Source organism: Paenibacillus sp. J45TS6, assembly GCF_018403285.1.
GTDB lineage: Bacteria > Bacillota > Bacilli > Paenibacillales > Paenibacillaceae > Paenibacillus.
This window is the reverse complement of the sequence record NZ_BOSJ01000011.1, coordinates 115,343-167,315: the sequence shown is the minus strand read 5'-3', so window position 1 is coordinate 167,315 and position 51,973 is coordinate 115,343. Positions and strand designations below refer to the sequence as shown.

The window sequence follows — 51,973 nt, the reverse complement described above, 5'->3', positions numbered from 1 at the left end:
CTCCCTTACGGGTTCGGTGGTTCGAATCCATCATCCTCCACCAGTTTTTAGGGGCATAGTTTAAAGGTAGAACAACGGTCTCCAAAACCGTTGGTGTGGGTTCAATTCCTGCTGCCCCTGCCAATTTTCAATTTTAGTATCATGATAAAGAATAATATTATGGCGGTCGTGGCGAAGGGGTTAACGCACCGGTCTGTGGCTCCGGCATTCGTGGGTTCAAGTCCCATCGATCGCCCCATTACATTCTTTATCACTGCTGGGGATTAGCCAAGCGGTAAGGCAACGGACTTTGACTCCGTCATGCATAGGTTCAAATCCTATATCCCCAGCCATTTATTTGCGGACGTGGCTCAGCGGTAGAGCATCGCCTTGCCAAGGCGAGGGTCGCGGGTTCGATTCCCGTCGTCCGCTCCAATATATTCGGCGCCATAGCCAAGTGGTAAGGCACAGCTCTGCAAAAGCTTTATCCCCAGTTCGAATCTGGGTGGCGCCTCCATTTTATTTATAAGCGGGAGTGGCGGAATCGGCAGACGCACAGGACTTAAAATCCTGCGGTAGGTGACTATCGTACCAGTTCAAGTCTGGTCTTCCGCATATCTAGTTATGCCCTAGCTCAGCTAGATAGAGTATTTGACTACGAATCAAAAGGTCCGGGGTTTGAATCTCTTAGGGCACATATAATAGAATAAGCCGGTGTGGCGGAATTGGCAGACGCGCGCGACTCAAAATCGTGAGGGAAACCGTGGGGGTTCGAGTCCCTTCACCGGCATAGATCATAAGGGTTATATTACTGAATTCAGTAATATAACCCTTATTTTGTTTTTCTATCATAAATATTAGATTATGGTTTGTGTGAGTTCGTGGCGTACATGGAACCTGAGGAAGTATATCGTGCTTGAATAGATCTATAGGTGTTTATAAGCTTAGATCCGCTTGTTGATCTGAGGTTGGTTTTAGTCAAGGTATACCCAGAGTTGTCTTAAAGGTCTTGGATGATCCCCGACCTGAGTCTAGGATAAAAAACCGTCCCCGGTCCGTTTTATAAAGCGCAGGAATTACCTAAAATAAAGACATAAGAAACACGTAGTATACGAAAGAGGCGGTGATAACAAATTATGAAGTATACAAAAGAGAAAAACTTGGCCATCATTCTGATCGCCATCGGAGCATTATTGTTACTTGGTAAATTTATTCCTTTTCTCGGTTTTATCTCTGGAACGATTATGAGCTACCTAATACCGGTGATTATGATTGCGATCGGGTATTACGGTATAAAAAGAGGGAATGCGCTTTTTGGTTACATCATACTGATTATCGGCGTACTTTACTTGCTCAGTAAACTTGCATGGCTTATCGGACCGCTTCTTGCGATTGGACTTATCATCTTCGGTATATCCATGTTAAGAGGTAGAGGAGTAAAAAGGTATTAAGGAAAGAGGAATAGAGAAAAGGGAGGTAAACAAGAATGAGTGTGTTTCGCCGAATGCGGGATATAACCGCAGCTACGATTAATGAACATTTAGAGCAAAGTCAAGATCCAGTGAAAATGATCGACCAATTTCTGATGGATACTAGAAATGAGATCGGTGAGGTAGAAAAACTGCATGCCCAGTATTCACGTCATACAAGACAATTGAAGCAGCAGGTTGATGAAGCCAAAGCTATGATCATCAAACGAGAAGAGCAAGCACTGCTAGCACTCAAAGCAGAAGAAGATCATCTTGCTAAACTGGCTCTACAAGAAAAAATGCTATATGAAGAAAAATACAATCAATATATTGGGCTTTATGAGCAGAGCAGAGATGCTTTAACGGAGCTAGAAGAACAACTGAATCACTTAAAGACTGAATACCAAACGGTCTATAGCAAACGTCAGTACTACTATGCACGAATGCAGACGATACAGCTCCAGCAGCGAATGAACGAACGAGCTGGCAAGATGGGAGGCACACAAATTCCAGGTATGTTTGGAAGACTGGAGGATCGGGTCTCAGATCTGGAATATGAAGCAAGAAGCCTTCGCGATCTTCGCCGAGACGAGCAAGAGCGTAATTCATTACAGCATTCCGTATCTGACTTACTTGAAAGAGAGCTGGCAAAGCTCAAAAAGAAGCTGGATAACGGAGGAAAGGAGTAACTATTCATGAGTAAGCTATATCGCTCTAGACGTGATAAAAAAGTAACCGGATTACTTGGCGGTTTATCTCAAACGTTAGGTATGGATTCAACTCTGTTGCGGGTAATCTTTATTATAGTCACTTTCTTTACGGGTGTACCGATCTTCCTGTACTTTCTTGCTGCACTAGTTGTGCCGAAAGAACCCTTTCCGCCTTATGATCCATATGCTCCAGGACCTGGAATGGGAGGATACCATGGTGGAGGATTCTCTACCCCTCAACAAGGCTTTGACTCACAAGGTTATGGAACTCCTAGAGACAATCGTTATAACAGCAATCGTTTTGATAGAGGATTCGGGGCTCCAAAAGAAGATCATTTGGACTCCATGATGGAAGATATCGAGAAAAAAGCATTGAAGAAAGAAAACGAAGAACTTCGTAAAAAACTATCAAAGTATGAGAAGGGAGAATTATAAAATGGGAGTATTTAAAAGAATTAAAGATATGACAAAAGCGTCGGTAAATGAGGTTCTTGATAAAGTAGAAGATCCAATCGTGATGCTCAATCAGTACATTCGAGATATGGAAGCAGAGATTCGTGAAGCAGAGGTTACGGTTGCAAAACAAATGGCTAACGAGCGCCGTATGAAACAACGTTTGGAAGAAGCAGAGCGTCTTGGTGGACAACGTGAAGCACAAGCAGAATCTGCACTTATTAATGGTCAAGAAGAAGTAGCACGTAAGCTTCTGGAAGAAAAAATTTACTACGATCAAAAAGTATCTGAATATCAGAATCTGCATGCGGAATCTGAGACTCAAGCGAAAGAACTTGTGCAACAACTGCATGATATGAAAGATGAGTTCTACAAAATGCGTAATAAACGTAACGAGCTTGTATCTCGTGCCCAAATGGCAAAAGCAAGAAAACAAATGTCTCAAATTAACAGTGTTCATTCCATTGAGAGCGGCAATGCATCACTAGGATTCCACCGTATGGAAGAAAAAATCATGCAACTGGAAGCAGAAGCAGATGTAATGCGTGTACCTTACAGCTCCAGCTCATATACTCCTAATTCGGTAGATCAGGAAAAACAATTCCAAGTCAATGAGCAGCTGGAAGCATTGAAAAGTAAATTAAATGGAAAAGCTTCAACTTCAGAAGCTCCAAAAGAATAAACTATCCAATGTAACATAGGATATGATATCCTAAGTATCGTGGAAAAGCCATACGGAGTTCATCCTTCGTATGGCCTTTTTACTGAAATAACATGAACTGTTGCATGGGGGATAATTCTTAGCTTTAATGCATGTAAATTAATGATATACATAACACGGATGAAAAGAGGCAACTCTGTTTATCCATAAAAAGGGGGTGTGACGAATGAGTAGAGGAAAGTCACTGTTTGCTGTTCTGGCAATAGGGATTGGCTTAATGATGTTGCTGGGAAGATTTTTGAGTTTCTTTACTATCGTTGCACTGCTCTTATTGATCTTTGGATATTACAAACATAAATCAGAGGACACCAAAAAAGGACGCACGTTGATGTGGACAGGAACAGCGATCATTATTCTAGACAATCTTATCCTCGTGGTAGGCATAATGTTGATTTCACTCGGTATTTTTTATTGGAAAGGGCGTAAAGTCCAGCCGCGTGAAGAATATATAATTCATCAGAACTTTATGTCTAATTATGCATGGGATCAAGCACCTTGGATTCTTCGCAATACCAGTATATGGCATGTTATAGGAGAAGTAGATGCGGATCTTTCTCTTGCACTTCCTGAAGAAAAAGAAACGGTCATTTATTTACAAGGTGTGATGGGAGATATTGACCTGTCGATCCCAGAGGATTACGGTGTAGAAATTGAAGCATTTGTGCTATTCGGAAGACAAAAGTTTGGAAACGACCAGAAAAGCGGTGGAATGAACAGATTGGTTTATCAATCTCCTGGATATGCAGGAAGTGAATACAAAGTTAAATTTGTGATTTCCTATTTAATTGGAGACCTTGATGTAAAACTAACGTAATACTATCTATAAGAGAGGAGGTTCCGGATGTATTCCGAAAAGACAAAAAACATGGTGACGCGCGGCATGGGACAGGGCATTCTGTTTTCTGTATTGCTGGGAGCTGTCATCATTTATATTCTTTCTTCTTATGGCTATTTAACTCCTTGGTCGACATGGGATCGATGGATTCCGTTCGGAGCAACTCTCGTATTATTGTTAGTAGGTGTGGGTGCTTGCTACGGATTCCTTCAAGCTTATCGAACAAAAGTGAAACTAGAGAGGTTGCGGGAGACATTATTGCAGTGGGAAAAAGGCAGCGTGATGAGAGCTGTTCCTGAGCTAGGAAGTGATGAGATCGGGAGACTGGGAGAACAACTCTCTCGTATCAGCAAAAAGTGGGAAGAGCAAGTGAGTTCTTTACAACGCTTGTCGACGAATAACGCACAGCTGGCAGAGAAGGCCCGGATCTCCGCTATCGTGGAGGAAAGACAGCGACTTGCTCGAGAACTGCATGATGCGGTATCTCAGCAGCTTTTTGCTATCTCGATGACGGCTACGGCAGTCGGGAGAACACTCGACAAAGATTTTAATCGTGCGAAGAGACAAGTGGCGCTCATCGAGGAGATGTCAGCTGTCGCACAATCCGAAATGAGGGCACTGTTGCTTCATTTGCGGCCTGTATATTTAGAAGGGAAACATCTTGAACAGGGCCTTAGAGAGTTGGTAAGAGAACTACAAGTGAAAGTTCCGATGGAAATACTGTTTGAGATGGATGAGAATATTCACTTGGTAAAAGGAGTGGAGAATCACCTCTTCCGCATTATTCAGGAAGCGATGTCTAATACCCTTAGACATGCAAAAGCAGAAAAGATGGAAATTCGGATACTGCGTAAAGATCAGGCAGTAAAGGTTGTCATTCGAGACGATGGAGAAGGTTTTGAATTAGATGATAAAAAACAGGCCTCCTATGGTCTTTCTAATATGCAGGAACGTGTGAACGAAATTGGAGGGTCTATTCTCTGGATTACAGCACCGGGTAAAGGAACAAGAATAGAAATTACCGTTCCTGTGATGGATGAAGAAAGTGAGGTAACGCCAGGTTATGGAAGATGAATTGATGGAAAGAAATATCAAAGTGCTTTTGGTCGATGATCACGAAATGGTACGAATCGGTCTTGCTGCAGTGCTGGATACCGAAGAAGGGATTGAGGTGATCGGAGAAGCAGGTAGTGGAGAAGAAGGCCTCCGGCTTGCTAAAGAGTACAAACCTGATGTAGTACTAATGGATCTCGTGATGGACGGGATGGACGGAATCGAAACCACTAGAGAACTGCTTAAACTACAGCCTGATTGCAAAGTGATTGTACTTACGAGTTATCTAGACGATGAAAAGATGTATCCCGTTATTGAAGCAGGAGCATTTAGTTACTTACTCAAAACGTCACGTGCTACAGAAATTGCAGATGCAATTCGGGCAGCGGATCGCGGACAGTCTGTACTGGAATCGCAAGTTGCATCCAAAATGATGAATCGTTTTAGGCAGCCTCCTGCGCAAATGAAAGCACATGAAGATTTAACAGATCGTGAAATGGATGTCTTGCGGTTGCTCGCTCAGGGTAAATCCAATCAAGACATTGCAGATACGCTAATCATTGGGATCAAGACAGTGAAATTTCATGTGACCAACATTTTAGCAAAACTCGATGTAGATGATCGTACGCAAGCTGCGATCTATGCTTATAAAAACGGATTAGCAGAATGAATATACATCTATGTAAGGTACGATTCTTATCTTCGTAAGGAAGAAAAGAGATTCGTACCTTTTTCATTTTTGAATAAGAGTTAAGGGAAGAGCGATTAAATTCAGATTAGATAAGGAATAACAAAGCCAGAGCTGTTAAACCTAAAGCCCAGCCCCATCCAGCTCCCCATCCGCCTCCATAGCCGTAACCGCCATAGCCGCCGTAAGGATAAAAACCTTTGATCTTTGCGTTTGGTTTACGTTTCTTTTTCTTTTTTGTCGTTTCTGTTTTTGGATTTGTTTCAAGAATGCTGGACTTGTATGCTCGGCATGGACGATATTGATTACGGCGTTCATCTGCAACGAAGATGTGGGTATTATTGCATGCTTTAAGTCTGCCGAAAATACGCCGGCCGTCTTTTGTTACCGCACAAATCATCTTTCCACAATGGCGGCTTAGTACCTCTGGAGTTAAAGGGTTAACAGGATACATATAGTACACCTCTTCATTAAATAAGATAGTAGTCAAGATATTTATATTCTTACAGAGTTAAATAGGTTTGGACGATGGACTAAGCGAGTGAAAATAACTCTACTTTTAAGGATTAAGTACGCCGATCAAGGTGAATATTAAAACAAAGGCATCAAAGTGAAGGTTTGATGAATGTTTATTGAAAGTAAAAGATTAGCAGAGAAAGTTCGTAGCTTTCGAAGGAACACTTATGCTAAAATGTCTTCAACATAAATGACTTTTCCTTATGTGGAAAAAGGCGATAGTTAACTGGAGACACATTTTAATATACTAAAAAATCTATGATATATAGGGGAAAGAAGGGGCCATGAATACGAATCAACCATTGGAATCACTCAAGACTTCGGGTGCCGTATTTTTTATTTTTGGTGCTACAGGAGATCTTGCTCGGCGCAAGCTATTCCCAGCCATTTATAGTCTGTACCGCGAAGGGAAATTAGCACAAGATTTTGCCGTTGTCGGTTTGGCACGTCGTCCGCGTACACGTGAAGAATTCCGACTTGATGTACATACATCCATCCAAGAATTTTGCCGCTATTCCTGTGATTCAATTGAAAGTGAAGAATGGACAACATTTGCAGAGCATTTCGAGTATCAGTCGCTTGATATTAATAATGTCGATGGTTTTCGTGAACTGCGTGTTCTGACTGAGGAACTAGAAACAAAGTTTGATATTCCGGGTAACCGCATGTTCTACCTGGCTTTGGCTCCTGAATTATTCGGCAGTGTGTCCTATAACTTAAAAGAGGGCGGGCTTCTAGAGAGCGCAGGGTGGCACAGACTTGTCATCGAGAAACCATTTGGATACGATCTAGCTTCGGCTGAGAAATTGAATGAACAAATTCGGGAAGTATTCCGCGAGGAAGAGATCTACCGTATAGATCATTATCTGGGTAAAGAAATGGTGCAAAATATTGAGGTTATTCGCTTTGGTAATGCATTCTTTGAACCTTTGTGGAATAACAAACATATTGCGAATATTCAGATCACACTTGGTGAAACGGTCGGAGTGGAAGAGCGCGGAGGATATTATGACGCAGCAGGTGCACTTCGGGACATGGGACAGAATCATATGCTGCAAATGCTCACCATGATCGCTATGGAGCCGCCTAGCAGATTGCTCCCTGAAGATATTCGTGATGAGAAGGTGAAAGTTCTTCGGTCACTTCGCCCTTATGCAACTAGCGATGATGTGAAGAATAACGTGGTGCGCGGCCAATACACAGCAGGTGAAGTGAGAGGCACTGAACTTCCTGGATATCGTCAGGAGGAGAAGGTGGATCCTAACTCTAATACAGAGACTTATTTTGCAGCCCGTGTATTTGTAGATAATTTCCGCTGGGCAGGAGTACCTTTTTATATTCGTACGGGGAAACGTCTTCCGGTGAAAACCACAGAGATTGTAGTCGAGTTTAAATCAATGCCAAACAATGTCTATTTGGGTCAAAAACATAAGCTCGAACCTAACTTGCTCGTTATTCGTGTGAACCCGATGGAAGGAATCTACATTAAGATTAATGCGAAAAAACCAGGGACAGACTCACAAATTGAGCCGCTCGCAATGGATTTCTGTCAGAGCTGTATGATTGGAATTAACTCTCCGGAAGCTTATGAACGACTTATTCATGATGCAGCAAAAGGGGATTCTACTTACTTTACTCGTTGGGATGAAGTAGCAACAGCTTGGTCATTCGTGGATCGGATTGCTGCTGCTTGGGCAGAGAATCCAGGCGATATTGAGACATATCCTGCGGGAAGTTGGGGACCGAAAGCAACAGAAGATCTACTGGCGAAAGATGGATACTTCTGGTGGCCGGTGAATGGTCAGGACGAAGATAATGTAGTGTGGATCAAAAATAATTAATTTGCATTACACTCATGAAAAAGCAGGTCACTCTCTACGGAGAATGCCTGCTTTTTCTCATCTTATTGTATAAGATTTATTGTATAAAGCTTAGGAAGACATCGTCATACCGCCGTTTACATGGATACACTGACCGGTCATGTAAGAACCTTCGTCAGAAGCAAGCAGCACGTAGGCTCCTACGTGCTCAGCTGGTTGTCCCGGACGCCCCATAGGTACATCCTGTCCAAAACTTTCTACCATGTCTTCGTTCATAGTAGAAGGGATGAGCGGAGTCCAAATTGGACCTGGAGCTACCATGTTTACTCGAATGTTTTTCTTAGCAAGACTTTGGGCCATACTGCGGGTAAACCCAACGATGGCTCCTTTGGTTGAAGTATAGTCAATAAATACTTGGTTCCCTACGTAAGGATTAACGGAAGTCGTGCTAATAATGGAGCTTCCTTCCTTAAGGTGCGGTACCGCATATTTAGTCATATAGAAAACGGAGTAGATATTTGTTTTAAATGTTTTATCCCATTGTTCACTCGTAATGTTCTCAATTCCTTCCACTACGAACTGAATCGCTGCATTATTGACGAGGATATCAAGTTTACCGAATTCTTGTACTGTTTTATCTACGATTTCTTTACAAGTGTTCTCATCTGATACATCGCCGGGAAGAAGCAGTGCTTTGACACCTTCTGCCTCAATATAATTTTTGGTTTCTTCTGCATCACCTTGCTCTTGATCGGAAAGATAGTTAATGGCTACGTGAGCACCTTCTTTTGCATAAGCAATGGCAACAGCACGCCCAATTCCGCTGTCTCCACCAGTAATAAGAGCCACTTTACCTTTTAATTTTTCACTGCCTTTGTAATCTAGAGGCTGAATGGGACGAGGATCCATTTGGGATTCTACGCCAGGTTGACTCGCTTGTGTTTGTTTTGGAGTTCCGTTTTTTTGTTGTTCGTAGATATTCATAAGTTGTCATCCTCCATTTAGCTAATAGGTTGTATCGTAAAATTACCCGTCTCATTTGTTCTAAAACAAAATATTTTCAAGAAATTAATAGATATAGGGAGGGAATATAGGTAAATATAATTGATGAATGTGGTACAATAGGAAAGTTGAATTAGTGGGATATATCATTTTAAGGAATGTAAAATTTGCTCTTGTAACGGAAGGAAGGTGGCACCCTTGTGAGTAACCAGCTAAAACTTTTGTTATGTTGTAGAGGCTTGCATGGGGACTCCTTATAGCCTCCTCATGAAGAGCCTATATGAAATAGATACTACACAGCTAGTTATATTAATTTACTGAAGGGTAAGAGGGATAACAAAATGAGTAAATCACAAGAACATGCTATACAGATAGAAGTCGACAAACGTCGTACGTTTGCGATTATTTCTCACCCGGATGCCGGGAAAACGACACTAACGGAAAAGCTTCTTTTATTCGGAGGCGCAATTCGCCTTGCAGGAACGGTAAAAGCGCGTAAGGCTAGCAAGCACGCGACGAGTGACTGGATGGAAATTGAAAAGCAACGGGGGATCTCTGTAACGTCTTCTGTTATGCAGTTTGATTATAATGGACACCGTATTAACATTCTTGACACTCCTGGTCACCAAGATTTCAGTGAGGACACGTATCGTACGCTTACTGCAGCCGATAGTGCAGTCATGCTGATTGACGTGGCTAAAGGGGTCGAGGCTCAGACGATCAAATTGTTCCAGGTCTGTGCAAAACGTGGAATTCCTATCTTTACGTTTATCAACAAATTGGACCGTGAAGGACAAAGCCCATTTGATCTGATGGAGGAGCTGGAGAACGTACTCGGAATTCGTTCGGTACCAATGAACTGGCCAATCGGAATGGGACGGGAACTTTGCGGAGTATATGATCGGATGAAAAATCAGGTTGAATTATTCCAAGGAGATGACCACTCCAACATCCAAGTACAAAAAGTAGACAGTTATGAAGACCCGGTAATTCGTGAGATGGCGGGTGAGTTCCTGCATGAGCAGTTGAAACAGGATCTAGAGCTGCTGGATGTTGCTGGAGACCCATTTGATTATGAGAAAGTATTAAAAGGAGAATTAACTCCGGTATTCTTTGGCAGTGCGGTGAATAACTTTGGGGTTCAAACCTTCTTAGAGAACTTCCTCGAACTTGCACCTAAACCTGAACCGCGCCGCAGTACGGAAGGTATGGTAGAGCCGACGAATGAGAAGTTCAGCGGATATGTATTCAAAATTCAGGCGAATATGAACCCTGCTCACCGTGACCGTGTTGCATTCCTTCGGATTGTATCAGGAAAATTCGAACGCGGAATGAGTGTACGCCATGTACGAGCAGGCAAAGAGATCAAGCTGTCTCAACCGCAGCAGTTTCTCGCCCAAGATCGAGATATCGTTCAGGAAGCTTATCCTGGAGATATTATCGGTTTGTTTGATCCCGGCATTTTCCGAATTGGAGACTCGCTAAGTCAAGGCGGTAATATTGTGTTTGATGAATTGCCAACATTCTCTCCTGAGATTTTCTCCAAAGTTACGGTTAAAAATGCCTTGAAACATAAACAGTATCAAAAAGGGCTTGACCAGTTAACCGAAGAGGGAACCATCCAGGTATTCCGTACAGCAAGCTTCGATGAAACCATTCTTGGCGTAGTTGGACAACTGCAATTCGAAGTATTTGAACATCGGATGAAAGCAGAGTATGGGGTAGATGTACAGTTACAACGTATGCCGTATCAGTTTGCTCGCTGGATTATTGATGAGAAAATTGATCCAAGTAAATTCCGGATTAACTCTGTACTTGTTAAGGATAAGAAAGATAATTATGTTGTCTTATTCGAAAATGAATACGCGATGAGAACAGCAATCGATAAAAACCCAACTGCTCAATTCCTTGAGATGGCGCCTTAAGCAGCTGATTCGTTAGAAGAGCAAGATATCGACGATATAATAAAAAATCCTCCGTCCCATTAATATGGGCCGGGGGATTTTTTTTTTTGCAGTAAAAGAAACAGATGTGGATCCTAGGTTAATGGTACGGGTTGAATGGTCTTTAAGTGTGCTTGCGCAACTTTAACGAGTTCATCCCGTTTCTCCGCGGAGAGCTGTTTCCAGATCATTTCAAAAATAGAGCCAAGCCCCGGCAATGCAGCTTCGGGACCGTCGACGGAACCTTCAATCATTTCCTTAAGCTCTTGATCGGTTTTACCGTGCACCTTGTGAACAATAGCTTGGCGCAAATCCATTACGATTGGCATTCGCTTGTCCCTCCAAATTCAGTCTTTTCCTGCATCTATACTGTTCCCCGCACTTCTCGCTTACATTCAAGTTTTTCAGACATTGTGGTATACTACGTAGGATGATAGCACCGCAGGAGGTATCCATATTATGGCTAAGAAGCAATATGCCGTCATCGGTATGGGCCGATTCGGATCCAGTGTCGCAAACGTTCTTAGCGATATGGGTTTTGATGTGCTCGCCATTGATCGGGATGAGCAAAGAACGCAAGAAATATCGAATGTAGTAACCCATGCGGTTTCTGCGGATTCTACAGATGAAGAGGCACTCAGGGCGCTTGGAATACGTAATTTTGACGTAGTGGTTGTCTCTATCGGGGAAGATATTCAAGCCAGCATTCTGACGACGCTGATCCTTAAGGATATGGGGATAACTACCTTGGTTGTAAAAGCGAAAACAGAACTACATGGCAAGGTGCTCGAAAAAATCGGTGCAGATAAAGTCGTTTATCCAGAAAGAGATATGGGCATGCGGGTTGCTCACCATCTGGCATCTCCTAATATCCTAGATTACATTGAACTATCGGATGATTATAGCATTCTTGAAATGAAAGCTTCTTCAAATATGGTAGGGCAAAATTTAAAACAGCTTGATATTCGTGCACGCTACGGATGCAACGTGATTGCTATTCGGCGAGGGACACAAATGAACATTTCTCCGTATGCAGAAGACAGCATACTTCAAGATGATGTTCTTATCATTGTAGGTCATAAAGATAATCTCAGTAAGATGGAACTGTCTTATTCGAAATAAGAAATAAATGAACTAGTGAAAGACATAAAGAAGGGAACTAAACATGGAAATTGCTTCTGTTAACAATCCTCGTGTTAAGGATTGGGCTCAGCTTCTCGAGAAGAAGCATCGAACGAGACAAGGGAAATACATCATCGAAGGCATACATCTGGTCCAGGAGGCGCTCGAGCATCATGCTGAGATCGAATGTATTGCTTATGATATGGATAAAGGCATCCCGAGTGAACTTAGCAGGTATGCGAGTACAGCGGGTGTAGAATGGATTGGGGTATCGGCTGCTGTTATTGCTAAATGTACAGATACGGTGACACCACAAGCGGTGTTTGCCGTTATTTGTAAAGATGATAAGCAAGCGGATGGACTACTCCGAAAACCGGATAGTCTCGTTATTGTGTTGGATCGGCTCCAGGATCCTGGAAATGTGGGCACGATTATCCGCAGTGCAGACGCTGCGGGGGCAGATGGTGTTATTTTGGGACGCGGAAGCGCGGATGTGTATAATCCGAAGACCATCAGGTCAACGATGGGATCGTTTTTTCACCTTCCGGTTGTAGAAGCTGATCTTAGTGTAATCCTCCCTGAGGCAAAAGAAGCAGGCGTAACTCTGGTGAGCACTTCACTTGCTGCGGATCACTCCTGTTATTCCTATGATTTCAAAGGTTCTCGCTGGATCGTGATTGGTAACGAGGGAAGTGGTGTATCCGAAGAAGTAGGGAGCCTCGTTGATGATGCTGTTATTATCCCAAGCAAGGGACAAGCAGAGTCACTGAATGCGGCGATGGCAGCAACTGTACTTCTGTTTGAAGCAATGCGTCAGCGCCATTTCTAACAATTGAAAACGAGCTAAGATCGACTATCCTTGAGCAGCTCATGCTCTGGATAGTTTTTATTTATGTCTAAAATCATGAAATCAAATCGGTGAATATTTAATCTAGTCTATATTTATTTTGGAACTTTTTTGACGGAGGATGCGTCTTTTATTACAAGCGGGAAGCATCTTAAGGCAGAGCGAAGGACAACCATGGTATACTATGGAGGCTGAGCTATATCTATTGATAAATAGAGAAGAGAGCTCTGCTGTATTTTAGCTATGAAAGAAAAAACAGATGATTTACGTTAAAAAGGAGAGTCATAATGAACATTCTACGTAAATGGACAGCTCTTGTGCTGTCGGCGCTTCTCATTGTAGCTGTATATAGTCCTATAGCAGCTTATGCCGACGCAGCCGAGGGTGATGTCATTATCATTCTAGGAGAAAATTTAACGAATGATCAAAAAGTAAAAGTGTTGGCTGATTTGGAAGCACCAAGTGGTGCTACAGAATTAACTGTTACTAACGAAGAGGAACATAAATATCTGGGAAGTTATTTATCTAAAGCACAAATTGGCACCAGAGCACTTAGTTCTGCCAAGATTGTGATCGGTAAGGCAGGCAGCGGACTATCCGTAACTACGAATCATATTAACTGGGTAACGAGTGATATGTACCTGAATGCGATGATTACAGCTGGAGTTAAAGATGCACACGTGATGATTACAGCTCCATTTGACGTATCTGGAACCGCGGCCCTTACGGGAATCATAAAAGCTTATGAAACAACAACAGATACTAAAATACCGGAAGAACAAAAACAAGTAGCAAATGAGGAAATTGTAAAAACTGCAAAGCTCTCTGATTCGATTGGAGCGGAAGAAACAACAACCCTGATGACGAATATTAAAGAGCAGCTTGCAGAGAAACAGCCTCAGACAAGAGAAGCGATGCAGTCCTTAGTGGAAGATACAGCTAATAACCTAAACATTGCGATACCAGAAGCTCAATTGAATGGACTGGTAGACCTCTTCATGAACATGAAAGATGCCAATATTAACTGGAATGCTGTCGGGGAACAGTTAGATCAAGCGAAGCAGCAGTTTACTGATTTTATTGAATCAGACACAGGACAAGGAATTATCGCCAGCATTAAAAATTTCTTCGTAGGACTTATTGATGCAATAAAAAGTTGGTTCTCATCCTAATTATAAAATGCCGAAGTACGTAAAAATGATCTAATCTCATTTTACGTAGCTTCGGTTTTTTTTGTAGAATTTCGGGTCAAATCATCCCTAATAAATGACAAAAACCTTCCAAATTTCTCATTCTAATGGGATTGGGAGGTTCTTGTTTAGGTCTGGTTTGTTGATTCAATCATTTTTTATGCGTTTATAACCATTCTTTAGCCCAACGTCCAACTGCATGAAGTGCTCGGGCAAGTTCGGTTCCCTTTCGAGTTAAGGAGTATTCCGTGCGTACTGGCCGATCTGCAATTACATTTCGAAGGATAATTCCTTCTTCTTCTAGTTCTTTCATTCGTTCTACGAGTACTCGCTTACTTAGATCGGGAATCAGGGCATGTATTTCACTGAATCGCTTTGGTTCTTCCATCAAGGTGTGAATGATGGGTGCAACCCATTTTCGTCCAATGATTTGGTAGGACTGGGTCACTTTTTCACACATCTTCAAGTAACTTGACATGGATTCTTGGTCCATTGTAAAAGCCCCCTTCACGTAGGATTGTTTACTATAAGTAACTGTGAATTTCAATGGACTATATCACACTTTTTTTAGATCATTTATTAGTATAACTAATAGAATAGCATAGGAAGCTTTGCCATAACAGAATAAAATCAATGTTCACAGATTGGACATTTTTTATTGACGAATGTTGTCGGAAGGGTGTATTATGGTTACATAATCTTAACTGGTTACATTTAATAACCTAATAAAAGAGAAAGTTGATGATTCAGCATTCTACTTTCGATGTTATGTATAGACAGAATGTGCACGCAACGTTCTTCACATGCTAATGTCGCACATTATAGAGTAAATATCAGGAGGCAATACGCATGGAAGCAATGACATTTGTCCTGTTCGGGGCTACAGGCGATCTAGCCAAAAGAAAAATATATCCGGCACTTTACAATTTATATGTCGATGAGAAGATGCCAAAAGCATTTTCGGTAATCGGCCTCGGAAGAAGAGAAGTATCTGATGTTGATTTTCAAGCCCGAGTAGAGGAATCATTACATACATTCTCTCGCCGGTCACCAGAAGATGCAGCTAAGGTTCGCGATTTCTTAGGTGCATTTCGTTATACGTCATTAAATAATAAAAACGTAGAAGATTACAAGAAACTGCTAGAGGTTGTGGAACGCCGTGAACAAGAACTGGGCATTCCGCAGAATCGGATGTTCTATTTGTCCGTAGCACCGGAGTTCTTTGAACCCATCGCTGAAAACATTAAAGAAAGCGGTTTGGGATCAGGAAAAGGTTGGAAACGAATGATTATTGAAAAACCTTTCGGGCATGACCTAAGTTCAGCACGTCGTCTGAATGAGAAACTCAGCAATACTTTTGCAGAAAATGAAATCTACCGGATTGACCACTTCCTTGGTAAACCTATGGTTCAGAACATGGAAGTCTTTAGTGCGACTAACCCTGTTATTCAAGCTCTATGGGGTAACCACTATGTATCCAACATTCAAATTACAGCAAGTGAAACGGTAGGAGTAGAGGAAAGAGCAGCGTATTATGACCAAAGCGGTGCAGTACGTGATATGTTCCAGAATCATATGCTGCAGTTGCTTATGATGGTGGCTCTACATCTACCGAAGAAATCTTCTCCAGAAGAGATTCGTTTTAAAAAGAAAAGTACAGCAGAGGCACTCATTCCTCTTTTACAGGAAAAACTGAATGAGAACGTTGTTCGTGCACAATATCGCGCAGGCGAGCTGCAAGGTAAATCTGTGGTGGCATATGTAGACGAACCTGGTGTTGAGTCATCCTCTCAGAATGATACGTACTTTGCTGCACGTGTATTTCTGGATGATCCGTTCTGGAATGAAGTTCCTTTCTATATTCGCACAGGTAAGCGTCTTAAAGAAAAATCCACACGAATTGTCGTTGAATTTAAGCGTCCGCTCAACACAGGAATTCCTGTGGATGAAAATCTAGGTGCCAATCTGCTCATTATTGATATTGGTCCAAAAGAAGGAATTCGCATTCAATTGAATGCAAAAAGTCCGATGCACCACGATACGATTGAACCGATGGAACTCAGTTATAGTTCATCTTACGATAATGTTCCAGAAGCTTACGAGAATCTTATCTTTGATGCCTTACGTGGAGATGCAACCTTCTTTGCACATTGGGATGAAGTAGAATTGTCCTGGAAATGGGTACAGCCTATTCTAGATGCATTTACAGCAAATGAAGTACCGCTTCATTATTATGAAGCAGGTACAGAAGGTCCGAAAGCTGCGGAAGAACTTCTTGCTCAAGATGGTAACGAGTGGCATTAACATTGAATAGCTGATCTTACGCGTTATCCAGCTGGTTTAAGCTGATGACATATACAGTTTCACTACATTTTAGATTGAGCATAATTTAGGAGGCACTTGGACATGAAAGTAGGATTAATTGGTTTAGGTAAAATGGGACTGAATCTAGGTAGAAATCTGATCGACCATAAGCATGAAGTGGTTGCTTATGATTTGAATGAAAAAGCAGTTTCAGAGATGAAAGAATACGGTGCAACAGGCGTTTCTTCTTACAAAGAAATGGCAGAATCCATGGAATCACCAAGAATCCTATGGATTATGGTACCGCACTCTGTAGTTGATGGAGTAATTAATGACTTGATTCCAATATTGTCCAAAGGTGACATTGTTATTGAAGCAGGTAACTCTCATTATAAAGAATCGATTCGTCGTTATGAGCAGTTGAAAGAACATGGCATCCATTTCATGGACGTAGGTACTTCTGGCGGTATGGAAGGTGCACGTAACGGTGCATGTTACATGATTGGCGGAGATGAAGAAGCATGGAATATCGTTGAACCGCTATTCAAAGACACAGCCGTAGAGAATGGTTATCTATATGCGGGTAAAGCCGGCAGCGGACATTTTCTGAAAATGGTTCACAATGGAATTGAGTACGGTATGATGGCATCGATTGGTGAAGGATTTGAAGTACTCGAGAAAAGTGATTATGACTTTGACTATGAAAAAGTAGCACGCGTATGGAACAATGGTTCGGTTATTCGTTCATGGCTGATGGAACTTACAGAGCGTGCCTTCTCCAAAGATTCAAACTTAGATGAGATTCGCGGGGTTATGCACTCTTCCGGTGAAGGGAAATGGACAGTTGAAACGGCATTTGATCTACAAGCAGCTACTCCAGTTATCGCTCTTTCCCTTCTTATGCGTTATCGTTCCCTGGAGAATGATACGTTTACAGGTAAAGTGGTAGCGGCACTTCGGAATGAATTTGGCGGACATGCGGTAGAGAAAAAATAATAAAATTATAAAATGTGTTTAAAATATATGCCAATGTTTATATATAAATGTTGGCATATATTTATATCTATTTGCTATTGACCTATTATTTAAAAAATATGGAGGGCATGTCATTATGAAATTTTTCTTAGATACTGGGAATGTTGAACAAATTAAAAGAATTCATCGTCTGGGTCTGGTAGATGGCGTAACGACGAATCCTTCTCTAATTGCTAAAGAAGGTCGCGTTTTTAAAGACGTGATCAAAGAAATTACTTCTTTTGTAGAAGGTCCTGTCAGTGCTGAAGTGATTGGTACTAAAGCAGAAGACATGTTAAAAGAAGCAGAAGAAATCGCAACTTGGGCACCGAATGTGGTTATTAAATTGCCAATGACTGAGGATGGTCTATATGCGACGAACGAACTGAGTAAAAAAGGAATTAAAACCAATGTTACATTGGTTTTCTCAGCGGCTCAAGGTCTCATGGCAGCAAAAGCGGGGGCAACATTCATCAGTCCATTTGTTGGACGTCTTGATGATATCTCAGTGGATGGAATGCAGCTTATCCGTGATTTGCGTCAGATCTTGGATACGTATAACCTACCTGCCGAAATCATTGCAGCAAGTATCCGTAACATTAAACATGTAGAGGATGCGGCTCTGGCAGGTGCGCATATTGCAACGATTCCGGGTACACTGGTGCCAACTTTATGGAAACATCCGCTTACGGATAGTGGGATTGAGCGTTTCCTTAAAGATTGGGAGTCCGTTCCTCAAGATGCGAAACCACCAATGAAATAACTTGAAATGCTATCTTTAATCATTCAGGTTGATAAGAAGAGAATTCCTACGGGAGTTCTCTTTTTTTATATACCACTACGCAGAACATAAGGCTTGCTTCTTTTTTTAGGTCAGGCTGCATAGATTAAAAAAAGGAACCTCTCTCAAGGGAGGAATGCGTGCATGGCATTCAGAAGATCTAGGTGGAGAAATCAGCGGCAAAAAACAGGGGGACACTGGAAAAAGTGGGTACTGATCATCATGCTGGTGATTGTGATTTTGACGGTGCAATCTGCTGCATACATAGAGCGGAATCTGAAGCCTCCCATTATGCATCTAGCTAAAATCAGAGTGAAACAGCTGGCGACAGAAGCGATTAACAAAGCCATAACGAGTCAAATTGCAGATGGCAAACCGTCTGATGATCTCATTGAGTGGAAAACGGATACCAAGGGAAAGATCAGTGGTTTTATGCTGAATTACGATGAGCACATGAGAATTACTTCCAATGCGTTATCTATTGTTCAAACTACACTACAAGATATGGAGTCATTCAGAGACCATATTCCACTCGGGCAAGCGCTGGGAAGTACGATTTTGTCCTCTTTTGGTCCTAAAGTGCCCATTCGGATTGAACCACAAGGCGCGGTAAAAGTAGATCTCAGCACGAGACAGCAAAATGCGGGAATCAATATGATTTTGGTCGAGGTATATATTCACATCATTGCTGAGGTGGCTGTTGTAGTCCCGCTCGATATGGAACCGGAAATAGTGGACACGGAGCTGCCGATTTCCTACTTGCTTGTTGTTGGAGATGTGCCTATGTATTATTACGATAATCAAGGACGTCCTGTAGGAGATAATGGAGCAAGTGCACCAAGTTTAGCGCTTCCTTCTTTACCATCAGCTACAGCACCGAGCACGGGAGTAACAACCCCGGATGCAAGCAGCACCGTCCCCAAGAACGAGGGGAATAGTCAGCTCTATCTAGAAGAGCCGGAACCTCTTTTGCCAAATGGTAATGAGTGAGTGAGAAAAATTGAACCTGGATCGTAAAAAAAGAAAGTGACTTGTACAAGAATCGTCTGTTTCCAGAGGATGCTTACGTAACAAGTCACTTAAAATTACGGTGAGGTTTTCTTTTTCTTTTTGGCTTGTAAAGCTTTACGTTCTTCATTCTCCCAGCGATGCAGTGATGGATAGGGATCAAAAGACCATTCGGTAAGCCCTGTATCCCGGTAAATACCATAATGCAGATGAGGAGGGAATTTCCCCTGTGTCCCTGGCTTACCATAACCGGAGCTTCCTACCCATCCAATGGTTTGTCCTGGAGTCACAATACTGCCTACGTGTATACCCTTCTCGAAGCCAGACAAATGCGCATAGTAGTGATAGTGGTTGTCTAGGTCCCTTATTCCCACGCGCCATCCTCCAAATGGATTCCAGCCTTTAATTTCAATAATTCCATAACAAGTACTTCGGACCGTCAGGCCATGATGGGCAAAAAGATCTGTTCCCTCATGAATTCGCCGTCCACCCCAGCTGCGGCTTGTTCCCCAGGTGCTTCGGTAAGAGTACACGGTACCTAAAGGTAAAGGGAATGCATGCTCTGAAAGCTCAAGCGTATCAAAGTGCTTATAGATTCTGGCGAATTGCTGTATTCTTTGAACCGCTCTTGTGTTTTGGTAATAGTGCCATAGAGAGATACCGATATCATCTGCCGATATCCCATATTTTGAAGCAACACGAGACATGGTAAAAAGTACATCCACGTTATTCTCTGGGTCTGCTTTCTGATCACCAGTTCCATCTAGTCCAAGTCCACCAAAGAGGGCAATGGACATAGGATTCTTATCCTGCTGATCTGGATTTAAAATTCCTGCCCACCTTCGAGATTCAAAAAAGATACCTGTTAACCGCTCTTCGTGTGCGCGGTCCTTCGGATGCGCTTTTGTCATCGTCCGCTCATACTGATCAATCGCTGCAAGATAATACCAAGGAACGCCGCTCACCATACTTATTTGGTCATATAATGCCTTGCGTTCTCTATAAATATCTTGAGCACTTGGCGGATTTACAGGTTTCTCCTGAGCAAAGACATCAGCTGGTGTGAGTGAGGCAAAGAAAGAGAGAGTGAGTGTGACTTTCAGACAAAGCATTCGCCAGTTATGTTTTTTGTATATCCGTAACAACAGATACTCCTCCTTTCTTCGTTTCCGCTCAAAGTTATGTTTAGGTTCACACAACTCTCTTGTTTTTATGCCTTATCATGAAAAAAAGAATCGGGAGCGTAAAGAAGAAATGATAAGAAATGGAGGTTATTACCATAAAATTCATGTTATAATGTGTCCGTGCGATAGTTTAATACATCTCGATATAGAAAAGAGGGTACTTCCTTGGGGAGCAAAGTGAAAGAACCTAAACCAGAGTGGATTAAGATAAAACTAACCGCAGGTGAAGAGTATCAAGAAATTAAAACAATGATGCGTTCAAAAACCCTTCATACGGTCTGCGAAGAAGCACGTTGTCCTAATATTTATGAATGCTGGGCAAACCGTACAGCAACTTTTATGATTCTTGGAGATATTTGTACAAGAGCCTGCCGATTCTGTGCAGTAAATACGGGTCTGCCTACTGAGCTTGATTTACAGGAGCCGGAACGTGTTGCTGAAGCGGCAGAACAGATGAATTTACAGCACTGTGTAGTGACGAGTGTAGCGAGGGATGATCTTACAGATGGAGGAGCTTCCATTTTCGCAGAAACAATCAAAGCAATACGCAGAAAACTACCTTTATGTAGTGTCGAGGTACTCATTCCTGATTTTCTAGGGAATAAGGAGGCACTGCAAATCGTCATGGATGCAAAACCGGATATTTTAAATCATAATATTGAAACGGTAGAACGCTTGTCTGATCAGGTTCGTGCCAAAGCTAAGTATGAACGTTCTCTTGAATTGCTTAAAAGATCAAAAGAAATGAATCCAGATATACCAACCAAATCAAGTATTATGCTGGGGCTTGGGGAAGAGTGGGATGAAATTCTTCAGACAATGGACGATTTGAGAGCAGTCGATTGTAATATTATGACGATTGGGCAATATCTACAGCCTTCGGACAAGCATTTATATGTAAAAAGGTATGTAACGCCTGAAGAATTCGCGGAACTAAAAAAAGAAGGTCTGGCTCGAGGATTCAGTCATGTGGAATCAGGACCTATGGTTAGAAGTTCATATCATGCACATGAACAAGTAAAGTCTGCCGCGAATGCAAATAATGTAGTATAGTAGGAGTAAGCCTTTGCATGAAAAAGAAGGCGGTTCGGATAGAAGGGAAGGAAGACGGTTTTGATTCAGATCAGCGGCAAAACTTATGAAGTCTTGCAGGACTATAGAAACGGTTGGAATCCGGAAGCCTTTCGTGATCGGTATAGCGATGTCCTTGAACGATATGATTATATTATTGGGGATTGGGGCTATAATCAACTGAGACTTAAAGGATTTTACCGAGAGAACCACCCGAAGGCGAATAAAGATACTTCGATTACGGGCATGGTTGATTATATTAACGAATATTGTAATTTTGGTTGTGCTTATTTTGTACTTCATAAGCAAAAAGAGCAAAAAGAACCTAAGGATTCAAAAGAGAAAGAATTTAAAGAAGCTAAAGAATCTAAAGAATCCCAACCAAAAGAGCCTAAAGAGCCTAAAGATCCTAAAGAGCTTAAAGAGTTTAAAGAACCAAAAGAACCAAAAGAACCAAAAGAGTCAAAAGAACATAAAGAACATAAAGAATCTAGAGAGCGCAAGTTCTCTAAGGAGAACAAAACAAAAGAAGAAGCTACAGCAAAAAGCGGTTCCTGAGTAGGAACCGCTTTTTGCTGTAGCTTAATCCAGAAAGGCTGTACGAACCCGATCCCAAAATGGGTAAGGACGATATCTTGCAAAACTAACTTTTTGTCTGGAAACCTGACACCTTACAGATATAAGGTCATCAATCGTCATATTAACGTGATCAATAGTAAGTAGCAGTCTTTGGGATTTTCTAGAGAAAATATCGCAATGATGATGCTTGGGCAGTACGATAGGCGATCCTAGCGTACGGTAGACCCGGTTATTAATGGAGGCGATCTCAGCAATTTGCATCGCTTCAATCGTGGGGTGAATCATGGCTCCGCCAAGTGCTTTGTTGTAAGCCGTGCTGCCGGAAGGGGTGGATACACAAATGCCGTCACCACGAAACATCTCAAAAGTAATATCATTAATATCGACTTGAGCTACAACTGTTCCATCGACACCTTTGAGGGTAAACTCATTAAGTGCAACCATGGAGGTAATCCCTGACTTTCGGTGGATCTCCAGATCAACTAAAGGATACTCCACAATACGTGGCTGCAACTGCTGACTCGTATCTAGACCGTTACTCATAAGTTTGATCAGCTCATGAAGCTCATCCGCTTTCCAGTCTGCATAAAAACCAAGGTGACCTGTATGAACACCAACAAAAGCAATATCAGGGATTTGATCAATAAACGTATGAAAAGCCTGTAGCATGGTGCCATCGCCGCCAATAGAAACAACGATCTCTGGAGATTTGGCATCAAGTATAAATCCCTGCTCTTCAGCAAGACGGTGAAATTGCTCGGCCAAATCCATAGATAAAGAGTCTCCTCTGTCCTGAACATAATATCTCAAGATGAAAGCTCCTTTGTAATAAGTATAACTTGATGATATCCAATTTCAGGACAGAAAACAATCGCTGCAACACATTTCCTTTAGTCTTGAGTTTTTGCAGTGAGCTGTTTAATCCATACATAGACAGCGGTTATCAACATTAATCCGCCAATCAGCATCATAGTGATTGCTAGTTGCGATGGGAGCAGGTGGATACCCGTAAGAAGAGAAGAAGAGTCGGAAGATCCAGACCAATTGATCGTATCTACTGTATTCATTATTGGGTTCCAGCACAAAAATACAATTCCGGCTGCAAGGATCGCATGAACCGCTCTTGCAAACATAAACGGTAAATAACGCAGCGGTGTAGAATTCAGAATGCTCACAACCTGAGCATGAACGGATAAACCTCCCCAAGAAAGAATAGAAGCAGCCGCAGCAACTTTATAGATGAGGGGTACCCCCTCTAAAGTTCCAGCATACCGAGCTCCGAGGGTAACTTCAAACAATCCTCCAACAAGCGACTGAGATAATTCTGTAGGCAATCCTAGAAATAAGAGGACTTGTTCAAGCCAGTGGTACATCCCATTCATAAATCCAGCTTCCGTAAATAATTCGAGAATGACCGAAAAAAATACGACAAGTCCGCCCACAACGGTCATCAGCTGTAAAGAAGAACGGATTGCTTGCTGTACAAGTTGTCCAAGAGAGCGTCCATCGCTCTCACGAGCCTGGTGCATTGCATGGAATGCATGCTTCAAACGGTTAACTTCCTCAGGCAAAGCTTCCGTATTCGTCTCTAAAGGATCTTTTGGACCATGAAACCGCATCAGAAGACCAACAATGAGTCCAGATCCATAATGAGCAATAGCGAGAATTCCTGCTAGAGCAGGCATGTGAAAAAAACCAACAGATACTGCCCCGATTAGGAATATAGGATCAGATGTTGTAGTAAAAGCAACGAGTCGTTCTCCTTCTTCACGTGTGATTTGTTTTTGTTCCCATAACTTAGCTGTCAGTTTAGCTCCAACAGGGTATCCTGAAGCATAGCTAATAGCGGCGACAAAACCGCCTGTTCCTGGAATTCGAAATACGGGTCTCATAAACGGGTGAAGAAGAGTGCCCATGAAGTGGACGATGCCAAGTCCAAGGAGTAACTCCGATATGACAAAAAAGGGAAATAGAGAAGGGAAGAGGACCTCCCACCAAATGGAAAGACCGCGAACTCCGGACTCCCATACGGATAAAGGATAGACCACCATTAACATGCATATACTGAGTAGACCGAAGGTGATCAAAAGTGGTAAGGCTAGACGCTTCATATGCCATGGTTCGCCCCTTTTTCTAAAAGCTGTTCACTGGTTATGAATACTATATGAGCCAAGATGGACAAACAGGACAAAAAAAATAGAAAGCGTTTGCAAATTTACTGTAATTTAAGGAAATGTATGCTAATATAAATAGTAATTAGTGAATAGATCTAAAGTCCTCTTTTGATATGCCTGGTTTCTATTATCTAAAGGATGGAGTGATGTCGTGATGGGAGTAATTGCAGGGATACTCGTCTGCGCTATTGTATATGTGATGCGGGCAGCGCATATCCATCCCGGTGAAGAAGACTGGCGGAGTTATTAAGGATCAACTGCAAATATATACCTAAGGCAAGAACAGTTGGTATGAGACAAGAGTCCTAGATAGATAGGAGCTCTTGTCTTTTTTTGTTATACTAGATCAAGAACTTAGCATGAGAAAGAAGGCGAGAGAATGGATCCGAACAAAACGCTTTATGAAAACTTGGGAGGCGCTGAGGGTATAAAAGCACTTGTTGAGGCTTTTTATCCGAAGGTACAAAAAAATGAATTGCTATCTCCGCTTTTTCCAGAGGATATTACTCCGGTTTTGGAGAAACAGTATATGTTTTTAAGTCAATTTTTCGGTGGTCCCTCTCTGTATTCTGATGCAAATGGACATCCGATGATGAGAGCAAGACATTTACCTTTTCCTGTTACGGAAGAGCGGGCTCAGGCTTGGTTATCTTGTATGTATGAAGCTTTAAAAGAAATGGATATACCGGAGACGGTTGTCGATGTTACCATTCAGCGATTATCTGGCCCGGCCTATCATTTTATTAATACTCCCTCCTAATGATGAACAAGAAAAGCACCGGTTTTCACCGGTGCTTTTCTGTTATAAGGATCTTAAACGCTGATCAGCGAGCAGATAATCCTGATCGTTATCGAGTAACGTTACCCGGTTTTTGCAGCACGGAAAGACAAGCAGATGTTTTTTTCCGTCATGTATTAATGAAAGCTGTTTCGGTTTCAACGGAAGTAATACATTCTCTGCCGAGCAGAAGGGACATTCCTGAACATAAATGTCACCCATTACAATGTCATAGGGCCATGTATTTTCAAATGGAATCATAAACGGTTATCCTTGTCTTGGTCTGTACTTACATCGGAATCGTCTGCTGCTGGAGTAGATTCCTCCTTAGCCAGTTCAGCCAGCTTTTGCATCAGGATATGTTGCGGCATATGCATGAGATGCTCAATAGGAACACCTAATTTTTTAGATAACGTAACGGCTGTCTCTGCAGAAATCTGTAAAGGTCTCATTTATATTTCCTCCTGAATGTTATATATAGAATTTAGGTAAAGACTGGAATCAATAATAGCATAATTCTGATATAGTATTAGTTATACACCTTGAACAGGGGTTGTTCAAACCTGTTTCTCGATGTTTTTTTGGAAAATAAATAAAAAAGGTGGCAAAAGTATGAGTAAAACACTGCGTCAAACATGGGATTTGGAAACAATTTTTAGCGGAGGTTCCTCATCGGAAACCTTTGCTGTTTATCTTAAACAACTCGAGCAGGATATCGCAAGTCTAAACACACAAGTGGCTGATGCAAAAGTTCCTGTGACAGTGGAAGATACATATGTTTACGATGGAATGATTGATCAGCTTCAAGATATTATTGCACGATTGTCGGAAGGCTCTGCCTTTGTGTCATGCCTTGGTGCAGAGAATCAAGATGATAAAAAAGCGGTACAACTCACGGGCAGAATTGCTTCGCTTCATGCCCAGTTAGCGAGTGTGAAGACTAGGTTTGACAGCTTGCTGCAGCAAACAGATGACGAAGTATGGGCAGGGTGGATGAAGCGCCCTGAGATCATGCCGATCTCTTTTGTTATGAATGAGAGCCGCCAAGAAGCGAAAGAAAAAATGGCACCTGAACTGGAAAGCTTAGCGCTTGATCTTGCAGTGGACGGATATCACGGTTGGGGAGATTTCTATGATACGATCGTAAGTAAAGTGCGGGTTCCTTATGAAGAGAATGGGGAAACGACATACTTGTCGGCGGGACAAGCGGCGAACAAATTACAGCATCCTAATCGCGAAGTGCGTGAATCGATGCTTAAGAGTTGGGAAAAAGCTTGGAGTGAGGCAGCAGACTACTGTGCTGACACCCTCAATCATCTCGGCGGTTTCCGTTTGAAACTATACGAGAGAAGAGGATGGGACTCCGTTCTCAAAGAACCACTTGCTATTAACCGAATGTCTGCAGAGACTCTTGATGCAATGTGGGATGTGATAACACGCGCGAAACCAGTCCTTGTAAAATATCTGGAACGCAAAGCAAAGCTTCTCGGCGTTGAGGAGTTATCCTGGGCTGACGTATCTGCACCTATAGGTGAATCTACAGGAACGATTACTTATGATGCGGCAGCGGAGAGTATTGTGACTCAGTTCCGCAAATTTAGCCCTCGCATGGCTGACTTCGCACAGATGGCCTTTGATAAACATTGGATTGAGGCAGAGGATCGCCCAGGTAAACGTCCAGGTGGATTCTGTACATCACTTCCTGTAAGCAAGGAAACGCGTATTTTTATGACTTATGCAGGTACCGCCTCTAATGTGTCTACACTAGCGCATGAGCTCGGACATGGTTATCACCAGCATGTAATGGATGATATGGAGATCTTGAATCAAAGCTATGCTATGAACGTTGCAGAAACGGCTTCTACTTTTGCAGAGCTGATTGTAGCAGATGCACTGATCCAAGAAGCAGATGAAAAAGAAAAGCTTGCTTTACTGGAGGAAAAAATTCAAAATACAGTGGCTTTCTTTATGAATATTCATGCTCGGTTCCTTTTTGAGACACGTTTCTATGAGAAACGTAAAGAAGGTCTTCTCAGTGCAGGGGAACTGTCTGAGTTAATGGAGAGAGCTCAACGGGAAGCATTCTGTGATTCTCTTGGTTCATATCATCCAACATTTTGGGCATCGAAGCTGCATTTTTATATTACAGGAGTCCCTTTTTACAATTTCCCTTATACATTTGGATTCATGTTCAGTACAGGGATTTATGCACAGGCACAAAAAGAAGGAACCGCATTTGCTGAGAAATATGACAATTTATTGCGGGATACCGGCCGGATGACCGTAGAGGAACTTGCTGAAAAACATCTAGGTACAGATGTAACGAAACCTGATTTCTGGCAGGGAGCTGCTGACTTATGTATCGCTGATATTGAGCAATTCCTTCGTATGACCGAAAACCTACAATAGATTTTGAATAAATAGGACCTTAGCAGTGATGCCGAGGTCTTTTTTTTATAAAAGTTATTGATTTATGCCAGAAGTTTGTCGAAATATGATTATATAATAAAAAAACTGTTATTTTTTTTGCATAAAATTGTTGTAAAATAGAAAAATTTGACATATACTGAGTCACAAGCCCTATATAAAGGCTAAAAGTATAAGAGGATGGTGTATATGATCTCACTTGATCAGCTTTCTCTACCTAGACAACTGGATATTGTCTTTAGAGCACTTGATGAAGAACTTACAGGTCTTGATTCAGGAATCGTTTTTGTGCAAATTCGAAATAATGTAATAGGTAAATTCGGGATTAGACATTATCCGGTACCTATGAAAAAAGTGATGGAGAGTTCTTCAAAAGGACTCACAGAAACTCAGCGTTCTTCTTTTCGTCTTATGGCCCTGGAATCACTAAAGTTAAAAAAACACTGGACGCATGGAGAAATCACTTATGATTTCGCCGTTAGAAATGACATGATTGTTGTAGATTCAACCTTAGAGTCCAATTATAACCTGGCTAGTTTGATGATTCGTTACCCACGTACTACATATACAGATATTCAATTAGGCCCATCATAATAATAAAGCGGCCCTCTCTTATAAAGAGAAGACCGCTTCGTTTAACCCGCTTAGATTCTTGCGTGGAACCTAGCTAGATTTATGAGAAAATAACGACGTTATTGACGACCAGCCAATTGCTGTTCAGCGATTTGTACCAGACGTTTTGTGATATAACCTCCGAGAGATCCAGTCTCACGGGAAGTATAGTTACCGTAGTAACCATCTGCAGGAATTGTTACGCCTAGCTCTTGTGCTGCTTCCAATTTCAGTTGTTGAAGTGCAGCGTTTGCTTGTGGCACTACCAAGTTGTTAGAACGAGATCCTGATGCCATGTGTTGTCACCTCCTTTTGTGCTTTGTGAGATTAGTATGGTTTTAGGAAGAGAAAATATACTCAAAAAATAAGCAGGTAACAAGTGGAAATGAAGAAGATAGTCTGAGGTAAGTTTCGAGGTGAAAGCAAAAGGTCAGCTTATTATCGATTTGAAGTGTATATAACACAAATAGACAGCTGAATCAGCTGTCTATTTGTAAGCTATACTTTTCTTATTCTGAATCTGCAGGTTGAACGATCTCAATCTGTGTAGAGAGTTCAATAGTCTGACCTGGCTCCATATGTATGAGTCCTGTGAAGTCTGCATCTCTCTCCATATTTGGAGCATCGGGCAACCAAGTATAAGGTTCAATACACAAATAATCACTGCTTTCCCCTTTGGTAAATAATACCCAATGTAAAAAAGAATCTTTATTCGCTGTATATTTAATGGCATAACCATCATTACGCGTTAGATAAGCAGTGTCTTGTTCGCGATCAGACCTAAATATGGTATCTAAATTCTGTCCTGCGAGATTGATTCCATAAGGCAGGCTGGCAAGAGAACCTAAACCCTCTAAATCTCCGGTTGGCAGTAAATCATCATTAAGCGGATAACTTCCATTCACCGGAAGTTTAATATTCCAACGATGTGGTTCTCCATCAAGCATAAACCAAGTGTGATATCCCATACCAAACGGTGCTGCATGATCACCTTGATGAGTAACACGAAGTTGTTGTGTCAAAGTAGAACCTTGCAGTCTAAAGGTCATTGAGAATGTCATAGGAACGGGAAAATGCTTCATCCAGAGTTCATCTTCACATGTCTTCCACTCCGTTGTTACGGTGCATCCATCGTCATCTTCTTCTATGTCACTAACGCACCAAGGCTGTGTACGATGAAGTCCGTGAATATGGTTATTATTTACGGAATTTTGAGCAAATTGATACTCTTGGCCTTCATATTCAAAGTGACCCAGGTGGATACGCCCTGGGGGGATCAGCATCGGAACACCAAAATGGTAAGGTTTCTGAAGATAAAAAGCGAGATCCTGTTCGTCAGGTTTACGAACAACTTCCCGGTTTTGAATACGATCATAAATGGATATAATGTTGTTACCGAGGCGGGGTAGCAGGGTGACTTCAAGATCACGACTGTGCAAAATATAAGTGTCATAGCCGTTCCAAAGCCCTTTGGTCACTTGTTTCATCTTTTTTGCTCCTTTTCCCACGAAAGATCTTAAACATCTTACACGTAAGTCTATCATAACAGATAATTGTATCTGTAGTAAAAAGGTACCTTAGATTCACGAATGGAATTTATGTAATTGTTACTTCTCATATTTCATGTTGACATGAGAACTTTATCATGATTATGATAAAGCAAGTATATAACTTATAATCGTTGATAGGGATAAGTAAGCTTAGTGATGCAACTGCAGAAAGCCGATGGTTGATGCGAATCGGTGTTGCGGACTTTGACTGAATGGACCCTGGAGAGCCCGGCTTAACGAGAAGCGATGCTTCTTTAGTAGGTCAGGACGACTAATCCGCGTTAAGGAAGATAAGGTTGCTTATGAGTGTTTTTTATGTGCGATTAAGCAGCGAATTAGGGTGGCACCACGGTCTCACGTCCCTTTCACGGGATGTGGGGCCTTTTTGTATTTTGTTATATTCTTGAAGGATATGAATTGTAGGAGGACTAGAAAATGAAAACTGTATTCTCGGGTATTCAACCTAGTGGAAAGCTAACGCTAGGGAATTATATTGGGGCAATGAAAAATTTCGTTAAGTTACAAGACGAATATCATTGTAATTTTGTAGTTGTAGACTTGCACGCAATTACGGTCTCACAAGACCCTGCTGCGCTCTACGAACAATCTAAAGACGTTGCTGCGTTATACTTGGCAGCTGGAATTGATCCTAAGAAGGCGAATGTGTTCTTGCAATCTCATGTACCTCAGCACGCAGAACTCGGATGGATGCTGACTACGCTGACAGCGATGGGTGAACTTGAACGTATGACACAATTTAAAGATAAATCAGCAGGTAAAGAATCCGTAGGTGCAGGACTTTTTGTATATCCTTCCTTGATGGCAGCTGATATTCTGCTCTACAACGCGGATCTCGTACCGGTTGGAGATGACCAAAAGCAGCATATGGAACTGACAAGAGACCTCGCTCAGCGTTTTAACCGTCGTTATGGAGAGTTCTTTACCATTCCTGAGATCTATACTCCAAAAGTCGGGGCACGGATTATGTCACTGGATGATGCATCTAAGAAAATGAGTAAGAGTAACCCAAATCCAGGAAGCTATATCTCGCTTTTGGATACACCTAAAGACATTCGCAAAAAAATCAGCCGTGCAACAACAGATTCGGACAGTACGGTTCGATTCGATCCTGCAAACAAACCGGAGATCAGTAATTTAATGAGTATTTACAGCGAATGTTCCGGACTCTCTCTGCAAGAGATCGAAAAACAGTACGAAGGACAAATGTATGGGGCTTTCAAAAAGGAACTTGCGGAAGTGGTGGTTTCTGTTATTGAACCGATGCAGGAGAGATTCCGTGAGATTCGTGAGTCCGATGAACTGATGCGTATTCTAAATGAATCTGCAGAGCGGGCAAGAGAGATCGCCGCTGCAAATCTGACAGAAGTGAAGAAACGGATGGGTTTTGTTGTTTAAACTCTAAGACCGGTTCATCTCAGTACGATTCCTTTTTGCCTTAATGACGAATCCCCAGCCGATATTACAGATGGCTAAAATACTAAAAAGTAAAGCTAACCATAAGGAATGGCTAAGTGAAACTGCGGTGACCATAAGTAATATAATAGAAGAAGCAGCAAACCAAAGAGACAGACCTTTACTCATGTGAAAGTACCTCCAAAAAAATATTTTTAAAAAGAAGTATAGCTTTTCGAGAGAGAGCCATAATAATCTTGCAAGCTTGCAACAGCAAACATCACGCGCGAGGCGAAAGGAGATTACACACATGGCATCAGGATCTCGTTCTAACAATTTGGTAGTTCCACAAGCGAACGCTGCACTTCAACAACTGAAAATGGAAGCTGCTCAAGAGCTGGGCGTCACCATTCCGGCGGATGGTTACTACGGTAACTACACTTCCCGCGAAACAGGTTCACTCGGGGGATATATCACAAAACGTCTAGTACAAATCGCTGAACAGCAATTGTCTGGTCAAAGTAAATAAATGTAACTCAACAATCACATTAGCGGGCTTGGACGGTATTTCTACCGTCCAAGCTTTTTGTGTTGCCTATGTAGCTGATTTTGCATGAAAGCGGTATATTACGTCAAGCATAAAAAAACGGCCTCCTGGGGCCGTTTCTCTTTTTGATACTTAGGTGTGAGAGCCAAGGGATAATTTTTTCTCCATCTTATCCTCACTAAGCCATCCCACATAAGTGCTGATCGGTTCATAATTTCTGTCCATTACCATACAGGCAACAAAGGGGTACTGTTTACGATGACGATACCTTACATCTCCCCATCGAACAAAATAGCCAAAGCTTAATTCTTCAACTTCTGCAACAGCAAAGGAAGTGAAATATAAAAATGCCTGAATGTCTGGGTGAGATTTAGAAATCTCAACAGCAGGATGATCTGAGGACACAGCATGCTTACTCCAGACGAGGAGATGTCCATCTAATTTCCCAATCTCGTAGCTGCCGTCTTTGTGAGCTTTGACCACATGCCAGCGATTTAAATGAATCGTAGGGATAACATAATACTTATCTTCAGGTGCTGATGAGGGATCCATCTTTCTTACTTGTTTTGTTTTGGAATAATGAACTAGTGTACGCCAGACGTAATAAAGAGCCAAGAATGAATATAAGACAATAAAAGTGGGTGCAGGATCAAAAATCCCAAAGAACCAGCATAAAATAGCGATCACATGGGTTGTAAAGAGAACCGGATCAAAAATATGAATGATGTTCCACGAAATCCATTTCTCTGTAAAAGGACGCATAGCTTGTGTTCCGTATGTATTAAATACGTCGGTGAATACGTGAACACATACGGCTATTCCGGTCCATAAGGCAACATGCAGGATGGGTACGTCTCGGAATAACAAGGAAATAACTGCGGTAATCAGCGCTGTCCATATAAATAGAAAGGGGATCGAATGAGTTATCCCTCGATGATTTCTTATATAGGAAGCATTATTTTTTTTAATTCGAAGAACCGTATCAAGATCTGGAGCTTGTGATCCTGCAACGGTGCCAACCATGACGGCAACAGCCAGTTCTGGATTTGAGGCCACGACAGGGTCAACGAAACTTAGGCCAGCAAGACCAAAGCCCATAACAAAATGTGTAGCTGTATCCATGTAGGTACTCTCCTTTTTAGTAATCAAATCATAAATTCTGCTGAAATTTGTTATTTTGTAATCTAAAGATACTAAATTATTTAATTCCCTATTGAGAAAATCTCTATTCAAGTAAAAAAAGATAGAATGCTCGTATTTTGACATAAAGGTATATGATATTCCAATAACTTACCTCACAAATAGGAAATTTGTCATAGCCTATTCATAATTGAGTGATCTTTGTCAAAGACTTTCCTTATTTGTTATGATAAAATTTATATCGGAGGCAATAATTATTTTCTCCAATAAGACGTTTATCGTAAGGAGGATTTACAAGCGTGAATAATAGATATCAGGCATCTTCCGATACAGCAGCTATCCCCGCACGGCCTACGCCGCCGCGAGAATCTGCAACATGGAAAGATTTTGTGGTTTTGACAAAACCGGGCATTCTGAGAACAAACCTGGTTGCAGCATTTGGTGGTTTTTGGCTTGGATCTCAATGGGATGTTGATTATTTAAGAATGATTATTACCATGATCGGAACGATGCTCGTAATGGCCTCATCCTGTGTGTTCAATAATTATTTTGATCGTGAATTAGATAAAAAAATGGAACGGACTCGTAATCGCGCACTACCCACTGGGAAACTCAGCCCGAAGGTAGTGCTTACTTATGCTGTCAGTTTAGGAATTCTGGGACTTATTGTTTTGTTTGCCTATTCCGGCTGGCTTGCAGGCGTCCTTGGTATTTTTGGGATGTTCATTTACGTCATCATTTATACTTTATGGCTCAAGCGTTCATCTACATGGAGTACATCCATAGGCGGATTCTCTGGTGCGGTACCTCCCGTTATCGGTTATGTAGCTGCATCAGGAAAACTTGATCTTGGCGCTCTACTTTTGTTTGCTTTATTGTTTCTATGGCAGCCTCCGCATTTCTGGGCACTGGCGATTCGCAGGGTAGAAGATTACCGTGCTGCAGGATATCCGCTTCTTCCTGTGGTCAAAGGGATCGAACGCACAAAAATTCAGATGATTCCTTATTTAATCCTTCTGGTTCCTGTGCCAATTCTCATGTATGTGTACAATTACACAGGTCTTGTGTTTATGATTGTTACGCTAATCTTATCGCTCATATGGTTATTTTACGGCTTCCAAGGTTTCAAAGCAAAAGACACCGATGCTTGGGCCAAAAAAATGTTTTTCTTCTCAATTAACTACCTAACGATCAGTTTCCTTCTTATGATTCTAGATACCGTTCATAAATAAGCAGAAACAGACTATGTTTCAAATACTATATCTATTTTTATTACACCAAGGAACTTTGCGTTAATCATGAAATAAAAGGGAGACCCGCTCCAAACCGGATGGGCTCCTCCTTTTTTACTCTCTAACTTCAAAATTGTTACATAGTTGGATCGATTTTATAATACATTTGGCTGCTTTCATCAGGAAAAACCATTTATTGAAGAAGGAGCGGATCTTCTTGATTTTCAAAAAGTACATATGGACTTGGATTTTATTATTGATCGCAGCAGTTATGGCAGGTTATCTCATTTATAATGCGCTCGATTTTGGAAAAGAGGAATATCCGAAGTTAGGAAAAGTAGAACCCTTTTCGATGGAGAATGTAGATGGAAGTACTGTTTCTCTAGAGGATACGGAAGGGAAAACACGTCTTTTTTATTTCTATTTTACAAGTTGTCCTGATGTATGCCCGGTAACGACCTTCAGCCTGTCTCAGGTTCAGGAACTGCTGAAGGAAGATGAAACGTTTGGCAAGGAAGCTTCATTTGTTTCCATATCATTTGATCCGGAAGTTGACACTAGAGAAACCATCAAAGCTTTTGCAGATCGATTCAAAGCAGATTATTCTGGCTGGTATTTCCTGAGAGGAGATGCAGAAGAGACAAAGCAGTTAGCAAGAGAATCATTCAAAATTCTCATTGAAGGAAATAGTGTGGATAATTTCGTGCATGCTAATCTTATTGCATTAGTAGATCAGGACAACAATATTCGCAAAATCTATAATGCCTCTAATACAGAAGAAGCTGCGCCGGAGATCATTGCAAGAGACGTTAGGAATGTAGTGAGTGAATAAGTTTATCTATGTAGTGAGAAAGCTGTGTCCATTAAAGGCACAGCTTTTTTTAATTATCAAAATGGCTGCTAAAGTCAGGGTAGATAATGTATTCATCAAGACCTGCTTTTTCTAACTGGGCAATAAGATACTCATCAGGCGTACCTTCCACCCCAGCATAACCTCGTCTGGTATAAATATGTTCTGCATCCGGGAAGGTATCTCTGAGTTCACCTCGAATGCGTTTTCCAGAGCTGTCATTATCCATAAACAAATAAACTTCATCATATTTAATCTGTTTACGAAGTTTTTCTAGCTTCATGCTGTTCAGTGTTCCATACGTGCATAAAATAGAAATCTCGGGTTGTAACAACCGACGGAGTTTGCTGCGATCATTTTTGCCTTCCACAATGACATGAATCGGCATCGTATGCTTCACCTCTTGTTTTATTCGCATATGGACTCGAAATTCCCCGGGAAATGTTTATGTTCTATTTTATCGCAAAGTAAGGATTTCATGCAAAAAGATCAGTCCATGATTGGACTGATCTCAGACTGTAGACAAATTAACCACCACTCGTTTGCCTACAGTCTTTTTTATTAGATGTGTTTTGGTTCGGGAGTAAGTGTAGAAGTGCGAACTTGTTTTGAAAAAGGTAAAAATAAGAGACCAATCATGAGGACAAGAAAAGCTAGGAAGTAAGGAGAGATCTCCATTCGAATCTGTCCGGCTGCAATGGGACCTACAAAAGAACCTAATGAAGTCGCAATTGACTGAATAGAAAAAATCCGCCCAAGCCTGGCTCCGCGACTCAGCTGCACAAACATGGTTGCTAGTGCCGGGAATATGATTCCTTTGGATGTGCCAAGGACATAGAGAACAAGCCATAAAGGCAGTTCAGGTACAGAAGCGAGCAGAAAGAAGCTGATTGCCATCAGTAATACGCCTGCGGCAAGACGAAGCTTTGTCGAATAACGATTGAGAAACAACATACTGAGTGTAGTAAGTGCTCCTAAACTGATGATGGAGAATAGCAGGCCTGTTGATAATATCGAAGCTGAGCCGCTGCCTCTCAGGGGGAGTTCAAAGAAAAGAACGCCTTGAGAGCATGCAATGACTAGCGGTAAAACAAAATAACGCCAAGATATCGGAAGAAAACGGCCTTCCATAGGAGGCAGCACTTTGGCACTCGCCGTACTGGCTGCCTTTACGGCAGGAATCGTAAAAAATGCCATCAGCCCAGTAATGATCAGCAGAATTCCAAGAATCTGAAAAGTCCCGGAGAAGCCAATGCCTGCAACAATGAAGGCGCCGGCTGCGGGAGAGACCACAGAAGCCAGTGTATGGACCACACCATGTCCTGACATATACTTTCCTTGCGTGGTTGGATCAGAAGACAACTGAGCAAGCAGAGTCATACAGGCAGGAGAGAGAAAAGCGAGAACAAATCCGCTGAGTGCCCGTAAAATAAGTAGTTGCCATGGGGTATCAACATAGGCTTGAAGCAACAAAAGGATCCCAGCAGTTGTTAGACTGAAAATAATGTAACGCTTGCTTCCATGCTTATCAATTTTTGTGCCTGCAATCAGATTTCCCGGTAGATGGGTTAAGGAATAAATGCCCATCATCCAACCAATAAAGGTGGGAGCTGCGCCTAATGAAATCGCAAAAGGCGTAAGAATAGGATACTGTGCATGTAAATCGAAGAAGGCTAAAAAAAGAAATAAATAAAGCCATATGGCCGTTTTCAAGGAAACAGCACCTCCCATTTCAATATATAGCTAGAACATCGTATGATATACTTGTACGCCTAATGGGACAGTCTTATACCGTATTTTTGCGTAAACCCGGGCTTAGCTGACAGCAGTATCGGTAATCATGTATAATATTCGGGAACTCATATGAATGGAGTTCGGGAGGTGGATGATCACAATGGATTTAGAAGTATGGAAAGAGTTCGTTCAGCAAAATTGGCTGGTTATTATTGTTGCTTTGATTTTGTTGTTTATCGTCATTAATGTGCTTAAGACGGTACTAAAGTGGGCTATCGTTCTTGTAATTGTGGCCGCACTGATCATATACAGCGGTGTTTCTTTAGATCAGATCAAAGATGTAGTTACGGATGTAAGTTCGTCTACTGTGGAAACAGTGAAAACAGAAGCACAAGAACTGATGCAGAATGAAGCGAAGCAAGCGACCTATGTTCTTCACGAGGATGGAACGTTCACAATTACGAGTCCCAATGTGGAAGTTACAGGAGAGCAAGGTAAAGACAAAGTGAAGGTAAGTCTGCGCGGTGTATCTGTGGGTGAGTGGAGTATTAATAATGCCGCAGTGAAACAGTACATGGAAACCGCACAAAACTAAATAAAGATAAATATTCGTATAGGTAAAACAGGGGTGATAGCATGTTCGAATCATGGATCGACAGCCTATTGAATGGAAATGCGGTCACGCTTGTTCTATTGGTTATTCTCCTTGTATCACTGATACAAGGATTTGCAAGAGGAGCATCACGCTCAGCTGGAGCGCTGGTAAACCTGGTTACGGAAGGAATGTTTACCGTCATTGGTCTAGCTGGTGCTTTTTTTCTCTCTATGAAATTATCTCCAATGGTTCAAACGTGGCTGGCACAATACAGTGAGAACATACCTAATCGAGATTTGAAAGTATGGGAGCAAATTTATTATACTGCCATTACCGGGCTAACTGATTTTCCGTTAATGCGATTTGCTGTTCTTTTTATGATTAGTTATGCAGTGATACGTTTTGTTCTTTCTGTAGTTGGTGGTTTGCTTACAGGACTTGGTCTTGGCAGGTCAAATACCAGATCACGTAAGAATCCAGGGATGATCAGCCGCCTTCTTGGTGCTGCTTTCGGAGTTGTTGTCGGTGTAGCGAGAAGCATACTGGTGATTGCGCTGTTATTTATATTAGTGAGTCTATATCCGGGAAGTACATTCAGCAATTATGTGGAATCCTCCCCTTTGTATCAGCAGGGTGCCAAAAAAGTAATTGAACCGCTCTCGGGAACACTGATTAAGGAACGGCTTCCTGTCATTACCCAAGCGGCAAAAAATGAACTAACCGGCATGATGCACCGAAGATATGAAGTGATTGATCGGAGTATCCCTAAGGATATAGAAGGAGCAGCTTCGAAAGTGACAGAGAATGCGGCCACTGATGAAGAAAAAGCAAAGGCGCTCTATCAATGGGTAGGTACTCGTGTTGGGTATGATTACGGCAAAGTAGAGGACTATGAGCAAAGAGGCATCTGGAATGAGCAAACACCGCAGGATACTTTTCAAACGATGAAAGGTGTTTGCATCGACTATGCAAGGCTATACGCGGTTATGGCCCGGTCAGAAGGATTGGATGTAAAAGTCATTACAGGTCTTGGATATAATGGACAAGGCGGATACGGTGCTCATGCATGGAACGAAGTGTATTTAAGTGAGACAGATGAGTGGGTACCTCTTGATCCAACTTGGGCGAATAGTGGAAATTGGTTCAATCCATCTAACTTCTACGACACCCATATCAAAGATCAGTCCTTATAATGTATTTGTTAAACCGCAGTTAGAAAGGATAGTTTAGGAATGAGCAAAGAGGGAACAGACCCATATATGAAAAAAGAGATTGTAAAGGAGAAAAGGTTTACTTTCAGGCTTAATGTCTTTTTCCTTGCAACCTTTTTGATCTTTGGTGTACTGATCATCAGGCTGGCATATCTGCAGCTGGTTCAGGGTCCTACGCTAAAAAAAGAAGAAGCAAGTGTCGCAACGAAAAGTGTATCTCTTTCACCCATTCGGGGAACGATATTTGACTCTACGGGCGAGAATCGGCTCGCCTATTCGACCTCGACTCAGTCTTTGTATGTGAGTTTAGATAAAAACTACACCCGTGAAGAAAACAAAGATGAATTACAAGAGCTTGTTTCGAGTCTCAAACATGTTTTTGACCGGTATGGAGATTCGAGCAAAACAATGACAGAAGATGAAATTGAGGAAGCTCTTGATATATCCTATCGCAAGAATTACGGATATACGCCGAGAAGAATCAAGACAGATCTGACAGATGAAGAGATCGCCTATTTTCTATCCCATAAGGATGAGTTTCCAACCGTAGAAGTGGTAGAAGAAAATGTGAGACGTTATGACGAGGATACCGTTGCCGTACAAACGGTAGGTTATATGAAACCATTCCGTTCCGTAATTGATCCGGATTATGGACTCGGTTATTATCTGAAGGCCAAAGAAGAAACCGACCCTAAGCTTCAATATCTAGATGACGAGGAAGTCGGATATGATGGCATAGAGTTTATGTTTCAAGAGGAGCTAAGAGGGACGAAGGGTGTTAAGACATTCCCGGTGAACTCACAAAATCAAATTTCTGGTGAAGCAGAGATTACGGCTCCTAAAAAAGGGAATAACGTGTGGTTATCGATTCATAAAGATGTTCAGTTGGCTACCGAACAGGCAATCATGGACCAATTGGAATATTTGCAAACGACAAGTAATTCTAGTATTAAAGCACCAAATGCCAAAACGGGATTTGCAGTTGCCATGGAAGTGGACACAGGCAAGATCGTAACGATGGCGAGTATGCCTGACTATGACCCGAACATTTGGACAAAAGGAAGCATGTCACAAGAAGAACTTAATAATATTGCTCCTTATGCTTCAAATGGCGCCATTCGTGAAGTGTATCAGTCCTACAGCAGTAAAGAAGAGAGTTATAAACATCCTTCTTCCACGGTGTTGCTCGGTTCCGTTATTAAGCCATTATCTGTTCTCATTGGTCTGCAAGAAAATTTGTTTACGACTTCTACTTTATATAATGATGTGGGGGTAGGGAAGTTTGGTAAGAAGGGTTATGAAACTTCCGTTCGAAATTCGGGGAGCCACGCTTACGGTTTGATCGACCCTGCTTCAGCTATTGAGCATTCTTCCAATGCGTTCATGGTAGAAATGGTCGGAAATAAATTATATGAGAAGTATGGTGCAGATGGCGTTGATGTATGGGATAAATACATGAAGGAGTTTGGGCTAGGGGTATCGACAGAGAGCGGTCTACCTAATGAACAGTCTGGTCTGCGCGAATATATAAATGAAGCAGAGAATAGCAGTTCGCAGTCAGCGCTTGCCTATGCTTCTTTTGGGCAACAAGGAAAGTACACAACACTCCAGCTTGCTCAGTATACAGCCATGCTTGCGAATGAAGGAAAACGACTGAAACCCCAAATTGCAAGCAAGATTACGGATGTAGAAGGCAATGTAGTGAAAGAATTTGGTGCAGAAATACTAAACACCGTTGAGTTTGATTCTTCTTTTTGGGATGAAATCAAAGCAGGCATGAACAGTAATGCTCAAGGATTTGAGGGGTTCCCGTATGATTTTGCTCGCAAAACAGGAACATCTCAGCAAAGTGTAGGCGGCGAACTCGTAGAAAACGGCGTCTTTATCACATTTGCTCCTAGAGATAACCCGAAACTTGCGATTGCTGTTGTTGTGCCTGAAGGAGGATTCGGTTCCGTCAGTGCAGCGCCTATTGCACGTAAAATTTATGATGCTTACGATCAGTATATTGGCCTTGACGGAACACCCAAAATTCAAGATTCACAAGATCAGAGCGAAGCTTCCGAACAAGATGATTCTGGTGAGTAGGCTTTAAAATATCCAATTGCAATATATTATGACAAAACCGCGTGTGCCACGTGATTGAGGCACACGCGGTTTTGTCGTTTTATGACGAAATTGTAATCAGCAAAAGAGAAATTTAGATCACAGTTGTGGTAGAATAAAAAAGGATATCTATGGAACAGAAAGAAAAGTGAGGTATGGTATGACTCAGCAGCAAAATCATGAAAAGGAAGAACTGTCCAATAAGCGCCGATTTAGTTTTCGTCTTAATTTTTTCTTCTTTAGCTCTTTTATTATTTTTTCTATTATTATCATTAGGCTTGCTGTGCTTCAGTTTGTAGAAGGGCCAGAGCTCGCGCAGCAGGAAAGCGGCAGTGTGACTAAGAATATACCGCTACTTCCGGTAAGGGGTTCCATACTTGACTCTACGGGTGAGGTGAAACTTGCTTATTCAGAGCCTATTCAGTCACTGTACATTACTTTATATAAAAATTATAGTAAGCCGACAGACGGTTCGGTAAATCCAAACCATGAAGAAGCATTGGAGATGGCTGAGCGTCTTGCTGAAGTCTTTGAAAAGTATAAAGACCCGGACGCGGAAACATTAACTGCAGCTGATATCGAAAAGGCAATGGACCTTAATTATCGGCAAACGCATGGTTATACACCTAGGCTGATTAAAAGTAACTTATCAGAAAAAGAAATTGCTTATTTTTTGCAACATAAAAAAGAGTTTCCTGGCGTCAGCGTAATCGAAGAGACGGTAAGAAAATATGATGAGGATACAGTTGCTGTTCAGGCAATCGGCTATCTTAAAACATTTAAGACCTCAAAAACACTCGAGAAATATAAACAAGTAGATGAAACAAATAAAGATCAGACAGATCCAGGACTTGTCTATTCTGAACTGGAAAAGGTTGGTGTAGACGGCCTTGAAATGCAGTATCAGGATGAACTTCGTGGTAAAGCAGGCTATAGTCAAATTCCAATCAATCCACTGAATCTTCCAGAAGAAGGGACAGTTATTCAGGCCCCTGAGAAAGGAAAAGATATCGTATCTACCATCAATAAGGAGATTCAGGTGGAAACGGAACAAGCGATAATGGATCAGCTTGATTGGCTGCATCGTAATCCTGTCTCTGGTAAATTACATCTTAATGCTACAAGAGGTTATGCTGTTGCGATGGAAGTAGATACAGGCAACATTGTGGCAATGGCGAGTATGCCGGATTACGATCCTAATGATGAATGGGATTATGACAAAATTAAATACATTTATCGTAACGGTACAACAGAATCGTACCCGCCGGATGATTCGAGAAGACGGATGGAGTCGACCGTACTTTTGGGTTCTACGATTAAACCGTTAAGTGTTCTGATTGGTCTGAAAGAAGGATTGTTTACTTCAAATACCGCCTATCAAGATATAGGTTATGCAACGATTGGTAGGGAAAATAAAAGAATTAGTAACTCACAAAGCCATGTATACGGACTCTTGTATCCAGATACAGCGATCAAGCACTCGTCTAATGCTTTTATGGTCGACATGATAGGTAAAAGATTATATCAGAAATATAAGAGTGAGCCGGATCAAGGACTTGGTGTGTGGGATAAATACATGAAAGAATTTGGTCTTGGGGTAGAGACCGGTGTGGATCTACCACGTGAATTTAAAGGGCAGATTGAATACTTGCAAGAGGATCAAACTGCGTTAACAGGTCTTGCGTATGCATCCTTTGGGCAGCAGGGTAAGTATACGACTATGCAGCTTGCTCAATACACAACGATGCTTGCTAACAAAGGAAAAAGGTTGGAACCGCATCTCATCAAAGAAATTCGTGATTCTGAAGGAAATGTAGTCAAGAAAATTGAACCTAAGATACTCAATGAAGTGGATTTTGCAGATGAGTACTGGAATACGGTTCACCGCGGGATGTCAACCAATGTGGACATGGCCTTCTCAGGTTTCCCATATGACTTTGCTCGGAAAACAGGTACCTCGCAGCAGGATATTTATTATAATGGGACAAGAAACCGGATTGATAATGGTGTGTTTATTGCCTTTGCACCGCGTAAAAATCCGAAACTGGCTGTAGCCGTCGTTATACCAGAGGGTGGATTTGGTTCCAGCAGTGCGGCTCCTATTGCTCGTAAAATATTTGATGCTTATGATAAAGTGTACGGTCTGGATGGTGTTCCAAAAGGGAACCCGCAAGATGATGAAGAAACTTCACAGAATGAATAGATTGATAAGAAAGGCGTCTTTTGCATAAAAGCAAAGGGCGTCTTCTTTTTTGTACAATAGTGGTAAATCTTGGTATAATTAGCGTATATGTACAGTTGTTGTTTTATCTATGGGGGGACTACTAATGAATCGTTATGAACAGGATGAAGAGAATATAAAGATCGAGCGGAGACGGACTTTTCGTATGAATATTTCCTTTTTCGCCGTTTTTATATTATTTTGTGTTCTTATCGTAAGACTTGCGTTTATACAGTTTGTGGAAGGGGAGGAACTAGCGAATCTAGAACGAGGAGAGAATAAAAGAGCAGTACCCATGATGCCGATCCGTGGGACGATCTATGATTCTACTCATACACCACTGGCTTATTCAGAGCCCTCGCATTCTTTATATATTTCTTTATACGAGAATTATGGATTGTCTAACGGGATTCCTACAGCGGGAAGAATTGAAATGAATTTAATGGCTGAAAAAATAGCAGATATCTTTACGAAATATGGGGAGAAGGATGCCCCAGAAATCACTGCTGGGCAGATTATCGAGAGCCTGGATCTTAATTATTCCAAATTCGGCGGATATGTTCCACGTCTCATCAAAAGCAATTTATCAGATAAAGAAGTAGCCTACTTTTTACAGAATAAAGATCAGTTTAAAGGGATTCAAATCATTGAAGAAACGGTGCGTAAATACCATAAAGATACGCTTGCTACGCAAACCGTTGGATACCTGTTTAAATATAAAGGAGCCAAGGATGATCCGTTCTATAAGAAAATTAGTGAACATAATTCAGAAGTGGGTCTAGAAAATCCAGGTCTTTTTTATCAAGAGAATGAGAATGTTGGCTTCGGCGGGCTTGAATTACAATATCAGGAGGAACTGCGCGGGGAATCGGGCTATCAGTTAATACCAGTAGATATGCGTAATATGCCGACAGGTCCAGGGGAGCTAGTGCCGCCTAAAAAAGGGAATGATCTATATACAAATCTGCATAAAGATGTGCAGCGGATAACGGAACAGGCTATTACAGATCAGATCAAAGCGCTTCGTACGAGTGGTAGAAAGGAATCACAAAATGCAAGAATGGGCTTCGCAGTAGCGATGGAAGTGGATACCGGAAATGTAATAGCTATGGCAAGCATGCCGGATTACGATACGAATGTATGGGAGAATGGGGGCGTTTCTCCTAAGGTGTATAACGAAATAAAAAATGTATACCAAAATGGTACGATACGCTCTTTTTTTCCTACAGATCAAACGAATACAACTGAATCCGTTGTTCTGCTGGGCTCAACCATTAAACCTCTGAGTGTTCTCATAGGTCTAGAAGAAGGACTCATCAGCCCATCAACCGTGTATCCAGACAAAGGATATGCTGAATTTGGTCTTGATGGCTCAAGAGTAGGAAATTCTGGTGGTTCAGTGATGGGGAGCTTGACTCCACGGGAGGCCATTCGTAGATCATCCAATGCTTTTATGGTGGATTTGATTGGGGAAGGGCTTTGGAAACGTTATGGCAGCAGCAAGGCGATCGATATCTGGGATCAATATATGAAAAAGTTTGGGCTTGGGGTAGAAACTGGGGTGGATCTCCCTAATGAATACCGAGGAAATATTGAGTATAAGAACGAAAAGGAAACAGCCCTCTCCCGGCTTGCTTTCGCCTCTTTTGGACAGCAGGGAAAGTATACGACAATGCAGCTTGCTCAGTACGTAGCCATGCTTGCGAATAAAGGGAAACGCATGGAACCGCATCTTGTCAGCGAGATTAGGGATTCTGAAGGGAATGTCATCCGTAAAATAGAGCCAAAGGTGCTGAATGAAGTGAAGTTTAGTGATGCGAACTGGAATCTGATTCGCAGTGCGATGGCAACCAATGTGGGGACGAGTTTCGATGGATTTCCTTATGATTTTGCTAGGAAAACCGGTACATCTCAGCAGGACATATTCTTTAACGGAACCAGAAAGCGGGTCGATAATGGAGTATTTATTGCCTTTGCTCCTCGTGAAAATCCAAAACTTGCGGTCGCCGTTATGATTCCGGAAGGTGGCTTTGGATCGGTCAGTGCTGCCCCGATCGCTCGTAAAATCTTCGATGCATATGATATGTATTACGGTTTGGATGGCACACCTAAGAAACAGAAGGCAACCAAAGAGAAATAAAAATAGGCGCACAGAATTATATATGGGCCATAGCGTATTGTAGCCAAATCGAAGACAAGCAAGAGAAAATTTCTCTTGCTTTTTTATTTTGTCTCCCATAAAATTTGCCTTAGGGAAACTTAATTGGTTATATGTAAATTAATTGTTGTAGGTTAAACAACTTGTACATGGTAAAGATCTGGGTTTTGGAATTTTGGAAATCACCGCAGAGAGGAAGAGTGGACAATGAAAAAGAGGAGTAAATGGAATCGAATCGTTATAGCTGTTGTAGTAATGAGTTCAATCCTAGTTTTAGCAGCTTGCGGTACATCAAGTGAAGCTGGGGGAAACGAAGAGACGGGGAAATTAAAGATTACGACTACAACGGGTATGATTGCAGATGCAGCTAAAGAAGTCGGCGGAGATCATGTAGAAGTAACCGGACTGATGGGACCAGGAGTGGACCCCCACTTGTATAAAGCTTCTCAAGGAGACATTAGAAAACTGGAACAAGCGGATCTCATTTTATATAACGGTTTACATCTTGAAGGAAAGATGTCCGATATTCTAATCAATCTAGGCAAGTCTAAGACCGTGACTCAAGTGACGAAGGATATTCCAGAAAGCGAACTGCTGATGGTTCCTTATGGGGATAAGGAAGAGGCGGATCCTCATGTATGGTTCGATGTGACAAAGTGGATACAGGTTACGGATACAATTCGGGACACTCTTACTCAGGCAGATCCTGAACATGCGAAAGACTATAATGACCAGGCGGATGCGTATATAGCGAAGCTGCAAGATTTACACGAAGAAGTCAGCGAAAGTATTGCTTCCATTCCTAAAGCTTCTCGGGTGCTCGTCACTGCACATGATGCTTTTGGCTATTTTGGTCAGGCTTACGATATTGAAGTGCTTGGTTTACAAGGAATCAGTACATCTGCTGAATATGGAGTGAACGATGTTAGTGAGCTGAGGGATTTCCTTGTAGACAACCAAATTAAAGCCGTCTTTGTAGAATCCAGTATTTCACCTAAAGCGATGGAAGCGATCGTAGCTGGGGCAAAAGAGAAAGGGCATACGGTTACGATTGGCGGTCAATTATACTCCGATGCGATGGGCCAAGAAGGAACCGAAGAGGGAACGTATATTGGTATGGTAAAACATAATACGAAGGTTATCGTTGAAGCTTTGAAATAGGATACACAAGGATAAGAGGAGTGGAGAAAATGGGCATATTAACGCAGGAAGACACCGTGAATGCAACAGAATCAAGTGAAGTGCAATTTCCGTTTTCTGTTCAGCATCTGGCCGTTGCCTATCATAAAAAACCGGTGCTTGAAGACATCACATTCTCCGTACCGGAAGGGAAATTAATAGGAATATTAGGACCGAATGGAGCCGGAAAGTCAACGCTCATTAAAGCAGCGCTGGGGCTCGTGCCCTCCCTCAGTGGGGATGTCAAAATCTACGGAAAACCCTATAAAGAACAGCGCAAAAGAATTGGATATGTACCTCAGCGAGAATCTGTGGATTGGGATTTTCCGACGAATGCCCTTGATGTAGTGATCATGGGGAGGTACGGAAGACTGGGTTGGTTTAAGAGACCTGGGAAGAAAGAAAAGGAAATCGCAATGGATTGTCTGAAAAAAGTAGGGATGGCCGATTTCTGTCACCGACAGATTAGTCAGCTGTCCGGTGGACAGCAGCAGCGTGTATTCCTGGCAAGAGCCCTTGCGCAGGATGCGGATATCTATTTCATGGATGAACCCTTTGCAGGTGTGGATGCGACAACAGAGAAGGCGATCATCGCCTTGCTGAGCGAATTGAAAGAACAGGGGAAAACAGTGCTTGTTGTTCATCATGACCTTGCTACAGTAGAGGAATACTTCGATCATGTCATACTGCTGAACGGAAAGTTAGTGGCAGCAGGTCCAACACCAACCACTTTTACATCAGAGATGCTTCAAAAAACATATGGCGGCCGTATTGCGATGATTGGTCAGTCAGCCGCTGCGGAGAAGTGGAAGGAGTAGTACGTATGATGAACTGGATATTCTCCATTATGACAGATCCAAATGCAAGGTGGATCATGCTTGGTTCGATGCTGCTTGGGTTTAGCAGCGGAATGGTGGGATCATTTACTTATCTTCGTAAGCAAAGTCTGATTGGAGATACGTTAGCCCATGCCGCTCTTCCAGGCATCTGTATAGCCTTTATGCTAAGCGGGGTAAAATCAACTTTCTTATTTATGCTGGGTGCTCTCGTTTCCGGAATAATTGCGACAGTCGGAATATCAGTCATAACGAAGTATTCCCGTATAAAACAAGACACTGCACTCGGTGTTATATTGTCCGTCTTTTTTGGAGTAGGGGTTATGTTGTTAACCCGCATTCAACACGGGGATTATGGAAGTCAGAGCGGACTGGATAAATATATGTTTGGTCAAGCGGCTTCTATGGTTAGAAGCGATGTCTATACGATGCTTGGCGTTTCTATATTTCTACTTGTTGTATGCTGTCTTTTATTTAAAGAATTTAAGTTAATTAGTTTTGATCCGGGATTTGCTAGAGGAATGGGGTATCCCTCTGGGTTACTAGCGCAGCTGCTGTTGTTCCTTACGGTAATTGCCGTCGTAGCAGGGGTTCAGATTGTAGGTGTCGTGCTTGTTGCTGCACTTCTCGTTACGCCCGCTGCAGCGGCTAGATATTGGACACATCGGCTGGGTCTGATGGTTGTACTGGCTGGATTATTCGGAGCACTTAGTGGAGTAATCGGTACGGTGATTAGTGCAACAACACCCGATTTACCTACAGGACCAGTAACCGTACTCGTTGCTACAGGATTGTTTGCTGTATCTGTTCTTTTTGCCCCAGATAGAGGATGGATTGCAAGAGTCATTCGTGGCCGGAGAGTGAAAACAGATTATAATCAGCGGTCAAGTAAGCAGCAGGCTGAAATCAGGAAGTAGAGGAGAATTATTATGTCAGGATTTTGGATTATACTCACCGCGATACTCGTTTCCTCCGCCTGTGCGCTTCTTGGGACTTTTCTAGTGCTGAGAAAGATGGCAATGGTCGGGGATGCCATTAGTCACGCTGTGCTGCCAGGTATAGCAATTGCCTTTCTAATCAGCGGGCGCGAGTCGCTGTGGATTTTGGCAGGCGCTACTGCTTTTGGACTCATTGCTGTTTTTCTCATTCAAATGTTACAAGGGGGCGGTCTATCGTCCGATGCATCGATTGGGATTGTGTTTACGGCACTCTTTGCCGTAGGGGTTATCTTGATCAGCTTGAACGCACAAAATATTGATCTTGATCTCGATCATGTGCTTTTTGGGGAAATTGCTTATGTTCAGTGGGATCAGCTGACTTTGGGCGGTGTTGACGTAGGGCCAAGGGCGGTATGGATGCTTGGGATAACCCTGTTTGTCATATTGCTCTTACTAACTTTATTTTATAAGCAATTCAAACTGTGTTCATTTGATCCAGCACTTGCCGCAGCAAGCGGTATTCCGGTGGCACTGTTTCATTATTTACTCATGGGGATGGTCTCCATGACTTCGGTTGCCTCTTTTGATAGCGTAGGGGCTATTCTCGTTGTCGGGATGCTCATTGTTCCTGCTGCAACCGCCTATCTATTGACGGATCGTCTTGGGGTCATGCTGACTTATAGTGTTCTTATCGGAGCAGCAAGTTCCGTTGCTGGATATTATATGGCCTTCCTGCTTGATGCTTCGATTGCGGGGTGCATGGTGGCCTCGGCAGGAGGGTTCTTCGTACTTGCTTTTCTGTTCTCGCCGCTTCATGGTGTTCTCGTTCGGAGATTCATGCGAGGCAGGGGAAGCAGGGAAGTACAACTGTAATATGGAATATATATGAAATGCATAGAAATAAAATCATAGAAAAGAGCAGGTGAGGCCACCTGCTCTTTTTATGTATGTCTTACATTTGACTTTGTACCATTAAACCTCTTTTGTTGCATTTCCTTGTTTATGATAAAATGCGATATGTATTGTGATTCATAAATGAACAATAAAGATAAAGAATGGATGGATAAGAGAAAAAAAGGAGGAAACTTATTTTGAATAATCAATATCGATATAAACTACTTGCGCTAGATATGGACGGCACGCTGCTGACCGATGAACATGAAATCTCTCACGAGACGTCCAGCTGGATTCATAAGGCGATGAAAGCGGGTATACATGTATGCCTATCTACAGGACGTGCTGCTCATCATGCGCTTCCTTATGGCCAGGAACTTGGACTTGAGACACCGATGGTTACGGTGAACGGAAGCGAAGTATGGAAGTCGCCGAATGAACTGCAAGTTAGAACCTTGCTTGATCCAGAACTTGTATCTAAAATGCATGAGATTGCGATAAAGCATGATTGCTGGTTCTGGGCTTATTCGGTAGATAAACTGTATAACAGCGAACGGTGGGTGGAATCCATCTACGATCATGAGTGGCTGAAATTCGGTTATACAACCGAAGATAATGAAGTCCGTCATCAGATTTTGATGGAGCTTCAAGATCTGGGTGGTCTTCAGATTACGAATTCTTCAACAACGAACCTCGAGATTAATCCGGCGGGTATTTCTAAAGCCAGCGGGATTCAGGAAGTATGTAAACTGCTCGGAATTACGATGGAAGAGGTGGTTGCGGTAGGCGACAGTCTGAATGATCTTGCTGTCATTCAAGCAGCAGGTCTTGGAGTCGCTATGGGGAATGCACAGGAAACGGTAAAAGAAGCAGCAGATCTCGTAGTAGGCACGAATAATGAAGATGGAATCGTGGAAGTGATACGAGACTATATTTTGAAGGAGGCATAATCGCCTGATGACAATCCTTGGTTGGATTCTTGTTATTCTATTATTTGCGATTGGACTTGCGGGAGCGATTTTCCCCATCTTACCTGGCGCTCTTGCCATTTACTTCGCCTTTTTCGTATATGGATGGTTCTTCGGATTTGAATCATTTGGAGTCTGGTTCTGGATTATTCAGACACTGATCGTCGTGGTGCTGTTTGTTGCAGACTACGTCGTTAATGCCTGGGGCGTGAAGAAATATGGAGGTTCAAAGCTGTCGACCACACTGAGTACCATTGGTGTCATTATCGGACCTTTTGTAATACCGGCTTTTGGACTTGTTATTGGACCCTTCTTAGGCGCTTTTGTCGGGGAACTGATTGGCGGATCGACGGTCCAAAAGTCCGCGAAAGTTGGATTTGGTTCGGTGTTAGGTTTATTTGCAAGTACAGTCATGAAGATCATCTTGCAAGTAGCGATGGTTATCATATTTTTTATATGGATTACGGTTCATTAAAATTAGGTTCCTAAACGTTTCGTTCGGGGGAAGGAAGAAGGGAATTACGTCTTGTCTAAAAAGGAATCATTCATCAAGGGTACGATTATCCTTGCTGTGGCAGCTCTTGTTGCCCGGCTGCTTGGGCTTGTCCAGCGCGTTCCGCTTGAACACTTGCTCGGAGATGTGGGGGACGCCTCTTTTGGGGTTGCAAACAGCGTATATCTAATGCTGCTTACGGTTGCTACCGCAGGTATTCCAAGTACGCTCAGTAAAATGGTCTCCGAGCGCTATGCACTGGATAAACCTGCGGAAGCAAAACGAATTTATCAAGCTGCACTTATTTTCTCCGCATTTGCTGGGATTGTAATGACGATACTGCTATGGACATTAGCGCCATTCTACGCAACGTATGTTGCCCAAGTTCCGGAATCGGCTTTAGCCATTCGTGCACTGGCTCCGGCGCTCTTGTTGTTTCCGACGATTGCCATGATGCGCGGCTACTTCCAAGGTCGCAACAACATGACAGCAGGCGGAATCTCGCAGATTGTCGAACAATTCGCACGGGTCGGTACGGCAATCTTGCTTGCTTATATTTTATTAAGAGCGGGATATGGAGATAGTGAGGTTGCAGCAGGTGCAACTTTCGGGGGAGTACTCGGTAGTGTCGGTGCATTCGCAGTAATGTTGTATTTCACTCGGAAACAGATTCGGAAAGATCGAGAACTTGGTCTCCATGATCTGCAAACTGCGCGCATTCCATTATCTCGGATCTATCGTGATATTTTCACACTTTCGATACCAATCGTATTGTCATCGTTAGCTGTACCGGCCGTTAACTTTATTGATTCATCTATTATTAAACCCCTGATCAGCGGTCAGGTGGGCTCAGACACGGCTACAACGATACTTGGTATTTTGACAAACCGCGCTCAGCCCGTTGCGGGGATTCCGCCGATCCTGGCGATTGCACTTAGTACATCGCTGATCCCGATTATCTCGGCAGCATTTGCGAGAAAAGATGAAACGCATCTGCGTAATCAAGTGACACTCGCTATGCGGATTGCTATCATGACAGGGATGCCGATGGTTATTGCTCTCTGTGTAGCTGCTTATTCAATTAATGGTCTCCTGTTTAGTAGTTTGGATGGCAGCGGAATTGTTGCTTTATTGACGTTCGGGACGATTTTTCAAATTACAATGATGACTTCAAATTCCATTCTACTGGGTATCGGCAAACCAAGAATTACAATGGTAACCGTGTTTATCGGGATTATAGTCAAGTTGTTGTCCAGCTTTATTCTTGCACAGTTCTTTGGAATTTATGGAATCATTATCTCAACAGGTCTTGCTTTCTTTGTCATCACCCTTCTCAATATTCGTGTACTTAAAAAGACAGTTGCCTTCTCCATTCTCGGTAAGAGATGGGTTGGTTTTCTGATGACCGTTATTATATCCAGTGCGATTGGATATGGACTTCATCAGCTTGGGCTGTCTATGGTAGATATGATGCCTGCAAGAGTGGCATTTCTACTGAACTGTATCATCGTTGGAGTCGCGGTAGTCATCAGTTATTTTGTTCTGCTTATTGCGCTGCGTGTACTTCGTCAGGACGAGCTTGCGAACTATCCGCGGATGATTCAGAAGGTGCTTCGGCCTTTGATGAG

Annotated in this window: 52 protein-coding genes, 8 tRNA genes and 1 other annotated feature (1 of these 61 only partly in view); of the genes, 45 read left to right on the top strand and 15 right to left on the bottom strand. The window is 42.2% G+C overall.

The features are described from left to right. Positions 1-49: 49 nt before the first annotated feature. From KJS58_RS16965 to KJS58_RS16895, 15 genes are all read left to right on the top strand, one after another. A tRNA-Trp gene (locus tag KJS58_RS16965) sits at positions 50-123 on the top strand. 39 nt (positions 124-162) lie between these two features. Next, positions 163-238, top strand: a tRNA-His gene (locus KJS58_RS16960). A gap of 19 nt (positions 239-257) precedes the next feature. Next, positions 258-332 (top strand) — tRNA-Gln (locus KJS58_RS16955). A 7-nt stretch (positions 333-339) separates the two neighbouring features. After that, a tRNA-Gly gene (locus KJS58_RS16950) sits at positions 340-414 on the top strand. Positions 415-422: 8 nt separating this feature from the next. Further along, positions 423-496, top strand: a tRNA-Cys gene (locus tag KJS58_RS16945). A gap of 12 nt (positions 497-508) precedes the next feature. Then, positions 509-594 (top strand) — tRNA-Leu (locus KJS58_RS16940). Positions 595-605: 11 nt separating this feature from the next. Next, positions 606-674, top strand: a tRNA-Arg gene (locus tag KJS58_RS16935). 15 nt (positions 675-689) lie between these two features. After that, positions 690-769, top strand: a tRNA-Leu gene (locus KJS58_RS16930). Positions 770-1,115: 346 nt separating this feature from the next. Next, on the top strand, positions 1,116-1,430 hold the full coding sequence (locus KJS58_RS16925; RefSeq protein WP_213534162.1) for a LiaF transmembrane domain-containing protein: 315 nt from the start codon (positions 1,116-1,118) through the stop codon (positions 1,428-1,430). A gap of 35 nt (positions 1,431-1,465) precedes the next feature. Next, positions 1,466-2,137 carry a PspA/IM30 family protein gene (locus KJS58_RS16920; RefSeq protein ID WP_213534160.1) on the top strand — a complete coding sequence of 224 codons (672 nt, stop codon included), beginning with the start codon at positions 1,466-1,468 and terminating at the stop codon, positions 2,135-2,137. Positions 2,138-2,143: 6 nt separating this feature from the next. Then, positions 2,144-2,593: a PspC domain-containing protein gene (locus KJS58_RS16915; RefSeq protein WP_213534158.1), complete on the top strand. Its 450-nt coding sequence runs from the start codon at positions 2,144-2,146 to the stop codon at positions 2,591-2,593. Position 2,594: 1 nt separating this feature from the next. Then, positions 2,595-3,293, top strand: coding sequence for a PspA/IM30 family protein (locus KJS58_RS16910; RefSeq protein WP_191801851.1), 699 nt, complete (start codon positions 2,595-2,597; stop codon positions 3,291-3,293). 205 nt (positions 3,294-3,498) lie between these two features. Continuing rightward, positions 3,499-4,146, top strand: a complete 648-nt coding sequence (gene liaF / locus KJS58_RS16905) for a cell wall-active antibiotics response protein LiaF (protein WP_213534156.1) — start codon at positions 3,499-3,501, stop codon at positions 4,144-4,146. A 27-nt stretch (positions 4,147-4,173) separates the two neighbouring features. Further along, entirely contained in the window at positions 4,174-5,241 is a 1,068-nt protein-coding gene (locus tag KJS58_RS16900; protein ID WP_213534154.1) for a sensor histidine kinase, read from the top strand. 4 nt (positions 5,242-5,245) lie between these two features. Then, positions 5,246-5,890 (top strand): response regulator transcription factor, encoded by a 645-nt coding sequence (locus KJS58_RS16895; RefSeq protein WP_191802287.1) that lies wholly within the window; start codon positions 5,246-5,248, stop codon positions 5,888-5,890. Positions 5,891-5,996: 106 nt separating this feature from the next. On the opposite strand, the gene KJS58_RS25530 is transcribed toward KJS58_RS16895, so the two are convergent. Further along, positions 5,997-6,362: a hypothetical protein gene (locus KJS58_RS25530; RefSeq protein ID WP_249717478.1), complete on the bottom strand. Its 366-nt coding sequence runs from the start codon at positions 6,360-6,362 to the stop codon at positions 5,997-5,999. A gap of 346 nt (positions 6,363-6,708) precedes the next feature. On the opposite strand from KJS58_RS25530, the gene zwf (KJS58_RS16885) reads away from it, so the two are divergent. Further along, a complete protein-coding gene (gene zwf / locus KJS58_RS16885) occupies positions 6,709-8,265 on the top strand; it encodes a glucose-6-phosphate dehydrogenase (RefSeq protein ID WP_213534152.1) in 1,557 nt (518 codons plus the stop codon). Between the two features lie 90 nt (positions 8,266-8,355). Here the strand turns inward: zwf (KJS58_RS16885) and KJS58_RS16880 are convergent, their stop codons facing one another. Beyond that, positions 8,356-9,228 (bottom strand): SDR family oxidoreductase, encoded by an 873-nt coding sequence (locus KJS58_RS16880; protein WP_213534150.1) that lies wholly within the window; start codon positions 9,226-9,228, stop codon positions 8,356-8,358. 359 nt (positions 9,229-9,587) lie between these two features. Here KJS58_RS16880 and KJS58_RS16875 point away from each other — a divergent pair, with 359 nt between their 5' ends. Then, positions 9,588-11,171: a peptide chain release factor 3 gene (locus tag KJS58_RS16875; RefSeq protein ID WP_213534148.1), complete on the top strand. Its 1,584-nt coding sequence runs from the start codon at positions 9,588-9,590 to the stop codon at positions 11,169-11,171. Positions 11,172-11,284: 113 nt separating this feature from the next. Here the strand turns inward: KJS58_RS16875 and KJS58_RS16870 are convergent, their stop codons facing one another. Then, positions 11,285-11,518, bottom strand: coding sequence for a small acid-soluble spore protein SspI (locus KJS58_RS16870; RefSeq protein WP_191801862.1), 234 nt, complete (start codon positions 11,516-11,518; stop codon positions 11,285-11,287). 121 nt (positions 11,519-11,639) lie between these two features. Between KJS58_RS16870 and KJS58_RS16865 the strand changes: the two genes are divergently transcribed. From KJS58_RS16865 to KJS58_RS16855, 3 genes are all read left to right on the top strand, one after another. Next, entirely contained in the window at positions 11,640-12,311 is a 672-nt protein-coding gene (locus KJS58_RS16865) for a potassium channel family protein (protein ID WP_213534195.1), read from the top strand. Positions 12,312-12,354: 43 nt separating this feature from the next. Further along, positions 12,355-13,140 (top strand): TrmH family RNA methyltransferase, encoded by a 786-nt coding sequence (locus tag KJS58_RS16860; protein ID WP_213534146.1) that lies wholly within the window; start codon positions 12,355-12,357, stop codon positions 13,138-13,140. A 305-nt stretch (positions 13,141-13,445) separates the two neighbouring features. After that, a complete protein-coding gene (locus KJS58_RS16855) occupies positions 13,446-14,330 on the top strand; it encodes a DUF1002 domain-containing protein (protein ID WP_213534144.1) in 885 nt (294 codons plus the stop codon). Between the two features lie 184 nt (positions 14,331-14,514). On the opposite strand, the gene KJS58_RS16850 is transcribed toward KJS58_RS16855, so the two are convergent. Then, positions 14,515-14,826, bottom strand: a complete 312-nt coding sequence (locus KJS58_RS16850) for a winged helix-turn-helix transcriptional regulator (RefSeq protein ID WP_213534193.1) — start codon at positions 14,824-14,826, stop codon at positions 14,515-14,517. A gap of 371 nt (positions 14,827-15,197) precedes the next feature. On the opposite strand from KJS58_RS16850, the gene zwf (KJS58_RS16845) reads away from it, so the two are divergent. From zwf (KJS58_RS16845) to yunB, 4 genes are all read left to right on the top strand, one after another. Then, a complete protein-coding gene (zwf, locus tag KJS58_RS16845; RefSeq protein WP_213534142.1) occupies positions 15,198-16,652 on the top strand; it encodes a glucose-6-phosphate dehydrogenase in 1,455 nt (484 codons plus the stop codon). A gap of 102 nt (positions 16,653-16,754) precedes the next feature. Beyond that, positions 16,755-17,648: a phosphogluconate dehydrogenase (NAD(+)-dependent, decarboxylating) gene (gene gnd, locus KJS58_RS16840; RefSeq protein WP_213534140.1), complete on the top strand. Its 894-nt coding sequence runs from the start codon at positions 16,755-16,757 to the stop codon at positions 17,646-17,648. Between the two features lie 115 nt (positions 17,649-17,763). Then, on the top strand, positions 17,764-18,429 hold the full coding sequence (gene fsa, locus KJS58_RS16835; RefSeq protein WP_213534139.1) for a fructose-6-phosphate aldolase: 666 nt from the start codon (positions 17,764-17,766) through the stop codon (positions 18,427-18,429). 162 nt (positions 18,430-18,591) lie between these two features. Further along, positions 18,592-19,437, top strand: a complete 846-nt coding sequence (gene yunB / locus KJS58_RS16830; protein WP_213534137.1) for a sporulation protein YunB — start codon at positions 18,592-18,594, stop codon at positions 19,435-19,437. A 95-nt stretch (positions 19,438-19,532) separates the two neighbouring features. Here the strand turns inward: yunB and KJS58_RS16825 are convergent, their stop codons facing one another. Then, positions 19,533-20,567 (bottom strand): M23 family metallopeptidase, encoded by a 1,035-nt coding sequence (locus tag KJS58_RS16825; protein ID WP_213534186.1) that lies wholly within the window; start codon positions 20,565-20,567, stop codon positions 19,533-19,535. 237 nt (positions 20,568-20,804) lie between these two features. Between KJS58_RS16825 and lipA the strand changes: the two genes are divergently transcribed. Continuing rightward, on the top strand, positions 20,805-21,692 hold the full coding sequence (gene lipA, locus KJS58_RS16820; RefSeq protein ID WP_213534135.1) for a lipoyl synthase: 888 nt from the start codon (positions 20,805-20,807) through the stop codon (positions 21,690-21,692). A gap of 60 nt (positions 21,693-21,752) precedes the next feature. Next, positions 21,753-22,268 (top strand): YutD family protein, encoded by a 516-nt coding sequence (locus tag KJS58_RS16815; RefSeq protein WP_213534133.1) that lies wholly within the window; start codon positions 21,753-21,755, stop codon positions 22,266-22,268. Between the two features lie 24 nt (positions 22,269-22,292). Here KJS58_RS16815 and KJS58_RS16810 read toward each other — a convergent pair whose 3' ends face one another. After that, the gene (locus KJS58_RS16810) at positions 22,293-23,099 is read right to left on the bottom strand and encodes an NAD kinase (RefSeq protein ID WP_213534131.1); all 807 of its coding nucleotides are present in this window, start codon (positions 23,097-23,099) and stop codon (positions 22,293-22,295) included. A gap of 80 nt (positions 23,100-23,179) precedes the next feature. After that, positions 23,180-24,400 (bottom strand): sporulation integral membrane protein YlbJ, encoded by a 1,221-nt coding sequence (ylbJ, locus tag KJS58_RS16805; RefSeq protein ID WP_213534129.1) that lies wholly within the window; start codon positions 24,398-24,400, stop codon positions 23,180-23,182. Between the two features lie 442 nt (positions 24,401-24,842). Here ylbJ and KJS58_RS16800 point away from each other — a divergent pair, with 442 nt between their 5' ends. Then, the gene (locus KJS58_RS16800) at positions 24,843-25,223 is read left to right on the top strand and encodes a globin domain-containing protein (protein WP_213534127.1); all 381 of its coding nucleotides are present in this window, start codon (positions 24,843-24,845) and stop codon (positions 25,221-25,223) included. 42 nt (positions 25,224-25,265) lie between these two features. Here KJS58_RS16800 and KJS58_RS16795 read toward each other — a convergent pair whose 3' ends face one another. Then, positions 25,266-25,502, bottom strand: coding sequence for a hypothetical protein (locus tag KJS58_RS16795; RefSeq protein ID WP_213534125.1), 237 nt, complete (start codon positions 25,500-25,502; stop codon positions 25,266-25,268). After that, positions 25,499-25,693: a YycC family protein gene (locus KJS58_RS16790; protein WP_213534123.1), complete on the bottom strand. Its 195-nt coding sequence runs from the start codon at positions 25,691-25,693 to the stop codon at positions 25,499-25,501. Before KJS58_RS16790 ends, KJS58_RS16795 begins: the two co-directional genes overlap by 4 nt. A gap of 160 nt (positions 25,694-25,853) precedes the next feature. Between KJS58_RS16790 and KJS58_RS16785 the strand changes: the two genes are divergently transcribed. After that, on the top strand, positions 25,854-27,650 hold the full coding sequence (locus tag KJS58_RS16785) for a M3 family oligoendopeptidase (RefSeq protein ID WP_213534121.1): 1,797 nt from the start codon (positions 25,854-25,856) through the stop codon (positions 27,648-27,650). Positions 27,651-27,857: 207 nt separating this feature from the next. Further along, the gene (locus tag KJS58_RS16780) at positions 27,858-28,262 is read left to right on the top strand and encodes an O-methyltransferase (RefSeq protein WP_213534119.1); all 405 of its coding nucleotides are present in this window, start codon (positions 27,858-27,860) and stop codon (positions 28,260-28,262) included. 98 nt (positions 28,263-28,360) lie between these two features. Here KJS58_RS16780 and KJS58_RS16775 read toward each other — a convergent pair whose 3' ends face one another. Continuing rightward, positions 28,361-28,576: an alpha/beta-type small acid-soluble spore protein gene (locus KJS58_RS16775; RefSeq protein ID WP_191801921.1), complete on the bottom strand. Its 216-nt coding sequence runs from the start codon at positions 28,574-28,576 to the stop codon at positions 28,361-28,363. A 213-nt stretch (positions 28,577-28,789) separates the two neighbouring features. Then, on the bottom strand, positions 28,790-29,767 hold the full coding sequence (locus KJS58_RS16770; protein ID WP_213534117.1) for an aldose 1-epimerase: 978 nt from the start codon (positions 29,765-29,767) through the stop codon (positions 28,790-28,792). Positions 29,768-29,952: 185 nt separating this feature from the next. After that, positions 29,953-30,197 (top strand) — a binding site (T-box leader). A 68-nt stretch (positions 30,198-30,265) separates the two neighbouring features. Here KJS58_RS16770 and trpS point away from each other — a divergent pair. After that, complete coding sequence (gene trpS, locus KJS58_RS16765; RefSeq protein WP_213534115.1) at positions 30,266-31,246, top strand: tryptophan--tRNA ligase; 981 nt, start codon at positions 30,266-30,268, stop codon at positions 31,244-31,246. A 3-nt stretch (positions 31,247-31,249) separates the two neighbouring features. Here the strand turns inward: trpS and KJS58_RS16760 are convergent, their stop codons facing one another. Beyond that, complete coding sequence (locus tag KJS58_RS16760; RefSeq protein WP_213534113.1) at positions 31,250-31,432, bottom strand: hypothetical protein; 183 nt, start codon at positions 31,430-31,432, stop codon at positions 31,250-31,252. A gap of 121 nt (positions 31,433-31,553) precedes the next feature. On the opposite strand from KJS58_RS16760, the gene KJS58_RS16755 reads away from it, so the two are divergent. Beyond that, entirely contained in the window at positions 31,554-31,772 is a 219-nt protein-coding gene (locus KJS58_RS16755; RefSeq protein ID WP_160034732.1) for an alpha/beta-type small acid-soluble spore protein, read from the top strand. Between the two features lie 150 nt (positions 31,773-31,922). Here the strand turns inward: KJS58_RS16755 and KJS58_RS16750 are convergent, their stop codons facing one another. Beyond that, complete coding sequence (locus tag KJS58_RS16750; RefSeq protein ID WP_213534111.1) at positions 31,923-32,912, bottom strand: metal-dependent hydrolase; 990 nt, start codon at positions 32,910-32,912, stop codon at positions 31,923-31,925. Positions 32,913-33,229: 317 nt separating this feature from the next. Here KJS58_RS16750 and cyoE point away from each other — a divergent pair, with 317 nt between their 5' ends. Next, complete coding sequence (gene cyoE, locus KJS58_RS16745; protein WP_213534109.1) at positions 33,230-34,162, top strand: heme o synthase; 933 nt, start codon at positions 33,230-33,232, stop codon at positions 34,160-34,162. Positions 34,163-34,433: 271 nt separating this feature from the next. Continuing rightward, positions 34,434-34,994: an SCO family protein gene (locus KJS58_RS16740; protein WP_213534184.1), complete on the top strand. Its 561-nt coding sequence runs from the start codon at positions 34,434-34,436 to the stop codon at positions 34,992-34,994. A 49-nt stretch (positions 34,995-35,043) separates the two neighbouring features. On the opposite strand, the gene KJS58_RS16735 is transcribed toward KJS58_RS16740, so the two are convergent. Both KJS58_RS16735 and KJS58_RS16730 read right to left on the bottom strand, forming a co-directional pair. After that, the gene (locus KJS58_RS16735) at positions 35,044-35,400 is read right to left on the bottom strand and encodes a toprim domain-containing protein (RefSeq protein WP_213534182.1); all 357 of its coding nucleotides are present in this window, start codon (positions 35,398-35,400) and stop codon (positions 35,044-35,046) included. 173 nt (positions 35,401-35,573) lie between these two features. Next, positions 35,574-36,725: an MFS transporter gene (locus KJS58_RS16730; protein WP_213534107.1), complete on the bottom strand. Its 1,152-nt coding sequence runs from the start codon at positions 36,723-36,725 to the stop codon at positions 35,574-35,576. Between the two features lie 181 nt (positions 36,726-36,906). On the opposite strand from KJS58_RS16730, the gene KJS58_RS16725 reads away from it, so the two are divergent. The 12 genes from KJS58_RS16725 to KJS58_RS16670 all read left to right on the top strand — a co-directional run. Next, on the top strand, positions 36,907-37,341 hold the full coding sequence (locus KJS58_RS16725; protein ID WP_213534106.1) for a hypothetical protein: 435 nt from the start codon (positions 36,907-36,909) through the stop codon (positions 37,339-37,341). A 41-nt stretch (positions 37,342-37,382) separates the two neighbouring features. Beyond that, positions 37,383-38,534 carry a transglutaminase domain-containing protein gene (locus KJS58_RS16720; protein WP_213534104.1) on the top strand — a complete coding sequence of 384 codons (1,152 nt, stop codon included), beginning with the start codon at positions 37,383-37,385 and terminating at the stop codon, positions 38,532-38,534. A 39-nt stretch (positions 38,535-38,573) separates the two neighbouring features. After that, positions 38,574-40,640, top strand: coding sequence for a peptidoglycan D,D-transpeptidase FtsI family protein (locus KJS58_RS16715; RefSeq protein ID WP_213534102.1), 2,067 nt, complete (start codon positions 38,574-38,576; stop codon positions 40,638-40,640). A gap of 178 nt (positions 40,641-40,818) precedes the next feature. After that, the gene (locus KJS58_RS16710) at positions 40,819-42,861 is read left to right on the top strand and encodes a peptidoglycan D,D-transpeptidase FtsI family protein (RefSeq protein ID WP_213534100.1); all 2,043 of its coding nucleotides are present in this window, start codon (positions 40,819-40,821) and stop codon (positions 42,859-42,861) included. Between the two features lie 124 nt (positions 42,862-42,985). Beyond that, on the top strand, positions 42,986-45,019 hold the full coding sequence (locus KJS58_RS16705) for a peptidoglycan D,D-transpeptidase FtsI family protein (protein WP_213534098.1): 2,034 nt from the start codon (positions 42,986-42,988) through the stop codon (positions 45,017-45,019). Between the two features lie 225 nt (positions 45,020-45,244). Then, the gene (locus KJS58_RS16700) at positions 45,245-46,198 is read left to right on the top strand and encodes a metal ABC transporter solute-binding protein, Zn/Mn family (protein ID WP_213534096.1); all 954 of its coding nucleotides are present in this window, start codon (positions 45,245-45,247) and stop codon (positions 46,196-46,198) included. 29 nt (positions 46,199-46,227) lie between these two features. Further along, the gene (locus tag KJS58_RS16695) at positions 46,228-47,034 is read left to right on the top strand and encodes a metal ABC transporter ATP-binding protein (protein ID WP_213534094.1); all 807 of its coding nucleotides are present in this window, start codon (positions 46,228-46,230) and stop codon (positions 47,032-47,034) included. 5 nt (positions 47,035-47,039) lie between these two features. After that, positions 47,040-47,969 (top strand): metal ABC transporter permease, encoded by a 930-nt coding sequence (locus KJS58_RS16690; RefSeq protein ID WP_213534092.1) that lies wholly within the window; start codon positions 47,040-47,042, stop codon positions 47,967-47,969. 12 nt (positions 47,970-47,981) lie between these two features. Beyond that, positions 47,982-48,863, top strand: coding sequence for a metal ABC transporter permease (locus KJS58_RS16685; RefSeq protein WP_213534090.1), 882 nt, complete (start codon positions 47,982-47,984; stop codon positions 48,861-48,863). Positions 48,864-49,081: 218 nt separating this feature from the next. Further along, a complete protein-coding gene (locus KJS58_RS16680; protein ID WP_374705828.1) occupies positions 49,082-49,834 on the top strand; it encodes an HAD family hydrolase in 753 nt (250 codons plus the stop codon). Positions 49,835-49,841: 7 nt separating this feature from the next. Beyond that, entirely contained in the window at positions 49,842-50,327 is a 486-nt protein-coding gene (locus tag KJS58_RS16675) for a DUF456 domain-containing protein (protein WP_213534088.1), read from the top strand. Positions 50,328-50,378: 51 nt separating this feature from the next. Then, a protein-coding gene (locus KJS58_RS16670; protein ID WP_213534086.1) for a putative polysaccharide biosynthesis protein crosses the window boundary here: on the top strand, positions 50,379-51,973 show its 5' portion. Its footprint extends 37 nt past the window's final position; the window shows 1,595 of its 1,632 coding nt (coding positions 1-1,595); it begins with the start codon at positions 50,379-50,381; its stop codon lies beyond the right edge, outside the window.

Coding starts and splice junctions, on each gene's coding strand:
- KJS58_RS16880 (WP_213534150.1), bottom strand. CDS start 9,228: ATGAATATCTACGAACAACAAAAAAACGGAACTCCAAAACAAACACAA.
- KJS58_RS16915 (WP_213534158.1), top strand. CDS start 2,144: ATGAGTAAGCTATATCGCTCTAGACGTGATAAAAAAGTAACCGGATTA.
- KJS58_RS16780 (WP_213534119.1), top strand. CDS start 27,858: ATGATCTCACTTGATCAGCTTTCTCTACCTAGACAACTGGATATTGTC.
- liaF (WP_213534156.1), top strand. CDS start 3,499: ATGAGTAGAGGAAAGTCACTGTTTGCTGTTCTGGCAATAGGGATTGGC.
- KJS58_RS16725 (WP_213534106.1), top strand. CDS start 36,907: ATGGATTTAGAAGTATGGAAAGAGTTCGTTCAGCAAAATTGGCTGGTT.
- KJS58_RS16790 (WP_213534123.1), bottom strand. CDS start 25,693: ATGAGACCTTTACAGATTTCTGCAGAGACAGCCGTTACGTTATCTAAA.
- KJS58_RS16795 (WP_213534125.1), bottom strand. CDS start 25,502: ATGATTCCATTTGAAAATACATGGCCCTATGACATTGTAATGGGTGAC.
- KJS58_RS16895 (WP_191802287.1), top strand. CDS start 5,246: ATGGAAAGAAATATCAAAGTGCTTTTGGTCGATGATCACGAAATGGTA.
- KJS58_RS16740 (WP_213534184.1), top strand. CDS start 34,434: ATGGCAGGTTATCTCATTTATAATGCGCTCGATTTTGGAAAAGAGGAA.
- KJS58_RS16720 (WP_213534104.1), top strand. CDS start 37,383: ATGTTCGAATCATGGATCGACAGCCTATTGAATGGAAATGCGGTCACG.
- KJS58_RS16870 (WP_191801862.1), bottom strand. CDS start 11,518: ATGCCAATCGTAATGGATTTGCGCCAAGCTATTGTTCACAAGGTGCAC.
- trpS (WP_213534115.1), top strand. CDS start 30,266: ATGAAAACTGTATTCTCGGGTATTCAACCTAGTGGAAAGCTAACGCTA.
- KJS58_RS16920 (WP_213534160.1), top strand. CDS start 1,466: ATGAGTGTGTTTCGCCGAATGCGGGATATAACCGCAGCTACGATTAAT.
- KJS58_RS16770 (WP_213534117.1), bottom strand. CDS start 29,767: ATGAAACAAGTGACCAAAGGGCTTTGGAACGGCTATGACACTTATATT.
- KJS58_RS16860 (WP_213534146.1), top strand. CDS start 12,355: ATGGAAATTGCTTCTGTTAACAATCCTCGTGTTAAGGATTGGGCTCAG.
- KJS58_RS16875 (WP_213534148.1), top strand. CDS start 9,588: ATGAGTAAATCACAAGAACATGCTATACAGATAGAAGTCGACAAACGT.
- zwf (WP_213534142.1), top strand. CDS start 15,198: ATGGAAGCAATGACATTTGTCCTGTTCGGGGCTACAGGCGATCTAGCC.
- KJS58_RS16760 (WP_213534113.1), bottom strand. CDS start 31,432: ATGAGTAAAGGTCTGTCTCTTTGGTTTGCTGCTTCTTCTATTATATTA.
- fsa (WP_213534139.1), top strand. CDS start 17,764: ATGAAATTTTTCTTAGATACTGGGAATGTTGAACAAATTAAAAGAATT.
- KJS58_RS16690 (WP_213534092.1), top strand. CDS start 47,040: ATGATGAACTGGATATTCTCCATTATGACAGATCCAAATGCAAGGTGG.
- KJS58_RS16910 (WP_191801851.1), top strand. CDS start 2,595: ATGGGAGTATTTAAAAGAATTAAAGATATGACAAAAGCGTCGGTAAAT.
- KJS58_RS16715 (WP_213534102.1), top strand. CDS start 38,574: ATGAGCAAAGAGGGAACAGACCCATATATGAAAAAAGAGATTGTAAAG.
- KJS58_RS16900 (WP_213534154.1), top strand. CDS start 4,174: ATGTATTCCGAAAAGACAAAAAACATGGTGACGCGCGGCATGGGACAG.
- KJS58_RS16675 (WP_213534088.1), top strand. CDS start 49,842: ATGACAATCCTTGGTTGGATTCTTGTTATTCTATTATTTGCGATTGGA.
- KJS58_RS16700 (WP_213534096.1), top strand. CDS start 45,245: ATGAAAAAGAGGAGTAAATGGAATCGAATCGTTATAGCTGTTGTAGTA.
- KJS58_RS16750 (WP_213534111.1), bottom strand. CDS start 32,912: ATGGATACAGCTACACATTTTGTTATGGGCTTTGGTCTTGCTGGCCTA.
- KJS58_RS16710 (WP_213534100.1), top strand. CDS start 40,819: ATGACTCAGCAGCAAAATCATGAAAAGGAAGAACTGTCCAATAAGCGC.
- KJS58_RS25530 (WP_249717478.1), bottom strand. CDS start 6,362: ATGTATCCTGTTAACCCTTTAACTCCAGAGGTACTAAGCCGCCATTGT.
- KJS58_RS16755 (WP_160034732.1), top strand. CDS start 31,554: ATGGCATCAGGATCTCGTTCTAACAATTTGGTAGTTCCACAAGCGAAC.
- KJS58_RS16775 (WP_191801921.1), bottom strand. CDS start 28,576: ATGGCATCAGGATCTCGTTCTAACAACTTGGTAGTGCCACAAGCAAAC.
- KJS58_RS16685 (WP_213534090.1), top strand. CDS start 47,982: ATGTCAGGATTTTGGATTATACTCACCGCGATACTCGTTTCCTCCGCC.
- KJS58_RS16850 (WP_213534193.1), bottom strand. CDS start 14,826: ATGTCAAGTTACTTGAAGATGTGTGAAAAAGTGACCCAGTCCTACCAA.
- KJS58_RS16785 (WP_213534121.1), top strand. CDS start 25,854: ATGAGTAAAACACTGCGTCAAACATGGGATTTGGAAACAATTTTTAGC.
- KJS58_RS16735 (WP_213534182.1), bottom strand. CDS start 35,400: ATGCCGATTCATGTCATTGTGGAAGGCAAAAATGATCGCAGCAAACTC.
- KJS58_RS16925 (WP_213534162.1), top strand. CDS start 1,116: ATGAAGTATACAAAAGAGAAAAACTTGGCCATCATTCTGATCGCCATC.
- KJS58_RS16800 (WP_213534127.1), top strand. CDS start 24,843: ATGGATCCGAACAAAACGCTTTATGAAAACTTGGGAGGCGCTGAGGGT.
- KJS58_RS16825 (WP_213534186.1), bottom strand. CDS start 20,567: ATGCTTTGTCTGAAAGTCACACTCACTCTCTCTTTCTTTGCCTCACTC.
- ylbJ (WP_213534129.1), bottom strand. CDS start 24,400: ATGAAGCGTCTAGCCTTACCACTTTTGATCACCTTCGGTCTACTCAGT.
- KJS58_RS16705 (WP_213534098.1), top strand. CDS start 42,986: ATGAATCGTTATGAACAGGATGAAGAGAATATAAAGATCGAGCGGAGA.
- zwf (WP_213534152.1), top strand. CDS start 6,709: ATGAATACGAATCAACCATTGGAATCACTCAAGACTTCGGGTGCCGTA.
- KJS58_RS16855 (WP_213534144.1), top strand. CDS start 13,446: ATGAACATTCTACGTAAATGGACAGCTCTTGTGCTGTCGGCGCTTCTC.
- KJS58_RS16695 (WP_213534094.1), top strand. CDS start 46,228: ATGGGCATATTAACGCAGGAAGACACCGTGAATGCAACAGAATCAAGT.
- gnd (WP_213534140.1), top strand. CDS start 16,755: ATGAAAGTAGGATTAATTGGTTTAGGTAAAATGGGACTGAATCTAGGT.
- yunB (WP_213534137.1), top strand. CDS start 18,592: ATGGCATTCAGAAGATCTAGGTGGAGAAATCAGCGGCAAAAAACAGGG.